General features: G+C 66.0%; 61 protein-coding genes and 1 pseudogene (2 of these 62 cut by a window edge). 32 read left to right on the top strand and 30 right to left on the bottom strand.

What is annotated here, in order from left to right; all coding sequences use genetic code 11:
- Positions 1-107: the final stretch of an Lrp/AsnC family transcriptional regulator gene (locus ACT2B0_RS12800; protein ID WP_473465443.1), read on the top strand. The gene continues 367 nt to the left of window position 1, outside the view; the window shows 107 of its 474 coding nt (coding positions 368-474); its start codon lies off the left edge, out of view; the stop codon is at positions 105-107.
- A 9-nt stretch (positions 108-116) separates the two neighbouring features.
- Here ACT2B0_RS12800 and greA read toward each other — a convergent pair whose 3' ends face one another.
- Together greA and ACT2B0_RS12810 are read right to left on the bottom strand one after the other, a co-directional pair.
- Entirely contained in the window at positions 117-590 is a 474-nt protein-coding gene (gene greA / locus ACT2B0_RS12805) for a transcription elongation factor GreA (RefSeq protein WP_473465446.1), read from the bottom strand.
- Positions 591-750: 160 nt separating this feature from the next.
- Positions 751-1,287, bottom strand: coding sequence for a PH domain-containing protein (locus ACT2B0_RS12810; RefSeq protein WP_473465448.1), 537 nt, complete (start codon positions 1,285-1,287; stop codon positions 751-753).
- Between the two features lie 197 nt (positions 1,288-1,484).
- Here ACT2B0_RS12810 and ACT2B0_RS12815 point away from each other — a divergent pair, with 197 nt between their 5' ends.
- Complete coding sequence (locus ACT2B0_RS12815) at positions 1,485-2,573, top strand: PQQ-dependent sugar dehydrogenase (RefSeq protein ID WP_473465966.1); 1,089 nt, start codon at positions 1,485-1,487, stop codon at positions 2,571-2,573.
- A gap of 78 nt (positions 2,574-2,651) precedes the next feature.
- Here the strand turns inward: ACT2B0_RS12815 and ACT2B0_RS12820 are convergent, their stop codons facing one another.
- Positions 2,652-3,194: a tetratricopeptide repeat protein gene (locus ACT2B0_RS12820; protein WP_473465451.1), complete on the bottom strand. Its 543-nt coding sequence runs from the start codon at positions 3,192-3,194 to the stop codon at positions 2,652-2,654.
- Positions 3,195-3,397: 203 nt separating this feature from the next.
- Here ACT2B0_RS12820 and ACT2B0_RS12825 point away from each other — a divergent pair, with 203 nt between their 5' ends.
- From ACT2B0_RS12825 to ACT2B0_RS12840, 4 genes are all read left to right on the top strand, one after another.
- Positions 3,398-4,288, top strand: a complete 891-nt coding sequence (locus ACT2B0_RS12825; RefSeq protein ID WP_473465453.1) for a DMT family transporter — start codon at positions 3,398-3,400, stop codon at positions 4,286-4,288.
- A 72-nt stretch (positions 4,289-4,360) separates the two neighbouring features.
- The gene (locus ACT2B0_RS12830) at positions 4,361-4,786 is read left to right on the top strand and encodes a DUF3775 domain-containing protein (protein ID WP_473465456.1); all 426 of its coding nucleotides are present in this window, start codon (positions 4,361-4,363) and stop codon (positions 4,784-4,786) included.
- A gap of 226 nt (positions 4,787-5,012) precedes the next feature.
- A complete protein-coding gene (locus tag ACT2B0_RS12835) occupies positions 5,013-5,723 on the top strand; it encodes an extensin-like domain-containing protein (RefSeq protein WP_473465458.1) in 711 nt (236 codons plus the stop codon).
- Between the two features lie 120 nt (positions 5,724-5,843).
- Complete coding sequence (locus ACT2B0_RS12840; protein ID WP_473465460.1) at positions 5,844-6,650, top strand: extensin-like domain-containing protein; 807 nt, start codon at positions 5,844-5,846, stop codon at positions 6,648-6,650.
- 20 nt (positions 6,651-6,670) lie between these two features.
- On the opposite strand, the gene ACT2B0_RS12845 is transcribed toward ACT2B0_RS12840, so the two are convergent.
- A complete protein-coding gene (locus tag ACT2B0_RS12845; RefSeq protein ID WP_473465462.1) occupies positions 6,671-7,063 on the bottom strand; it encodes an acyl-CoA thioesterase in 393 nt (130 codons plus the stop codon).
- A 194-nt stretch (positions 7,064-7,257) separates the two neighbouring features.
- On the opposite strand from ACT2B0_RS12845, the gene ACT2B0_RS12850 reads away from it, so the two are divergent.
- Genes ACT2B0_RS12850 through ACT2B0_RS12860 form a run of 3 tightly spaced genes read left to right on the top strand, consistent with a single transcriptional unit; the run spans position 7,258 to position 10,528 of the window.
- Positions 7,258-8,349 (top strand): zinc-binding dehydrogenase, encoded by a 1,092-nt coding sequence (locus tag ACT2B0_RS12850; protein ID WP_473465465.1) that lies wholly within the window; start codon positions 7,258-7,260, stop codon positions 8,347-8,349.
- Between the two features lie 30 nt (positions 8,350-8,379).
- Positions 8,380-9,594: a mandelate racemase/muconate lactonizing enzyme family protein gene (locus ACT2B0_RS12855; protein ID WP_473465468.1), complete on the top strand. Its 1,215-nt coding sequence runs from the start codon at positions 8,380-8,382 to the stop codon at positions 9,592-9,594.
- Positions 9,595-9,604: 10 nt separating this feature from the next.
- On the top strand, positions 9,605-10,528 hold the full coding sequence (locus ACT2B0_RS12860) for an NAD(P)-dependent oxidoreductase (RefSeq protein WP_473465470.1): 924 nt from the start codon (positions 9,605-9,607) through the stop codon (positions 10,526-10,528).
- Here ACT2B0_RS12860 and ACT2B0_RS12865 read toward each other — a convergent pair.
- The 14 genes from ACT2B0_RS12865 to ACT2B0_RS12930 form a co-directional block, all read right to left on the bottom strand.
- Positions 10,458-10,889, bottom strand: coding sequence for a hypothetical protein (locus ACT2B0_RS12865; RefSeq protein WP_481658398.1), 432 nt, complete (start codon positions 10,887-10,889; stop codon positions 10,458-10,460). The genes ACT2B0_RS12860 and ACT2B0_RS12865 overlap by 71 nt on opposite strands.
- A gap of 1 nt (position 10,890) precedes the next feature.
- Positions 10,891-11,574, bottom strand: a complete 684-nt coding sequence (locus ACT2B0_RS12870; protein WP_473465472.1) for a hypothetical protein — start codon at positions 11,572-11,574, stop codon at positions 10,891-10,893.
- The gene (locus ACT2B0_RS12875) at positions 11,571-12,293 is read right to left on the bottom strand and encodes a hypothetical protein (RefSeq protein WP_473465475.1); all 723 of its coding nucleotides are present in this window, start codon (positions 12,291-12,293) and stop codon (positions 11,571-11,573) included. The genes ACT2B0_RS12870 and ACT2B0_RS12875 overlap by 4 nt, the downstream gene beginning before the upstream one ends.
- Before the next feature lie 50 nt (positions 12,294-12,343).
- Positions 12,344-13,057 (bottom strand): hypothetical protein, encoded by a 714-nt coding sequence (locus ACT2B0_RS12880; protein WP_473465478.1) that lies wholly within the window; start codon positions 13,055-13,057, stop codon positions 12,344-12,346.
- A 120-nt stretch (positions 13,058-13,177) separates the two neighbouring features.
- Positions 13,178-13,855: a hypothetical protein gene (locus tag ACT2B0_RS12885; protein ID WP_473465480.1), complete on the bottom strand. Its 678-nt coding sequence runs from the start codon at positions 13,853-13,855 to the stop codon at positions 13,178-13,180.
- A 91-nt stretch (positions 13,856-13,946) separates the two neighbouring features.
- Positions 13,947-14,648 (bottom strand): hypothetical protein, encoded by a 702-nt coding sequence (locus tag ACT2B0_RS12890; protein ID WP_473465483.1) that lies wholly within the window; start codon positions 14,646-14,648, stop codon positions 13,947-13,949.
- Positions 14,649-14,698: 50 nt separating this feature from the next.
- Positions 14,699-15,406: a hypothetical protein gene (locus ACT2B0_RS12895; protein WP_473465486.1), complete on the bottom strand. Its 708-nt coding sequence runs from the start codon at positions 15,404-15,406 to the stop codon at positions 14,699-14,701.
- A 2-nt stretch (positions 15,407-15,408) separates the two neighbouring features.
- Positions 15,409-16,110 carry a hypothetical protein gene (locus tag ACT2B0_RS12900; RefSeq protein WP_473465488.1) on the bottom strand — a complete coding sequence of 234 codons (702 nt, stop codon included), beginning with the start codon at positions 16,108-16,110 and terminating at the stop codon, positions 15,409-15,411.
- A 50-nt stretch (positions 16,111-16,160) separates the two neighbouring features.
- Complete coding sequence (locus ACT2B0_RS12905; RefSeq protein WP_473465490.1) at positions 16,161-16,850, bottom strand: hypothetical protein; 690 nt, start codon at positions 16,848-16,850, stop codon at positions 16,161-16,163.
- A gap of 329 nt (positions 16,851-17,179) precedes the next feature.
- Positions 17,180-17,854 carry a 5-formyltetrahydrofolate cyclo-ligase gene (locus ACT2B0_RS12910; protein ID WP_473465493.1) on the bottom strand — a complete coding sequence of 225 codons (675 nt, stop codon included), beginning with the start codon at positions 17,852-17,854 and terminating at the stop codon, positions 17,180-17,182.
- A 135-nt stretch (positions 17,855-17,989) separates the two neighbouring features.
- Positions 17,990-18,886 (bottom strand): NAD-dependent epimerase/dehydratase family protein, encoded by an 897-nt coding sequence (locus ACT2B0_RS12915; protein ID WP_473465495.1) that lies wholly within the window; start codon positions 18,884-18,886, stop codon positions 17,990-17,992.
- A 4-nt stretch (positions 18,887-18,890) separates the two neighbouring features.
- Positions 18,891-19,724: a glycosyltransferase gene (locus ACT2B0_RS12920; RefSeq protein WP_473465969.1), complete on the bottom strand. Its 834-nt coding sequence runs from the start codon at positions 19,722-19,724 to the stop codon at positions 18,891-18,893.
- Positions 19,725-19,748: 24 nt separating this feature from the next.
- Entirely contained in the window at positions 19,749-20,969 is a 1,221-nt protein-coding gene (locus ACT2B0_RS12925) for an NAD-dependent epimerase/dehydratase family protein (RefSeq protein ID WP_473465498.1), read from the bottom strand.
- 168 nt (positions 20,970-21,137) lie between these two features.
- Positions 21,138-21,380, bottom strand: coding sequence for a DUF1344 domain-containing protein (locus ACT2B0_RS12930; RefSeq protein WP_348506605.1), 243 nt, complete (start codon positions 21,378-21,380; stop codon positions 21,138-21,140).
- 822 nt (positions 21,381-22,202) lie between these two features.
- Here ACT2B0_RS12930 and ACT2B0_RS12935 point away from each other — a divergent pair.
- The 5 genes and pseudogenes from ACT2B0_RS12935 to ACT2B0_RS12955 all read left to right on the top strand — a co-directional run.
- Positions 22,203-22,607: pseudogene (locus tag ACT2B0_RS12935) on the top strand (autoinducer binding domain-containing protein); the annotation flags it as partial.
- Between the two features lie 84 nt (positions 22,608-22,691).
- The gene (locus ACT2B0_RS12940; protein ID WP_473465972.1) at positions 22,692-22,856 is read left to right on the top strand and encodes a helix-turn-helix transcriptional regulator; all 165 of its coding nucleotides are present in this window, start codon (positions 22,692-22,694) and stop codon (positions 22,854-22,856) included.
- 358 nt (positions 22,857-23,214) lie between these two features.
- On the top strand, positions 23,215-23,973 hold the full coding sequence (locus ACT2B0_RS12945; RefSeq protein ID WP_473465500.1) for a helix-turn-helix transcriptional regulator: 759 nt from the start codon (positions 23,215-23,217) through the stop codon (positions 23,971-23,973).
- 855 nt (positions 23,974-24,828) lie between these two features.
- Complete coding sequence (locus tag ACT2B0_RS12950; RefSeq protein ID WP_473465503.1) at positions 24,829-25,344, top strand: hypothetical protein; 516 nt, start codon at positions 24,829-24,831, stop codon at positions 25,342-25,344.
- A 9-nt stretch (positions 25,345-25,353) separates the two neighbouring features.
- Positions 25,354-25,869, top strand: a complete 516-nt coding sequence (locus tag ACT2B0_RS12955) for a SixA phosphatase family protein (RefSeq protein ID WP_473465505.1) — start codon at positions 25,354-25,356, stop codon at positions 25,867-25,869.
- 79 nt (positions 25,870-25,948) lie between these two features.
- On the opposite strand, the gene ACT2B0_RS12960 is transcribed toward ACT2B0_RS12955, so the two are convergent.
- Entirely contained in the window at positions 25,949-26,647 is a 699-nt protein-coding gene (locus ACT2B0_RS12960; protein WP_473465508.1) for a GntR family transcriptional regulator, read from the bottom strand.
- A gap of 261 nt (positions 26,648-26,908) precedes the next feature.
- Between ACT2B0_RS12960 and ACT2B0_RS12965 the strand changes: the two genes are divergently transcribed.
- From ACT2B0_RS12965 to uvrB, 3 genes are all read left to right on the top strand, one after another.
- The gene (locus ACT2B0_RS12965) at positions 26,909-28,093 is read left to right on the top strand and encodes a pyridoxal phosphate-dependent aminotransferase (RefSeq protein WP_473465509.1); all 1,185 of its coding nucleotides are present in this window, start codon (positions 26,909-26,911) and stop codon (positions 28,091-28,093) included.
- 388 nt (positions 28,094-28,481) lie between these two features.
- Complete coding sequence (locus ACT2B0_RS12970; protein ID WP_473465511.1) at positions 28,482-28,910, top strand: GNAT family N-acetyltransferase; 429 nt, start codon at positions 28,482-28,484, stop codon at positions 28,908-28,910.
- Positions 28,911-29,025: 115 nt separating this feature from the next.
- The gene (uvrB, locus tag ACT2B0_RS12975; protein ID WP_473465514.1) at positions 29,026-32,079 is read left to right on the top strand and encodes an excinuclease ABC subunit UvrB; all 3,054 of its coding nucleotides are present in this window, start codon (positions 29,026-29,028) and stop codon (positions 32,077-32,079) included.
- 122 nt (positions 32,080-32,201) lie between these two features.
- Here the strand turns inward: uvrB and ACT2B0_RS12980 are convergent, their stop codons facing one another.
- A complete protein-coding gene (locus tag ACT2B0_RS12980; RefSeq protein ID WP_473465517.1) occupies positions 32,202-32,429 on the bottom strand; it encodes a hypothetical protein in 228 nt (75 codons plus the stop codon).
- 314 nt (positions 32,430-32,743) lie between these two features.
- Here ACT2B0_RS12980 and ACT2B0_RS12985 point away from each other — a divergent pair, with 314 nt between their 5' ends.
- From ACT2B0_RS12985 to ACT2B0_RS12995, 3 genes are all read left to right on the top strand, one after another.
- On the top strand, positions 32,744-33,133 hold the full coding sequence (locus ACT2B0_RS12985) for a hypothetical protein (RefSeq protein ID WP_473465519.1): 390 nt from the start codon (positions 32,744-32,746) through the stop codon (positions 33,131-33,133).
- A 259-nt stretch (positions 33,134-33,392) separates the two neighbouring features.
- Positions 33,393-33,608, top strand: coding sequence for a cold-shock protein (locus ACT2B0_RS12990; protein WP_106570583.1), 216 nt, complete (start codon positions 33,393-33,395; stop codon positions 33,606-33,608).
- Positions 33,609-33,953: 345 nt separating this feature from the next.
- Complete coding sequence (locus ACT2B0_RS12995) at positions 33,954-34,406, top strand: BA14K family protein (protein WP_473465522.1); 453 nt, start codon at positions 33,954-33,956, stop codon at positions 34,404-34,406.
- Between the two features lie 63 nt (positions 34,407-34,469).
- On the opposite strand, the gene ACT2B0_RS13000 is transcribed toward ACT2B0_RS12995, so the two are convergent.
- The 3 genes from ACT2B0_RS13000 to ACT2B0_RS13010 all read right to left on the bottom strand — a co-directional run bounded on the left by ACT2B0_RS13000 (position 34,470) and on the right by ACT2B0_RS13010 (position 36,587).
- Positions 34,470-35,111 carry an MBL fold metallo-hydrolase gene (locus ACT2B0_RS13000; protein ID WP_473465524.1) on the bottom strand — a complete coding sequence of 214 codons (642 nt, stop codon included), beginning with the start codon at positions 35,109-35,111 and terminating at the stop codon, positions 34,470-34,472.
- Between the two features lie 142 nt (positions 35,112-35,253).
- The gene (locus tag ACT2B0_RS13005) at positions 35,254-35,538 is read right to left on the bottom strand and encodes a hypothetical protein (RefSeq protein WP_473465527.1); all 285 of its coding nucleotides are present in this window, start codon (positions 35,536-35,538) and stop codon (positions 35,254-35,256) included.
- A gap of 152 nt (positions 35,539-35,690) precedes the next feature.
- Positions 35,691-36,587, bottom strand: a complete 897-nt coding sequence (locus tag ACT2B0_RS13010) for a branched-chain amino acid aminotransferase (RefSeq protein WP_473465530.1) — start codon at positions 36,585-36,587, stop codon at positions 35,691-35,693.
- Between the two features lie 238 nt (positions 36,588-36,825).
- Here ACT2B0_RS13010 and ACT2B0_RS13015 point away from each other — a divergent pair, with 238 nt between their 5' ends.
- From ACT2B0_RS13015 to ACT2B0_RS13035, 5 genes are all read left to right on the top strand, one after another.
- The gene (locus ACT2B0_RS13015; protein WP_473465975.1) at positions 36,826-37,359 is read left to right on the top strand and encodes a MarR family winged helix-turn-helix transcriptional regulator; all 534 of its coding nucleotides are present in this window, start codon (positions 36,826-36,828) and stop codon (positions 37,357-37,359) included.
- Positions 37,352-38,056: a response regulator gene (locus ACT2B0_RS13020; protein ID WP_473465533.1), complete on the top strand. Its 705-nt coding sequence runs from the start codon at positions 37,352-37,354 to the stop codon at positions 38,054-38,056. The genes ACT2B0_RS13015 and ACT2B0_RS13020 overlap by 8 nt, the downstream gene beginning before the upstream one ends.
- A 58-nt stretch (positions 38,057-38,114) precedes the next feature.
- Positions 38,115-39,530 carry an ATP-binding protein gene (locus ACT2B0_RS13025; RefSeq protein ID WP_473465535.1) on the top strand — a complete coding sequence of 472 codons (1,416 nt, stop codon included), beginning with the start codon at positions 38,115-38,117 and terminating at the stop codon, positions 39,528-39,530.
- A 61-nt stretch (positions 39,531-39,591) separates the two neighbouring features.
- Entirely contained in the window at positions 39,592-40,017 is a 426-nt protein-coding gene (locus ACT2B0_RS13030; protein WP_473465538.1) for an antitoxin Xre-like helix-turn-helix domain-containing protein, read from the top strand.
- Positions 40,014-40,694: an RES family NAD+ phosphorylase gene (locus tag ACT2B0_RS13035; protein ID WP_473465540.1), complete on the top strand. Its 681-nt coding sequence runs from the start codon at positions 40,014-40,016 to the stop codon at positions 40,692-40,694. Before ACT2B0_RS13030 ends, ACT2B0_RS13035 begins: the two co-directional genes overlap by 4 nt.
- A gap of 20 nt (positions 40,695-40,714) precedes the next feature.
- Here ACT2B0_RS13035 and ACT2B0_RS13040 read toward each other — a convergent pair whose 3' ends face one another.
- From ACT2B0_RS13040 to ACT2B0_RS13050, 3 genes are read right to left on the bottom strand one after another with little or no spacing between them, the layout of a single operon-like run.
- Positions 40,715-41,839, bottom strand: coding sequence for an osmoprotectant NAGGN system M42 family peptidase (locus ACT2B0_RS13040; protein ID WP_473465543.1), 1,125 nt, complete (start codon positions 41,837-41,839; stop codon positions 40,715-40,717).
- Positions 41,836-43,662: an N-acetylglutaminylglutamine synthetase gene (ngg, locus tag ACT2B0_RS13045; protein WP_473465546.1), complete on the bottom strand. Its 1,827-nt coding sequence runs from the start codon at positions 43,660-43,662 to the stop codon at positions 41,836-41,838. Before ngg ends, ACT2B0_RS13040 begins: the two co-directional genes overlap by 4 nt.
- 4 nt (positions 43,663-43,666) lie before the next feature.
- A complete protein-coding gene (locus ACT2B0_RS13050) occupies positions 43,667-45,442 on the bottom strand; it encodes an N-acetylglutaminylglutamine amidotransferase (protein ID WP_473465549.1) in 1,776 nt (591 codons plus the stop codon).
- A gap of 103 nt (positions 45,443-45,545) precedes the next feature.
- Between ACT2B0_RS13050 and ACT2B0_RS13055 the strand changes: the two genes are divergently transcribed.
- Positions 45,546-46,019, top strand: a complete 474-nt coding sequence (locus ACT2B0_RS13055; protein ID WP_473465552.1) for a MarR family winged helix-turn-helix transcriptional regulator — start codon at positions 45,546-45,548, stop codon at positions 46,017-46,019.
- Between the two features lie 201 nt (positions 46,020-46,220).
- Here ACT2B0_RS13055 and ACT2B0_RS13060 read toward each other — a convergent pair whose 3' ends face one another.
- From ACT2B0_RS13060 to ACT2B0_RS13070, 3 genes are all read right to left on the bottom strand, one after another.
- Positions 46,221-46,580, bottom strand: coding sequence for a tRNA-binding protein (locus ACT2B0_RS13060; protein WP_473465554.1), 360 nt, complete (start codon positions 46,578-46,580; stop codon positions 46,221-46,223).
- 43 nt (positions 46,581-46,623) lie between these two features.
- Positions 46,624-47,124: a type III secretion system chaperone family protein gene (locus tag ACT2B0_RS13065; protein WP_473465557.1), complete on the bottom strand. Its 501-nt coding sequence runs from the start codon at positions 47,122-47,124 to the stop codon at positions 46,624-46,626.
- A gap of 324 nt (positions 47,125-47,448) precedes the next feature.
- Positions 47,449-47,739, bottom strand: coding sequence for an accessory factor UbiK family protein (locus ACT2B0_RS13070; protein ID WP_473465559.1), 291 nt, complete (start codon positions 47,737-47,739; stop codon positions 47,449-47,451).
- A gap of 203 nt (positions 47,740-47,942) precedes the next feature.
- Between ACT2B0_RS13070 and lgt the strand changes: the two genes are divergently transcribed.
- From lgt to ACT2B0_RS13100, 6 genes are all read left to right on the top strand, one after another.
- Positions 47,943-48,797, top strand: a complete 855-nt coding sequence (gene lgt, locus ACT2B0_RS13075) for a prolipoprotein diacylglyceryl transferase (RefSeq protein ID WP_473465562.1) — start codon at positions 47,943-47,945, stop codon at positions 48,795-48,797.
- Complete coding sequence (locus tag ACT2B0_RS13080) at positions 48,794-49,882, top strand: class I SAM-dependent methyltransferase (RefSeq protein WP_473465565.1); 1,089 nt, start codon at positions 48,794-48,796, stop codon at positions 49,880-49,882. The genes lgt and ACT2B0_RS13080 overlap by 4 nt, the downstream gene beginning before the upstream one ends.
- A 60-nt stretch (positions 49,883-49,942) precedes the next feature.
- Complete coding sequence (pgeF, locus tag ACT2B0_RS13085; RefSeq protein ID WP_473465568.1) at positions 49,943-50,731, top strand: peptidoglycan editing factor PgeF; 789 nt, start codon at positions 49,943-49,945, stop codon at positions 50,729-50,731.
- Entirely contained in the window at positions 50,731-51,882 is a 1,152-nt protein-coding gene (locus tag ACT2B0_RS13090; protein WP_473465570.1) for a M24 family metallopeptidase, read from the top strand. Before pgeF ends, ACT2B0_RS13090 begins: the two co-directional genes overlap by 1 nt.
- A 93-nt stretch (positions 51,883-51,975) precedes the next feature.
- Complete coding sequence (locus ACT2B0_RS13095; protein WP_473465572.1) at positions 51,976-52,560, top strand: hypothetical protein; 585 nt, start codon at positions 51,976-51,978, stop codon at positions 52,558-52,560.
- 272 nt (positions 52,561-52,832) lie between these two features.
- Positions 52,833-53,765 (top strand): ribose-phosphate pyrophosphokinase, encoded by a 933-nt coding sequence (locus ACT2B0_RS13100; protein ID WP_106570600.1) that lies wholly within the window; start codon positions 52,833-52,835, stop codon positions 53,763-53,765.
- A 115-nt stretch (positions 53,766-53,880) separates the two neighbouring features.
- Here ACT2B0_RS13100 and chrA read toward each other — a convergent pair whose 3' ends face one another.
- Positions 53,881-54,565 carry the 3' portion of a chromate efflux transporter gene (gene chrA, locus ACT2B0_RS13105; protein ID WP_473465575.1) on the bottom strand. 662 nt of this gene lie beyond the right edge of the window, so only the last 685 of its 1,347 coding nucleotides appear in the window; the start codon falls outside the window, past its right edge; its stop codon occupies positions 53,881-53,883.

The raw sequence follows: 54,565 nt of genomic DNA on the forward strand, positions 1-54,565 counted from the left end.
AGAACTTCGTCATCGAGAAACTGACCTCGGCGCCGAATGTCGACACCGTGCGGACCGCGTTGACGATCCGCCAGGTCAAGGATGACGGGCTGGTCGACATCGCCTGAGCGGCCGCCTCACAGCCATTTCAGCTTGACGATCTCGTAGCCGCGCGCGCCGCCGGGCGCGTTGACCTCGATCGCCTCGCCCACGCCCTTGCCGATCAGCGCGCGCGCGATCGGCGAGGAGATTGAGATCCGGCCGGATTTCACGTCGGCCTCCTGGTCGCCGACGATCTGATAGGTTCGCGTTTCCTCGGTGTCCTCGTCTACGAGTTCCACCGTCGCCCCGAACTTGACCGTATCGCCGGAAAGCTTCGACACGTCGATCACCTCCGCGCGCGCGATCATGTCCTCGAGTTCACCGACGCGGCCTTCGTTCAGGCTCTGCGCTTCCTTGGCGGCGTGGTACTCCGCGTTTTCGGACAGATCGCCATGCGCGCGGGCTTCCGAGATCGCCTCGATGATCCTGGGGCGCTCTTCCTGCTGGCGCCAGCGCAGTTCTTCCTTCAGCGCTTCGAATCCAGGTACGGTCATCGGGACCTTGTTCATCGTCACACCTTTCTCGTCTGTCGCGCCAGGCTCCGTCCGGCGGCGCAAAGCGCAAAAAGAAAACGGTCCGCAGGCGCATGCCACGGAACCGCAACAAATCGTTCCCGCCCTATATAGCAATCGTTGCCGGCGTTTTCACGCCCAAAAATTTGCCGGAACATCACCGCGCCGAGGCAAAAGGCCGCGACGTCTCCAGGTCGCTGTCGGGCGAATCGGGCGCCGGGCGCTCTCCGGCCGGCATCTGCCGGAGGATCGCGGCGCGGGCCTGGTCCGGGTTCTTCAGATCGCCGACGACGATCCGCCGTCCGCCCAACAAAGTAACGACAAGCGCGCCGCTCCCCGAAATCCGCCCCGCCAGTCCGCGCCGTGTCGCGACGCGCTCGATCAGCCGGTAGGGTATGTCCTGCGCCTGGCTGGAAGGAAAGCCGCGGTGGACATAGAGCATCCGCGGCATCACGGCGACCCGGATGGTGAAAACCCGCAACGTCGCATGTGCAATCAGGAACGGCCCGCCAAGCGCCAGCACAACGATGCACAGCCTGGCCAGCGCGCCGTTGCCCCGACCGGCCAGAACAAGCCCCGCGAGAGCGACGCCGTAGCCCGCGAGAACCACCATGGTCGGCAGGAACAGCGACAACGCCGACGGCAGGAACGGGCCACCATATCCAGGCCGGGGATTGTCGTTCACCCCACGCATGCCGTGCCCCGTGATTCGTGTTCAACCGCTTGTGAACAGGATACATCGCTTTTCGCCGCTGTCACCGCGGCGCGTGCTTGCATCGGGAGTAAACGCCACTACCTCGTCTGGAGGACCGAAACCGTGAACCGGAGGGGACCGTGAACAGACTGACCCTGGCGATCGCCAGCATCACCATCGGCCTGTCGGCAGCGCTGATGATCGCCCGCGCCGCTCCCACGCAAAAGTTCGAGACCGAGGAGGCCGTGATCCAGGCCGACATCCTCGCCGACGGTCTCGACCATCCCTGGGGGCTCGATTTCCTGCCGAATGGCGACGCGCTGGTCACCGAGCGGCCGGGAAGCTTGCGGATATTCGCGCAAGGCCGGCTGTCGCCCCCGCTCGAGGGCCTGCCCAAGGTCGCCGCGCGCGGCCAGGGCGGCCTGCTCGACGTCGCCGTTGCGCCCGACTTCGACCGCAGCCAGCTGATCTATTTCACCTATTCGGAACCGGGCAGCGACGGCGCCGGCACCGCGCTCGCGCGTGCACGACTGGTGCGCGGCGACGGACCGGCCAAGATCGCCGAGGTCGAAACCTTGTTTTCGATGGCCCGGAAAACCGCCGCCGGTCAGCATTTCGGCTCGCGCATCGTCTTCAATCCCGACGGCACGCTGTTCGTGACCACCGGCGACCGCGGCGACGGCCGTCGCGCCCAGGACATGGACGACCATGCCGGCGCGGTGCTGCGCCTCAATCGCGACGGCTCGGTGCCCGCCGATAATCCTTACGCCGACACGCCCGGCCATCGCCCGGAAATCTGGTCCAAGGGCCATCGCAATCCGCAAGGCGCGGTGTGGGATCCGGTTACCAATGCGCTGTGGACGATCGAGCACGGCGCGCGCGGCGGCGACGAGCTGAACAGACCCGAAGCCGGCAGGAATTACGGCTGGCCGGTGATTTCCTATGGCCGCCACTATTCGGGCGACCGGATCGGCGTCGGCACCGAGGCCGAGGGATACGAGCAGCCGGTTTATTACTGGGACCCCTCGATCGCGCCGTCGGGGCTCGACGTCTATGACGGGGAGATGTTCCCGGCCTGGAAGGGCGATCTTCTGGCCGGCGCGCTGAAATTCGCGCTGGTGAGCCGTATCAAGCGCGATGCGCAGGGAAACGTCGCCGGCGAGGAGCGCATGTTTGAAGGTGCTTTCGGCCGCATCCGCGACGTCGACGTCGCGCCCGACGGGTCGGTGTGGCTGATTACCGACGACAGCGACGGTAAGATCGTCCGCCTGTCGCGCGGCGACTGATATCGAAGGCCCGCTCCGCTTCGCAAAAAGAGGGCACGACTCGGCAAGTCGCGCCCTTTTTTCCGTGACGTCCGCCGGTCAGCCGTTCTCGCGCTCGAACGCCGTGATATGCCGGTCGAGTTCGGCATATTCCGCGCAGCCCGTGCCGCAACGCTTGGCGATCTCGCCCAGTTGCTCGCGCGCCGCGGCGAGGTCGCCCATCTGCAAATGCGCCTCGCCGAGATACTCGCGCGTCAAGACGTGGTCGGGATCGAGCCGCAACGCCTCCTCGTAATAGCCCAGCGCGATCAGCAGCCTGCCCTTTTTGCGATGCGCGTAACCGAGCATGTTGTAGATGCCCGGCTGCTTGCGGCCCTCGGCAAGCCGCAGGACGGAGATCGCCTCGTCATACTGGCCGGCATAGGCGAGCGAGCGCCCGGCCTCAAACAGCGTCTCCGTGTCGAGCGCACTCGATTTCGCGACGCATTTTTTGGTGGACTTGTCGTAGACCTGCCCGGCCGGGCAGTCCATCGTGTCGCTGCCTCCGCCACCACCGCCGCCGCCGGCGGCCAGCGCGGCGCCGCCCGAAAGCGGCAACCCGACCAACAACGCAGCGGCAAGGCTCGTCAGATATCTCGGCATAGGCTCCTCCTTGCATGACTCTTCCCGGATACGGCGCGGGCGGTCGATTGGTTTGTCCCTTCGAGCAGAACAATAGGACCGAAACACGCCATGCCCTCCTCACATTGCCGTGACGAGGCGCTGGCGTATCCGCCACCGCCGGGCTTTGCCGCACCGTTTCGGCTTGCTAAACGAAAGCAACGACGTCCCCGAAACGGTTTTTTATGTCCCGCTCCCTCGCCAATCTGGTTCTTCTCTTCGCCGGCGCGCTGTGGGGCATGGGTTTCGTCGCCCAGTCGACCGCCATGGACGCGCTCGGCCCGTTCCTGTTCGTCGGCCTGCGCTTCCTGGTCGCCACCCTCGCCATGCTGCCCTTCGCGCTCAGAGAGCGCGCGACGGCCGAAACCGCGCTGGCACCGGCCGACTGGCGCGCCTTCGGCCTGATCGGCATCCTGCTGTTCGGCGGCATGGCCTCGCAGCAGGCCGGCCTGCTGACCACGACGGTCACCAATTCCGGATTCCTGACCGGGCTCTATGTCGTCATGGTGCCGTTTCTGGCGGTCATCATCTACCGGCAATGGCCGCATCCGGTGGTGTGGCCTGCCGCTTTCGTCGCGCTCGCCGGCATCTGGCTGTTGTCGGGCGGCGCGCTCGCCGGGCTGACCGTCGGCGACTGGCTGACCATTCTGTGCGCGCTGTTCTGGGCCTTGCAGATGATCTTCATCGCCCGCCACGCCGCCGGCAGCGGACGGCCGATCACGCTGGCGGTCACCCAGTTCGCGGTCTGCGCCGCCCTGGGGCTCGCCACCGCGCTGGCGCTGGAACCGATCCGGCTTGCCAGCATCATCGCCGCAGCGCCGGAGATCCTTTATGCCGGTGTCTTCTCCGGCGGCATCGCCTTTACGCTCCAGGCCATCGGCCAGCGCTACACCACAGCCTCGCAGGCGGCGATCTTCCTGTCCTCGGAATCCGTTTTCGCAGCCCTGTTCGGGGCGATTTTCCTCGGCGAACGGCTGCCCGCCGTGGGGCTCGTCGGGTGCGCGCTGATCTTTTTCGCCATTCTCGCCGTCGAAATCCTGCCGCCGCTTTTCCTGCGCCGGCGCGGCGCGGCCTGAACCGCCGACTTCATTTGCATCGGCCCGGCGTTGAATTCATTATGCGGAGACAGGCGCGCATGGAGCGGTACGGTGCAAAAGACCATCGAACCCAGCTGGGATCTGACGATCGACCCGGACACGGTGCGCCTCTTCATCCTCAAGGCGAAGGCGATCAGCGCCGCTCTCAGCGACGATTACAATGACGGCGCAGAACACGAGGTCGAGTTCGACGGCAACCTGCGCGACGGCCACCATCATGACGGGCTCGCCGAGGAAGAATCCGAAAACCTGACCGAGAGGGAGCTGCGCGCCCTGATCGGCGACCTGAACGTCGATGAGACGGCCGAACTCATCGCCCTCGCCTGGCTCGGCCGCGGCGACTACGAGGCATCGGAATGGGACGCAGCCGTCGCCGAGGCGCGCCAGCGCGGCCGTCGTCGCATCGCCAGATACCTGCTCGGCATGCCGATGCTGGGCGATTGGCTGGAGGAAGGCCTGGAAGCGATCGGCGCATGACGGCTTAGGCGGTGCGCCTCGAGATCGCCCATCCGGGCTCCACCCGAGCCTATGTTTCATCAACGAAACGCGATGTGACCGAACCGGTCACGCCACGGCCGTCACCGCTGTGTATGGCACGGCGACAGGAAGGTTGAACCGGTCCGAAAACACGTTGACTCACAACCAAAACCCGATGAATCACCGCGTCACCAAACCAGGGCAAGTTTTTGTTTTGGCTTTTATCTTGAGCGCAGCGTCGGCAAGCGGGATCGCCGCCGCGCCGCTGCCGGATACCGCGCCCGCGCCCGCATTGCGGCCGATGCCGGAAACACGGACCGCTGCGCCCGTTCCCGCGCCGGCGCCACGCCGCAGCGTCGGCGACGACGCGCAACCGGCCCCGCCGCCGGTCGAGGCGAACGCGACCGAACGGGCCTGCCGCAAGCGCCTGCGCACGCTCGGCGTATCGTTTCGAGACGCCGCGCCCGTGCGCGATCCGGCGGGCTGCCGCATCGACCATCCCGTGCTGGTGCGAACGCTTTCCCCGCAGGTCGCCCTGCGTCCACCGGCGCTGCTGAATTGCGCCATCGCCGAAACCGCCGCCCGTTTCGTGCGCGACGTGGCCGCTCCGGTCGCCGCGCGCCGCTTCGCGCAGCCGCTCGCCGCGCTGCATCAGGTATCGGGTTATGTGTGCCGGCCGCGTAACGGCTCGGCGAAACTGTCCGAACACGCGTTCGGCAACGCGATCGACCTGTCGGCCTTCGAACTGGCCGACGGCACCCGCATCGAGGTCGGCAAGCCGGCCGGCGCTGACGAACTCCGGTTTCTCCGCTCCGTGCGCGGCCGCGCCTGCGGACCGTTCAAGACCGTGCTCGGTCCGGGCGCGGATGCCGACCATGCCACCCATTTCCATTTCGACCTGGCCGAACGGCGCGGCGGGGCGACTTTTTGCCAGTGAGCCCGGGTCGCCAGCGATCCGGGGCGGCCTGCCCGGATTTAGCCCAATTCGTAAATGCCGGCGCTGAGCTTTCCTTTACGCTTCGTCGCTATTGTGGCGTGAAACGGACGGGAAAAGTTCATGCGTTTATCCTTCCGCCGCGCTCCATCGCCGGCTCGGGGCCGGTCGCGCCGCCTGCCCGCCGCGCCGCTCGCCGTGCTTGCCGCCGGGGTGCTGGCGCTGTCGGCCTGTTCGGTTTCGGAGGTGATGCGGCCGGATGTGGACGTCGGCGCCAAGACCAGCGCCGTGCCGGCGCGCGGGCTGGCCCGCCTGGTGCCGTCCAACCCGTTCATGGCCGGCTTCCCGCGTTTCAACAGCCCGGCCTCGCCCTTCCAGACGATGTCGGCCGAGGAGCGCCAGTGCCGGACTGCGCTGAAACGGCTCGGCGTGACCTATCGCGACATCGCGCCGATCAACGACAGCGCGTCGTGCCGCATCGACCATCCGGTCGAAATCTCCGGATTTTCGGGCAACATCGCGCTGAAACCGGCCGCCACGCTCAACTGCCAGATGGCGCTCGCTTTCGCCCGCTGGACCAAGGACGAACTCGCCCCGGCCGCGCGCTGGCGCTACATGTCGGGCATCCGCACCATTCACCAGGGGTCGAGCTATTCCTGCCGCCGGGTCAACGGCACCACCAAGATGTCGGAACATTCGCGCGGCAACGCGCTCGACGTCATGCAGATCGACCTGAAGAACGGCAAAAAGATCGACGTGCGCAAGCCGGGCTGGTTCTCCTTCCGCGAGCGCGGGCTCTTAAACACCGTGCGCTCGGACGCCTGCGGCTATTTCACCACCGTGCTCGGTCCCGGTTACGACCGCGACCACGCCGATCATTTCCATTTCGACATCAAGCCGCGCCGCAACGGCTACCGCGCCTGCAAATAGCCGCGCCCCGGCCGCCGCCTTCAGCCGTTCGCCGGCACCGGGCTCGGCCTGCCCTCCTTGTCGAGCGCCACCATGATGAAATCGGCGTCGGTGACCTTTTCCATCAGGTCGGACAGGTAACGCTGCGCCCAGGCCTCGACCTTGAGCACCATGGAGGTGCGGCCGACGCGGGTGATCTCGGTATAGATGCACAACGTGTCGCCGATCTTCATCGGCTTGGCGAACGACATCTCCTTGACCGCGGCCGTCACCACGCGTCCCCTGGCGCGCTCGGCCGCGCGGATGCCGCAGGCAAGGTCCATCTGCGCCATCACCCAGCCGCCGAAAATATCGCCGGCGGCGTTGGCGTCGCCGGGCATGGCCAGCGTGCGCAAGGTCAGCTCGCCGCATGGCGGGATCCGGTTTTCGCCCATGGTTCGCCTTTCAGCATCGTGTCGCGCAAACCCGCTGGTAACGGCGGGACTGTCCGACGTCAACGACGAGAACGACGAGAACACGCGCGCGCGGCTACGAAAATCCCGACCTGCCATGTCGCCCTGGCGGCGCGCAATCGCCGCGCCCCTCGCCTAGTCTTGGTGGCACGAGATCACCAAGGAGGCCATGACCGATGCCGAAAGCCCGCGCCGCCGTGTGCCACGCGTTTGGACAGGAACTGGCGATCGAGGAGATCACGCTCGCCGAACCCGGACCGGGCGAGGTGCTGGTCGACGTCAAGGCCTGCGCCATCTGCCATTCCGACATTTCCTATGCCGAGGGCGCCTGGGGCGGAACGCTGCCGGCGGTCTACGGCCATGAGGCCGCCGGTATCGTCGCCGCGACCGGGGCGGGCGTGACCGGCGTTGCGCCCGGCGACCATGTCGTCGTCACCCTGATCCGATCCTGCGGCGCGTGCCATTATTGCCGCCGGCAAAGCCGGGTGATGTGCGAGGAGGTGTTCGCGCTCGACCGCGAGGGCGCGCTTACGGGCGCCGACGGAAGCCGCTACGAGCAGGCGATGCGCACCGGCGCCTTCGCCGACAAGGTGGTGGTGCATCAAAGCCAGCTCGTCGCGATCCCCGCCGACATACCGTTCGACAGCGCCTCGCTGCTGGCCTGCGGGGTGATCACCGGCTTCGGCGCCGTGCTCAACTCCGCCCGCGTCGGACCCGGCGAGGCGGTCGCGGTCGTCGGCTGCGGCGGCGTCGGGCTCAACAGCATCCAGGGCGCGGCGATCGCCGGCGCGGCGCCGATCGTGGCGATCGACCTTCACGACGACAAGCTGGAGGCGGCCAAACGGTTCGGCGCCACCGACGGCGTCAACCCGGCCCGCGAGGACGCCGCGGCCCGCGTCAAGGCACTGACCAACGGGCGCGGCGTCGACCATGTCTTCGTCACCGTCGGCCAGAAGGCCGCCTTTGACGGGGCCTTCGATTATATCACCAAGAACGGAACGGTCGTCGTGGTCGGCATGCCGCCCTCGGGCGTGCTTGCCCAATACGATCCCGGCACGCTTGCCGCCTGGAACCAGAAGATCATTGGCTCCAAGATGGGCGAGGCCGACATAGAGACCGACATTCCCGCCCTCATCGAGCATTATCGCGGCGGCCGGCTCAAGCTCGACGAGCTGGTCAGCGCGCGCTACCCGTTGGAGGCGATCAACCAGGCGATCGCGGCGGTGAAGGCCGGCCACGCGCTGCGCAACGTGATCGTGTTCGACTGAGGACCGGCGGCTGGGAAGGAGCGGCAGACGATGAAGATCACCGACGTGAAGACCTGGGTGGTCGGCAATCCGCCGCCCGGCATCGGCGGCAAATATTTCATCTTCGTGCGGCTGACGACCGATGGCGGCGTGACCGGCTACGGCGAGGCCTACAACGCCACCTTCGGCCCGCACGTGACCGCCCGGATGATCGAGGATCTGGCGGCGCGCTATCTGGTCGGCCGCGACCCGCACGACATCGAGGCGTTTTTCCGCCGCTGCTACTCCTCCGGCTTCACCCAGCGTCCGGACGTCTCGGTGATGGGCTGTTTTTCCGCGCTGGAGATCGCCTGCTGGGACATTATCGGCAAGGAGGCCGGCAAGCCGGTCTACATGCTTCTGGGCGGCCGCGTGCACGAGAGCCTGCGCTCCTACACCTATCTCTATCCGCAGGAAGGCTCGGTGCATTCGGAAGACGCGCCCGAGGGCCGCAACGTCTACAACGACCCCGATCTCGCCGCCCAATGCGCGGCCGACTATGTCAGCCAGGGTTTTACCGCCGTCAAGCTCGATCCGGCCGGCCCCTACACCGCGTTTGACGGCCACCAGCCGCGGCTTGTCGACATCGACCTGTCCGCGCGCATGATGAAGGCGATCCGCGCCGCGGTCGGCACCTCCTGCGACATCCTGTTCGGCACCCATGGCCAGTTCACCGCCTCCGGCGCGCTCAGGATCGCGCGCGCGATCGAGCCCTACGACCCGCTCTGGTTCGAGGAACCGGTGCCGCCCGACATGCCCGAAGTGATGGCGCAAGTCGCCCGCGCCACCTCTATTCCGGTCGCGACCGGCGAGCGGCTGACCACCAAGGCCGAATTCGCCCGGGTGATCGAGCACCGCGCCGCCGCCATCCTGCAGCCCGATCTCGGCCGCTCCGGCGGCATTCTGGAAACCAAGAAGATCGCGGCGATGGCCGAGGCCTACCATATCCAGATCGCGCCGCACTGCTATTGCGGGCCGATCGTCGGCGCGGCCAACATCCAGCTCGCCGTCACCCTGCCCAATTTCCTGATCCTGGAATCGCTCAAGCAGTGGGACGGGTTTCATGCCCGGCTGTTGAAAAAAAAGATCGCATGGCAGGACGGCGACGTCATTCCCCCGACCGAGCCCGGCCTCGGCGTCGAACTCGACGAGGCGGTCTGCGAGGCCCACCCCTATGACGGCGACGACCTGCATCTGCAGATGATGCAGACCCCGCTAATGCCCTGAGGAGGCCGCGATGACGGACAAGCCCGCCTACGCCTTCATCGGCCTCGGCCATCTCGGCCACCATCTCGCCGCCCGCCTGCTTGCGGCAGGCTACGCCGTTTTCGTCCACGACCGCGACCGGGAGGCCGTCGCCCGGCTGGTCGACAAGGGCGCGGTCGCCTGCGCCGGCCCGGCCGAAGCCGCCAAAAGCGCCGGCAACGCCATCACCTGCCTGCCCTCGCCGGCGGTCAGCGAGGCGGTGCTGGCCGGGCCGGGCGGCCTGCTCGACGGCCTGCCGGCGGGCGGGACCTGGATCGAAATGTCGACCAACGGCCGCGACGAGATGCTGCGGCTGGCCGGCCTCGCCGCCGAGCGCGGCGTCGCGGTGCTCGAATGCCCGGTCACCGGCGGCGTGCATCTGGCCGCCGAGGGCCGCATCACCGCGCTGGTCGGCGGCGACACGGCGCTTTACGACAGCCACGCCCCGGCGATCGCGGCGATGTGCCACAAGCATTTTCTGATGGGCCCGCTCGGCGCGGCGGCGGTGATCAAGGTGATCACCAACATGCTCGCCTTCATCCATCTGGTCGCCGCCGGCGAGGCCCTGATGCTGGCCCGGCGCGGCGGGCTCGACCTGGCCCAGGCCTATCACGCCATCGCCGCCTCGTCGGGCACCAGCTTCGTGCACGAGACCGAGGGCCAGCTGGTCTTGAACGGCTCCTACGATATCGGCTTCACGATGGACCTGGCGCTGAAGGATCTGGGCTTCGCGCGCGCCATGGCCGCAGAATTCGGCGCGCCACTCGATCTGGCCGCGCGTGTCGAGGCGATCTTCGAAAACGGCAGGGCGGCCTATGGCGGCGAGGCCTGGTCGACCATGATCGTCAAGCTGCTGGAGGACGAGACCGGCACCGATCTGCGCGCCCCGGGTTTCCCCGCCCGGCTCCAGGCCTGAGGCGCGCCGGCGCGGACGGCGTTGGGGACCGCGGGCGCACAAAGCCGGTGCGCCCGGCCCCGGCCCCGGCCGCCGCGGCGCCGCGACAGGCGATCACCGTGTCGCCGGCCGCAAGCCGGTCGACGCCCGCGCCGACCTCGGCCGCGATCTCGTAGGCCAGCGCGTAGAAGCCGGCTTCGACACTTGGCGTCCCGTCGTCGACATCGCTTTCGTCACGTACCGTAGCTCGGCCGATCTTCGAACCGATAGTGCCTAGGCCATCCGTGTCGTTGATACCTTCGTTATTTATGCCCGCCCCATAGCCGCGATTGTAAGCGTCCATGGACAGGATGGCGAGGAAGAGGTCTTTTGAAATCGGCATTCTACTTCTCCGTGTCGAAGCGTCCGGCGCTCAGATCATTCGCAAACCGATTGGTCGTATTGATTGTGCCAAAACGGTTCCCGTCCAATCGCTTGTCATAGTACTCCCCCAGCCACCCCAGCACCGCCTCCACCCGTCCCTCCGTCACGGCCTCATCGGTGATCTCCAGCGTGATGCGTTTCAGCGCCACACCGGGGCCGAAGCTCGCGGCAAGGTCGTCGGGATCGACGCGTTTCACCGTCGTCGGGTCGGCAAGGTCGGTGAAGGTCACCAGCAGCGGGTAGCGATTGCGCGGCACTTCACGGGTTTCATGCATGGACTCAAGTCTCTCGGCCCGTTCGAACGGCGACGGCGCGGGCTCGGGAAAGAACAATGTCAGCGCGACCTCGCGCTCCCAATCGCCACGGCCGAGCAGGGCGAACAAATAGCGTCCGGGCGCCACCTCGACGAAGGACGCCTCGCCACGCATCCGCGAGCCGAGCCCGCCGCCCCCCGCGCCAGGCGCCCACTTTGGCGAGGTGCCGGCCTCGACCGCGACCACGCTACCGCCGCTGACGACGCCAGACGGCGTCTCGATCTCTATCACCAGCTTCTGGCGCCATTCCCAGTTCTTGAAGCCCAGCGCATCGCAACCGGCGAGCGTGAGCGCGACGACGACTAGGACGACCTCTTTGGCAATGCTCATCGTCCGGCGCCCTCCCGCGCCTTTTTCAAGGTTCGCGAATCTATGAAGTGGCTCGGTGTGATCTTGTGTTCGGCGGTCATATCTCTTGCGAACCGGGGCTGCATCTCTGGCGGAAGGATGTATCTTGCCGCCAGAATCCACCCCAGCACCGCCTCCACCCGTCCCTCCGTCACATCCTCGTCGGTGACCTCCAGCGTGATGCGTTTCAGCGCCACACCGGGGCCGAAGCTCGCGGCGAGGTCGTCGGGATCGACGCGCCTGACCGTCGTCGGGTCGGCAATGTCAGTGAAGGTGACAAGCAGCGGGTAGGCCTCGCGGGCAACCTCGCGCACGCCGCGAAAGCCTGCGATCTTGGGATAAAGCGTCTCGTAGTCGGAACGGCGCTCGCCCAGTTCCTCATGCAGCGTGTAGCCGGCGATGTACTTTGTCGGCTCGCCGATCAGCGCGAACAGCAAACCGCGCGCGCCGAGGTCGACCACCGTCGCCTCGCCGCGATAGGCGGTGGGGTAATGGTCGAGTGCGTTGGCCTCCTGCCAGCGCACATACGAAACCGCCGCGCCGAAAACGGTCTCGCCGTCGACCAGCACCTCGACGGTGAGTTTCTGGTTCCACTCCCAGCGTTCGGCGAACCAGCCACAACCGGCCAGCAGCAAGGCGGTCATGACCAGCACCGCGACCGGAAACTGGTGGGTGGCACGCAGGCTCACGCCATAAGTCATACTACCTCGCAAAGTCCGACGCGCATCACCGTGACGGGAACAGGCATTCGTCAGTCCCTTCTGAAATCGAGTCGTGAGAGATCGTTTGCGAGGCGGTTCTCTGCCTCGATCGTGCTGATAGAACGACCGTCCAGCATCGTGTTGCCTATGGTTTCCAACCACCCCAGGACCTTCCCCACCCGTCCCTCCGTCACTTTCTCGTCGGTGATCTCCAGCGTGATGCGTTTCAGCGTCACGCCGGGGCCGAACGTTGCCACCAGATCGTCGGGATCGACGCGCCTGACCGTCGTCGGGTCGGCAATGTCGGTGAAGGTGACCAGCAGCGGGTAGTGCTCCGGGGGCACCTCCAGCACCCGACCGGCGCTTGCCAGCACAGCCGCGAACACCGCCTCGCGGCGGCCGTTCGCCGGCGTGTCGGTCAACATGCGGCCAGCGAGCTTGGCGGTATAGGCACTGTCGCCGGCCCGGCTCAACAGCGCAAAAAGCACTCCGCGTTCGCCAAGGTCGACGACGACCGCCTCGCCTTGAACCTCTTGCAGCCAGGCAGCGCCGCCCCAACCGCCGCTGAAGAAGTTGGGCCACCAAAGCACGCTGCTGACGGCCGAGCCGGAGACGATCTCGCCGCCGACATCCACGGTGACGCTCAATTTCTGATGCCAGCGCCAATTGTTGAAACCGAGTTCGCCACAGCCGGCCAGCAGAGTGATGGCAAACAAAGCAGGAAGGAGGGCGACCTTGCGTCGGAAGAGGCTTGTTGCGGCCATCACAGCGTCATTCCCTGACAAAGTCGCCGCGGTTCAGGTCCGAGGCAAAGGTTGCGAAATAGGGATGGCCAAGCCCCCCGGCGTCCGTCGATCATCACCTTGCACCGCCGCGCATTTGGCCTACTCCCGCTTGAAATCTATCGAGTAGAGCGTTTCTTCGACCGTCAGTTCATCCGCATATTTTTTGCTCGTAGGTTTGAGCCTGCCCATGATTGAGCCCCACCACCCCAACACCTCCTCCACCCGTCCCTCCGTCACCGCCTCGTCGGTGATCTCCAGCGTGATGCGTTTCAGCGCTACGCCGGGGCCGAAGGTGGCGGCGAGGTCGTCGGGATCGACGCGCCTGACGGTCGTCGGGTCGGCAATGTCGGTGAAAGTGACCAGCAGCGGGTAATGCTTCGGCGGGACGTCGTGCGTCTCCCCGTTGAAGCGACGCATGCGGCTGGCGGGCACCAGATAGGGATCACCCTGCTTCGGCAGCGGATCGAACAGCACCGCACGCGCGACGAGATGCGCGGAGCCCACCAGCGCGAACAGATATTGCCCGTCCGGCAGCCGCAGCACCACCGCCTCGGCCCTGACCGACCAGTCGCGCGGCGATGCCTCGGGCAGGATTTTCGGCGTCGCCCACCATGCGACCTCGGCCACGCTCGAGGCGCTGACCGGCCCGTCCGGCGTGTCGATTTCGATTGTGAGCTTCTGCCGCCATTCGTAACCGGGATAGGTGATGCGCCAGCCGAGATAGGCCGCCGCGACCAGCGCCGCCAGAACGGCGAGAACCTTGCGCGAGCGGTTCATGTGTGGACCGCGTGCGAGAAGGCGGAACGTCCCTGGTTGGACGCGAGCGTGACGACGGCCGCCATCAACGGGCCTTCTGAAAAGGTCATCGTCACCTCCGGATAAACTCGTTCGTGCTGATGGTGCCGTAGCCGCGCGGACTGGTGTTTGGATAACGCAGGGTTTCGCTGCGACCATCGTTGATGGCGGGGTCGATCTTGGGAACATTCATCCACCCCAGCACCGCCTTCACCCGTCCCTCCGTCACTTTCTCGTCGGTGATCTCCAACGTGATGCGTTTCAGCGCCACACCGGGGCCGAAGGTGGCGGCGAGGTCGTCGGGATCGACGCGCTTGACGGTCGTCGGGTCGGCAATGTCGGTGAAGGTCACCAGCAGCGGGTAGGCCTCGCGGGCAACCTCGCGCACGCCGCGAAAGCCTGCGATCTTGGGATAAAGCGTCTCGTAGTCGGAACGGCGCTCGCCCAGTTCCTCATGCAGCGTGTAGCCGGCGATGTATTTTGTCGGCTCGCCGATCAGCGCGAACAGGACACCGCGTTCACCGAGGTCGACCACCGTCGCCTCGCCGCGATAGGCGGTGGGATAATGGTCGAGCGCGTTGGCCTCCTGCCAGCGCACATACGAAACCGCCGCGCCCGACGCGATCTCGCCGTCGACCAGCACCTCGACGGTCAGCTTCTGGTTCCACTCCCAGCGTTCGGCGAACCAGCCACAACCGGCCAGCAGCAAGGCGGTCATGACCAGCACCGCGACCGGAAACTGGTGGGTGGCACGCAGGCTCACGCCATAAGTCATACTACCTCGCAAAGTCTGACGCGCATCACCGTGACGGGAACAGGCATTCGTCAGTCCCTTCTGAAATCGAGTCGTGAGAGATCGTTTGCGAGGCGGTTCTCTGCCTCGATCGTGCTGTCGGAACGACCGTCCAGCATCGTGTTGCCTATGGTTTCCAACCACCCCAGGACCTTCCCCACCCGTCCCTCCGTCACTTTCTCGTCGGTGATCTCCAGCGTGATGCGTTTCAGCGCCACGCCGGGGCCGAAATGCGCAGCGAGATCGTCGGGATCGACGCGCCTGACCGTCGTCGGGTCGGCAATGTCGGTGAAAGTGACCAGCAGCGGGTAGGCCTCGCGGGCAACCTCGCGCACGCCGCGAAAGCCTGCGATCTTCGGATAAAGCGTCTCGTAGTCGGAACGGCGCTCGCCCAGTTCCTCGTGCAGCGTGTAGCCCGCGACGTATTTGGTCGGCTGGCCGATCAGCGCGAACAGCAAACCGCGCTCGCCGAGGTCGACCACCGTTGCCTCGCCGCGATAGGCGGTGGGGTAGTGGTCGAGTGCGTTGGCCTCCTGCCAGCGCACATAAGAAACCGCCGCGCCGGAAACGGTCTCGCCGTCGACCAGCACCTCGACGGTCAGCTTCTGGTTCCATTCCCAGCGCTCGGCCAACCACCCGCAGCCGGCGAGCAGTAGCGTGGCGAGAACGAACCCGACCAAAGGAACCAATCGAGGGCAGCGCGTGGAATTTTCGAACACGAGGCTCTGCAACTTTGTCATCGTCATCTTCGAATGAACTTGGTCCGACCGATTGTCTCGTAGCCAACCGGGCTGTTGTCCGGTGCTCTCAGCGGGTTTTCTCCACCGCCGGCGGCAAGGAAGCGTTCACGCGACCAGCGAAGCCACCCCAGCACCGCCTCCACCTCTCCCTCCGTCACGGCCTCGTCGGTGATCTCCAGCGTGATGCGTTTCAGCGCCACACCCGGGCCGAAGGTGGCGGCGAGATCGTCGGGATCGACGCGCCTGACCGTCGTCGGGTCGGCAATGTCGGTGAAAGTGACCAGCAGCGGGTAGGCCTCGCGGGCAACCTCGCGCACGCCGCGAAAGCCTGCGATCTTGGGATAAAGCGTCTCGTAGTCGGAACGGCGCTCGCCCAGTTCCTCATGCAGCGTGTAGCCGGCGATGTACTTTGTCGGCTCGCCGATCAGCGCGAACAGCAAACCGCGCGCGCCGAGGTCGACCACCGTCGCCTCGCCGCGATAGGCGGTGGGGTAATGGTCGAGTGCGTTGGCCTCCTGCCAGCGCACATACGAAACCGCCGCGCCGAAAACGGTCTCGCCGTCGACCAGCACCTCGACGGTGAGTTTCTGGTTCCACTCCCAGCGTTCGGCGAACCAGCCACAACCGGCCAGCAGCAAGGCGGTCATGACCAGCACCGCGACCGGAAACTGGTGGGTGGCACGCAGGCTCACGCCATAAGTCATACTACCTCGCAAAGTCTGACGCGCATCACCGTGACGGGAACAGGCATTCGTCAGTCCCTTCTGAAATCGAGTCGTGAGAGATCGTTTGCGAGGCGGTTCTCTGCCTCGATCGTGCTGTCGGAACGACCGTCCAGCATCGTGTTGCCTATGGTTTCCAACCACCCCAGCACCGCCTTCACCCGTCCCTCCGTCACTTTCTCGTCGGTGATCTCCAGCGTGATGCGTTTCAGCGCCACGCCGGGGCCGAAGGTGGCGGCGAGGTCGTCGGGATCGACGCGCCTGACCGTCGTCGGGTCGGCAATGTCGGTGAAAGTGACCAGCAGCGGGTAGCGATTGCGCGGCAGCACGCGGGTTTCGCGCATGGTCTCCAGCCTCTCGGCCCGTTCGAACGGCGACGGCGCGGGCTCGGGGAAGAACAAGGTCAGCGCGACCTCGCGCTCCCAATCGCCGCCGCCGAGCAGCGCGAACAGAAAACGTCCGGGGGCCACTTCGGCGAAGGACGCCTCGCCACGCACCCTTGCGCCCAGTCCGCCGGCGCCAGCGCCGGGCGCCCATTTGGGCGAGGTGCCGGCCTCGACCGCGACCAGGCTACCGCCGCTGACGATGCCAGACGGCGTCTCGACCTCGATCACCAGTTTCTGGCGCCATTCCCAGTTCTTGAAACCCAGCGCATCGCAGCCGGCGAGCGCCAGCAGCGCCGCGACCAGCGCGGATTTCGCCCAAAAACCCCGCCGGCTCACGCCGCGCGCCCCGCGCCCCGCGCCGCGCGCCCCGCGCCCCGCGCGGCGAAAGCGGCGGCCGGGTGCGCTGCCGCCGATCTGCTTGCGCCGTTCGAAAGGACCATGCCGAGGCTCCCGCTACGGCGTCGTCCGCCGCGCTTGCTCCAAAACCGCCGCCCGAAGGCCGCGCCGTCACCCCGCCTGCCACATTAGCGATGGCTTGTTAAAAAATCATGCCACGATATCCCAGCCGCGATGCGCCCCTCGCCTGCCGGCCCCGCACGGATCTCGCCGTGCCGTTGCGCCGGCTGCATGCGACCCCGCCGGAGCCGGGCTGTAGACGTCTGAGATTATTGACCGGCGCGCCCGGCCTCGGTGACGATGAAGTCCATCGCGATGTCGTGGGGCTGCGGATAGATGGTGGCGATGGCGGCCGCGGCGTAACCGACGCCGATCACCGTCGGCCGGGCCGGCAGCGCCGCCAGCGTGCGGTCGAAGAACCCGCCGCCGTAACCCAGCCTGTAATTGGCCGGATCGAAGCCGACGACCGGCGAAATCACGATGTCGGGGATGACGGCCGGCGCCGCCGGCGGAACCGGAATGTTCCACACGCCCTTTTCCAGCTTCATGCCCGGCCGCCAGTCGCGAAACACCAGCGGCGCGGCCTTTTCCACCACCACCGGCAGGGCGAGCGTGCCGCCGCGCCGCATGAAGCCGGCGGCGAAGGCGCGCAGATCCGGCTCGCCGCGAAACGGCCAGTAGAGGCTGAGCCGCCGACCGGCCGGATCGCCGATCGCCGCGTCAAGATGGGTCGCGATCGCGCCGGCCATGGCGCTGCGTTCGGCCGCCGGCACGGCCAACCGTGCCTCGATCAGCCGCTGGCGTTCGGCCTTGCGCCAGCGCATGATGTCGGCGCGCGCCTGCGGATCGCTGTCGGACGCGGCAAAACCCGGCTGCAATTCGTGCATGAAACAGGGCGGCGAGGCATAGGCCCCGCCCGCTGCCCGATCGTCCTCGTCCGCCATCGCACACCTCGCATTCTTGCGGCACCGCGGCGGCAAGACCCGCCGTGTCCCGATCGGCAACCGAGCCGATCCTAGACCGCCACGCAAGGCCGCCCCTGCCACGCAAGCGACATCGCGGCGTCGCATCGCCGACCCTCACCGCCTTGCGCACATCCCGCGCACGGTGCGCTCAAGAAGCGCCATGCCGCCCGGCCGCCAGCCGAGCGCGCGCAGTTTGCGCGTGTCCATCAGGTTGAGGGCGGCCGGGTCGGCGCGCGCCGGCAGGGGACCGCCCGCGCCGGCCGCATCGCCCACAAGCGCCAGAAGGTCGTGCCGGTCGAGCACGATGTCGGCGACGTTGAAGACCTCGCCGCACACCGCCCCCGGCGCGGCCGCGAGCACATGCCGCACCGCCTGGCCGACATCGGCGCCGTGCACCTCGCCGGCCACGCGCGGCGCGACCGGCCGGCCGGCGAGGAAATCGTCAAACAGCGGCTGCCATTTGTGCGCCCGGTTCGCCGCGGCCGGCCCGTAGACGCCGGTGATGCGCAGCGCGGCGGCGCAAAAGCCGGCATCGCCCAGCCCAAAAAGCCCCTGTTCGGCGGCGTGCTTCACCGTGCCGTAAAGCGTGTCGGGATGACACGGCGTGTCTTCAAAAAGCGCGGCACCCGGCGGCTGCCGGCCGTAGACGGCGCGGCTCGACAAAAACACCACGCGTCTCACGCCGGCACGTTTGGCCTGGTCGAACAGGGCCAGGCTGCCGTCGAGATTGCGGCGGCGAAACCCGGCCGGATCGTCGCCCTCCCCGCCCCGGTAACGGCCGGGCAGATGGTCGAAGGCGGCGTGAACGAAAAAATCGATGCCCGCAAAGGCCGCGCTCCGGTCGCGGCCGGGATCGAGCGCGCCTTCGACGAAGCCGGTGGCACGCGGAAAAAAACCGGCCGGCGGCGCGGTGCGGCCCAAAAGGGTAACGTCGTGGCCGGCCGCAAGCAGGGCCTCGACGACGAACCGGCCGACAAGGCCGGTGCCTCCCGAAACCAGCGTCGCCGGCACGACCCTAACCCCGCGCCGTCGGTGCGGGCGGCGGCAGGGCGGCGATATCGGGGATCGCTCCGCCTCGGTGGAAGGCCCGCCACAGATCGATCAGCGGCCGCAGCCTGTCGGCCTTGGCATGGTCGCCCTGCCAGGGTTTTTCGTACTGGTAGTGCACGACCGCGACGGAATTCCAGTCCCACAGTTCCGGCAGTTTGAACCAGACATATTGCAGCATGTTGCAGAACACCGGCAGGCCGTGCCAGTCGGGAAAAAAGCTCTGCAGAAAGGTCTGGTCAGTGCGGGGCCAGAAGGCGCCGGGCGCATCGAGCGCGGCGAGCATTCTTTCAAACGTCCGTTGCGAGGGCCGGGCGACGAAAACGCCCGAATTCATGCGGTGGAAGTCGGCAAGCCGCTCGTAGACATTGGGCGCGGCGGAAAACTCCGGGTAGGCAAACAGCCGGTCGATATTGCGCAGGACCAGCGTGTCGGCGTCGAGAAAGACGACGCTGTCATAGTCCTCCAACTGCCACAGCCTCAGCTTGGCGAAATTGTCGAGCGGGGTGTGGAAGGCGGGCTTTTCACCTTTGGTGAAGGGGTTGCGGCCGTGAATCTCACTCTTCGCATGGCGCGCATTGAACGCATCCGAGGTCGCCAGCATCGCGACCGGCCGCAGCCGCGCGCCGAGCGCGGCGACCGGCGCCAGCGCCGCGGGGTCGACGCCGCCGGTGTGCATGACCACGATATCGGCGCTCGTTGCGGTCAGCCGCAGCGAGCGCACCAGCGCGCTCGCGCCGAGCGCGAAATCGGCATTGGTGACCAAGGTGACATAGGCGCGCGCAGCGCTCACCGGGAAAATCTCGTCATTCGCCTGCCCACGGACTTAGGAAACGCTCTTCAGCCGCCGGCCCTCGGGGTCGCGTTCGACCGTCGGCGCGATGTCCCTGGTCCAGGCCGAGACGGCGGGGATGCGCGACCGGTCGACGCGATAGGCGAATTTTTTCGCCACGTCGATCACTTCCGACAACAGGCCGGCCTCCAGCGTGGTCGGATCGAGGCCGAGCGCCAGGAACTGCTGGTTGTCGACCACCAGGTCGTTCTCGGCGGCTTCCTTGCGCGGATTGGGCAGATAGGCGACCTCGGCCCCGGTAATCCGCGCCACCATCTCGGCCAGGTCGCGCACGCGGTGCGTTTCCGTCATCTGGTTGAAGATCTTCACCCGCTCGCCCGATCTGGGTGGGTTGTTCAGCGCCAGTTCGATGCAGCGCACCGAATCCTGGATATGGATGAAGGCGCGGGTCTGGCCGCCAGTGCCGTGCACGGTCAGCGGATAGCCGATCGCCGCCTGAATCAGGAAGCGGTTCAACACCGTGCCGTAATCGCCGTCATAATCGAAACGGTTGACGAGCTGGTCGTGACGGCGGGTCTGGTCGGTGTGCGTGCCCCAGACGATGCCCTGATGGAGATCGGTGATCCTGACCCCGTCATTCCTGGCGTAAAACTGGAACAGGAGCTGATCCAGGCATTTGGTCATGTGGTAGATCGAGCCGGGATTGGCCGGGTAGAGAATCTCCTGGCTGACCGTCTCGCCGGCCAGCGTCTCGACGCCGACGGGCAGATAGCCTTCCGGGATCGCCGCGCCGACGCTCGAATAACCGTAGACGCCCATCGTGCCCAGATGCACCAGATGCGCGTCGAGCCCGGTTTCCACCACCGCGTTGAGCAGATTGTGCGTGGCGCTGACATTGTTGTTGACGGTGTAGTTCTTGTGCCGATCGCTCTTCATCGAATAGGGCGCGGCGCGCTGCTCGGCGAAATGCACGATCGCGTCGGGCCGCTCCTCGGCGAGCCAGCGCTTCAACACCTCGTAGTCGCGTGCCAGGTCGATCAGATGGAAATGGATGCGCCGCCCGGTTTCCTGGTGCCAGATACGGGTGCGTTCCTGGATGGAATCCATCGGGGTCAACGATTGCACGCCGAGTTCGGTGTCGATCCAGCGCCGCGACAGATTGTCGACGATATGGACGTCGTGGCCCCGGTCGGACAGATGCAACGAGGTGGGCCAACCGACGAATCCGTCACCGCCGAGTACCGCAATCTTCATCGAACCGATCCCTCTCACAAAACCCTGCCGCGTGTTAGCCGGCATTTATGACAGGAATGGTACGCCGCCGAAACGGCCTCGCCCGGCACGCCGCGACGCCGGCCGGGCCAACCGAGAAAGGCCGGCCCCTTGCGGGACCGGCCGGAAGAGGGATCGGGTCCGCCGCGCCTAGTCCTGCTTTTCGACTTCGACGGCGCTGGTGGTGGCGTCGTCCACGGTGATCATCACCTTGTCGCCGGCCGCGAGCGCATCGAGATCGACGGCGGCATCGGCGACATAGCTCGTGCCGTCATCCAGCATGATGGTGCGGCTGGCCGGATCGACCGATTGGACCGTGCCCTGGACCTCGGCCGCGTGGGCGGCAACGGCGAAAAATGCGGTAGCGGCAAGGGCGGTAAGCAATTTGGTCATCACATGACTCCGTTATTTCCGTTTCGCCGGCCGGGACATCCGTTGCCTGAGACCCTTTTTGGGAAAGCCCCGTCCGACAGGGCTTATCTAGGTGCCGACGGACGCGGATCTCAAATCAAGTTGTGTAAAAGAATTGAATGATTTCAAAGACTTGTTTTTGCCACAATCAAACGTTTACGCGGCCTACTCCGCATCGGCCGGCCAGCGTCAGGCGGCACGGCGGCGCTCTGCCGGCGATGGCCGCGACGACGGCGGACGCAACTTTGCCGAAATTGGACGCGCGCACCGTTCACGAAAGGCGCCGCGCACGCGCCAGGCTCACATCGCCCAATAAATTCGCGTTACGTAATATAAATGGCGCCAACGCCGCCTGCCCAAAAAGCCGCTGACAAGGGAAAAACCGGCATCGAGCTGGCGCGGCTTTGGCGGGAAGCGCGTCATGCTGGAATTCGACGTCGCCAGCGATCGAGATATCTTGTTTGCGACGTGAGCGAGACAAGGTGCCGCCACGTCGACGCCGACCGTCCGGCGATGCGGCCGGTTGCACACTCTCACATAAATTATCAACTATTTTGGCAATAATCACCATCAATTGGGGAAATATTGGACAGTCCCGATGCGGGTTTCCGGCCGAATCATCGGATTCGCGCCGCAAACGCGCCCATCGCATGGCGCGTCACCAACCATCGGCAGTGACGCAAAACGAACACCGAAAACGAGGCGCGATCAAGCAGCATGCCGCCGAATTCCCTTACCGCTCCGGCGCTTGCCGGCCTGATCGCGAAGATGGCGGCAATCCGCAATCGCTACGATGCCTACGACATGCTGCTCGAGATTTGCAGACTGTCCGGTTATACGCATGGTGTGATGCTCGACATGCCGGTCGAGGCCAGCCAGCACCTGGCCGATCATATCCTGATCAGCAATTGGCCGGAACGGTTCTTGCGAGACTACGACGCCTTCGGTCTGCTGGCGACGAGCCCCGTGATCGCAAGCGCGCGTGACGCCATCGTGCCGTTTTTATGGTCGTTCAAGAAAAGCACAGCCCGCCGCAACCAGGTAGAGACAAAGCGCGCCGCGGCGCTTTTCGAAGAATTCGGTTTCCTCACGGGGGTCGCGTTGCCGACCGGAGGTCGTCCCGGCGAACGGCGGCTGCTTTTCCTTGCCGGGGATCGGGACGAACCGCAATGCGCGGAACTCTCCTACCTGCTGATGCTGACCGCCCATCTCAGCGAGCGCCTGCTCAAGGTGCTGGAAAATTCCTGTCGCGACGAACCCGCCGCGCGGCTGTCGGACCGGGAACGCCAATGCCTGGTCTGGACATCGGCCGGCAAGACCAGCCTCGAGATCGGGACAATCCTCGGACTGTCGGAACACACCGTCAACCAGTACATTGCCTCGAGCAGCCAGAAGCTGGGAGCCGTCAACCGCGCCCACGCGGTCGCCAAGGCGATGCGGCGCGGCCTGATCGAGTAAGAGAGGCCGACGCGCGCCAAACGCACATCCCCCCGCACACAGCGGATGTGCGCCCATTGTAGCGCAAACTGACGATCGGCGCTGCCCGTGAGCCCGCGATCAGATCTCCCATCACGCGCGCCGGCGGTCGAAGCGAATATTTGCCAGATAGTTGGCTGCGCGCCACTTTGTTGCCACCGGACAACTCCCGATCACCACCGCGGGCAGGCGACCGATACCTGGCACGATAGGCCGCAGCAGACCATGGTTGTTTTTTATCAAACAATACGTATCTGCGGTCTGGTTCCCCCACCACAACGTGGTCCGCGGCAAACCGCAGCCATAGGAAGGCCGGCGTTCCGGCACGCGAGCAAGGCAAGTGACACAACCAGCATTGATGTCGGCCGGCAAGGGCTGGACGTCGTTCCGCGAGCGCATTGCACGCATCGCAGGGCCGGTGGACGCTTACGACAGTCTCAAGGGACTGGCGCGCGATTCCGGCTACCGGCATTTCGCGATGCTGAGGACCCACGGAAATACGGCCTATGATCGCTCGCACGAGTTCATCCTGACCAGCCTGCCGCAAAGCTCGGTACGGGAATATCAGGATTTGGAAGCAGCCTCCGGCGACGAGGCGCTCGTCGAGGCGCTGAGGGGCGGCCAGCCCTTTTTCTGGGACCGCCGCGCGCCAGCCACATTCGGTACGCGTACCGTCGGCGCCGAGAACGACAATCGCGCCACGGACAACCTTTTGTCGCGCCTGGGCATCCGCACCGGTCTCGGCCTGCCGGTCTTTTCCACCCGCGCACCGCACGGCTTCGTCCTGTTCGGCGGAGAACGGCCCGTCCCCGACATCGACGAGGCCGCCCGTTTGTCCTTGTGGTGCAGCGGGATCTACGAACGCATGTCGTTGTTCGCCCCGCCCGACCGGGAACAATCGCGCCCGCGCCTGACCGCGCGCGAGCTGCAGTGCCTGAACTGGACGGGCGCCGGCAAGACCAGCGTCGAGATCGCTGCGATACTCGGCCTGTCCGAACACACGGTGAACCAGTACATCGCCACGAGCAGCCAGAAACTCGGCACCGTCAATCGCACCCAAGCCGTCGCCAAGGCGATCCGGCTGCGCTTGATCGACTAAACGCGGCCCTCACCTTGCGACAAGAGCAGCAAGCTATGTCGCGCATCTCGCCATGTTCGCGTGCGCGGCCGGAGCTTGTGGGTTGGAGCCGGACCTTGTGGGTTGGAAGTGGGATCGCATCGCCAGCCGCCGCACCCGGAACGGGTGTGGAAGAGCTCGCGCGGCCAGCGACCATAGGGGTGGGGTTGAGCGCTGGCCGCGCTCCGCAGAAACAGGGAAGAGCTCTCGATCCTGCTTCCGTGGATTTGTGGGCGACCAACCGTGGGGAGGATGGTCCGACCCTTTCGTCACTATGGGATAGAAGCGAAACCGACGCGATTACGTCATAACACCATATGATTTTGCCGTGGCCGTCGCACCTGGTACAGGACCGTTTTGGTCTCGGCCGGCAATGCCGTGTTCCGCATTTCCTCCCGGATCTGACGACACCCTAGCGCGGGTGCGGCGTTCTGGAAATTCGCTTCATTTGGGATGCGAAAACTGGGGATCGCGCTTTAGGGCAATCTTAATCGTCGCGTCGGGCGCACAGCGTCAAGCCGTATCGGCACATCGCCGCCAGGCGAGGCTCGCGGCGTCCACATCGACCCGCAACGCGTGCCGATACATGGCGAGAGGCCGATTGCTTCGAGGCCATGCCGGTATCGATCGTGCGAGACCGCTGCGGCCGACGTCGGAACAGACCGGGAGGCGGCCTCCCCGCGAGCCCACGGCGCTGTGTCCTGTCGATCCGGCAGCATCTTTTCGCAAAAAATGTGGCGGCCGCTCTTGGAGATCCGCCCGGATGCGACGATCGCGCGCGTTCGCCATCGGGCGCCCGGACTTGCAAGCCGGCCGGGTTCGCGCAAACTGGCGATCATGAAACTCCATTGGCTTTCGACCGCCCTCCTCCTGGCCGCAACCAGTACCGTGGCAGATGCGCAATGGCGCGCGCAGGCGCAACAGGCGGTTGCCGCGCCGCAAAGCACCAACAGCACGCTTGCGGCGTTGACCGTGGGGTGCGGCGATCCGTTTCAGGTCGAACTCCACACCGCCGACGGCGCGCCCGTGCTGCCGCAGGCCGGCGGCACCGCCGACTATCTTTACCGGCCGGGCAAAATCATCGCCAGCGTCGACGACCACGACTGGCCGCTGGTAGCGGCCGCCTCGGACATGGCGATGGTGCTGTTTTCGGAAGGAACGGTGGCCGAAAACCATCTGGCCCCGCTCGACCGCCAGCTGATCGACGCGCTGCGGCAAGGACGGCGGCTGGTGCTTTATTTCGACATCACCGCCGCCAACGCCGCCGACGGCTCGCCCTTCGAAACCTTCGCCGCCTTTTCGCTCGACGGCGCCCAAGATACGCTGGCCGTCGCGCTGGACGGCTGTCCCTAGGCTGACGCGATGCGCGAACTCCTGCTGCTGCGCCATGCGAAATCGAGCTGGGACGATGCCACGCTCGACGATGCCGAGCGGCCGCTCGCCGCGCGCGGTCGCAAGGCGGCGCCGGTCATGGCGCGCGCGATCGCCCGGCGCGGCTGGATACCCGATCTGGCGCTGGTTTCACCCGCCCTGCGCACCCGGCAAACCTGGGCACTGGTCGCAGCCGGATTGCCGCGTTCGGTCGAGACCCGGCTCGCCCCCGAGATTTACGAAGCCGAACCCGAGATCATTCTGGAGACGATCCGGTCCGTGCCGCCCGCGATCCGGCGGCTTGTCGTCGTCGGCCACAATCCGGGACTGGAGCGCCTGACCGAAACCCTCGCCGGGCCGGAATCCGACGCGGATGCGCTGGCGCGGCTGCGAACGAAATTTCCGACCGCGGCGCTGGCGCGGTTCGAGGTGGCGGCGCAATGGGCCACGCTGACATCGGGCGCCGCCCGGCTCGCGGCGTTCCTGAAGCCCAAGGACGAAGAATAGCCACCGACACGCAAGGGCCGTCCGGTCGTAGATCGGGGCCGTCAGCTTCGACAGAGGCCCGATCATTCAGTGGTTTGCATCACCGCTGCGCTCCAGCCAGCGCTTGCTGGCCGGCCAACAGCTCCGCGATCGCGCCAGCACTTTTTGCAAGATGCGCGCGCAACACCTCCGCTGCCCGATCGGGGTCACCGGCACGGCACGCGGCAACCAGCATTCGGTGCTCGGCCTGCGATTTCCCGGCATAGTCAAGCTGGGTGAGCGTTACCCGGATGTAGCGATCAAGATGTTGATATTGGGCCGCAACCAGGTCGTATAGGCGCGTGCCGCGAAGATTGTCGTAGAGCGTCATGTGAAAGCGCTGGTTCATTTCACCCCAGCGCGCGACGTCGTTTTCCTCGTCCAGCTCATCGAGCACGCATTCGGCCCGCCGTAGAACGTCTTCGCTGAGCTTCGGCACGGCTTTTTTCAGTGCGTGACATTCCAACAGGCTCCGGATTTCGCACATCTCGAGAATTTCGTCGGGCTTGAGTTCGGCGACGACCGCGCCGCGATGGGGCAGAAACTCAACCAGCCCTTCGGCTTCAAGTTGGCGCAGCGCCTCGCGCACCGGCATCCGGCTGACGCCGAAGGCCGCCGCAAGCTGATCCTGCCGAATCATTTCGCCGCTTCCAAGCGCCCCTCCGATGATCGCCTCACGCAGTGTCGCGGCAACCATCTCAGTCATCGTTCTGTACTGGCGACGGCTGGTTTCAATCAGGGTCTGAAGTGTCTTCACCATCACGCCTTTTTCGCAGAACGGCGCCGCATTCTATCGGCACCCTGAATTGACGGCTAGGGGCAAGTCCCATCGAGCCGGCCAATATCAGCATGCCTTACGGTCCGCGCCCGGGCCCGCGCAATCGTTCACTTCATGCAGGCGTGGCGATCCTACGCAGATCGATCAAAACTGGTCTCACAGCGTGTCCGCCCGATTACGGCGCATTGATCTTGATATTGGATCCAATATTTAATATCAAAACCCATATCGGAGGATGCTATCATGCCCGCAACAGCCAAACGACTCGACGGAATTTCCGGGATTGGTCTCGATCGCGTCGCTCTCGCCGCTGGCAACGACCCGGATATTCTGCGACTGGAGAATCTCGACACAGATGTCGCCGTGCCTCAACTGGCCGTGGCCGAAACCGTTCGCGCCACAGCCGACGACGACAGCAACAGTTGGCTTCCCTTGACGGGTCGCAGCGAACTGCGTGAGGCCGTTTCGGCGCGGCTGAGGAGCCAATGCGGTCACGACTACGACCCCTCCCGCGAGGTCGTCATCACGTGCGGGGGCATGGAAGGTTTGTTCAATTCGCTGCTCGCCCTGGTGGATCCGGGCAGCGAGGTGGTGGTCACCGACCCGACCTATTGCGGCATGATCAACCGTGTGCGGATGGTGGGCGCAACGCCGGCATTCGTGCCGTTCCGGCGTCATCGGGGCGCTTGGCGCCTCGACCTGGAACGGTTGGAGGCGGCGGCGTCCCCCTCGTGCCGGGCGGTCTTCATCATGAATCCTTCAATGCCGTCGGGAGCGGTGCTGAATGCCGACGAGTGGCAGGCCATCGCCGATTTCTGCCAGCGAAACGACTGCTGGCTGATCTACAACGCGGCGATGGAAAACATCCTGTATGACGGCCGCGCGCTCATACACCCGGCATCGATCCCCGGCATGGCGGAACGCACGATCACCGTGGGTTCGGCATCCAAGGAATACCGCATGATCGGCTGGAAGGTCGGCTGGGTCGTCGGGCCGCACGCAGCGCTTGACGCCATCGCCAAGGCCCACATCTACAATACGGCAGACGCGGTAGGGATCGCCCAGATGCCCGTCGCGCGATTGATGTCCGGCGACCCAGCGCGGTCGGGTCTCGCCGACGCCATCGCGCAGTGGCAGGCCCGGCGCGACGTCATCGTCGACGAACTGCGCGGTATCGACCCGGGCTCCGGAACCGTCCTGGTGCCGGCGGCCGGCGGATGGTCGATGCTGCTCGACGTCGGCCAATTCGGGCTGACGTCCCTTGAAGCGTCGCAACGCCTCTTGGAGCGCGGTCGGGTCGCGGCCACCTATATGCGCGACTGGGGCAGCGAAAACGCGGATCAGTTTGTACGGCTGGTGTTCAGCAACGAGCCGGTCGACCGCCTGGCCGGCATCGGCGACCGGGTAAAGCAGTCATTGGTGAACTAACGTCTGCGTTTCGCGCGTGAGGCAACCTGACGCTGACGGGATTTTCAGCCGCGGCGCTGGCGCGGTTCGAGATCGGGGCCGACTGGTCCGCGCTGGCTCCAGGCGTGGCCCGGGTCGCCGGTTTTTTGACGCCGAAGGATTTCGGCTGAAGGCCCCGGCTGCGGCGAACACGAACTTGCGCGTCCCTGCGATCCGCGCTAGCAGTTCGGCGAATGCTCGGAGGTTTTATGTCCCGGTAAAGGAGGGGCGGCAGCACCCCGCAAACGGATGAACCCCGTCGCAAGCCGGGGCCCCTGTTCGTTTGGCTTACCAATATCCTGAACAGGCAGCCCGCCGCGCAGCGTGCCGGCGTATGTTTGGTGCTGCCCGAACCGGACATGAGCAAACCATGATCAAGACCTACCGCCCCGGCGTCGATGACGACGCCATCGTCGCTATCTGGCTCAAGGCCAGCCGTCTCGCCCATCCCTTTCTCGGCGAGGATTTTTTGCAGCGCGAGGCCGGCAACATCCGCGATGTCTACCTGCCGGCTGCCGATACCCGTACCGCGTGGATGGGCGCACGGCCGGTCGGTTTCATCTCGCTGCTCGGCGACCAGGTCGGCGGCCTGTTCCTCGACCCGGCCTTTCACGGCCGCGGCCTTGGCCGCGCACTGGTGGACGACGCCGTAACCCGACGCGGCCGCCTCGAACTCGACGTGTTCGTGGACAACCCGGTCGGCCGGCGCTTCTATGCGCGATACGGTTTCGTGGAAACCGGGCGGCATGTCGACGAGCCGACCGGCCATCCGGTGATCCGCCTGCGTTACCCCGCCTGACCGCGAGCGGCGCGCCGCCGTCCTGACACCCTCTTGTCAGGAGGCGCGACGCGCCGGCATCGGCGCACCGACCCGAACCCTTCCCTTTCGGCCGGACTCTCTCCATATTCCCGGCATGGTTTCCAAATCCGACAAAAAGGCACCGCGCCCGACAGCGGCCGACGACCGGTCCGGCACGCGCAAGCGGCGCAGCCCGCTGACCGATTTTCACGACGCGGCCGAACCGCTGGAGCGCGGCGATGGCGGCTTCGCGGAAGCGCCGCAAAAGGATATGTCCGGCGCGCCGCTGTCGGGGTCGGTAACAGACTGGGCGCGCGATATGGAGCGCGCCGCCGAGGCGGACGCCCGCGCGGCGGAGATGCGCGCCATCCGCTCGGCCGCCGGCAAGCACCGCGTCAAGGCCGCCGGAGACGCCGCCGCGCGGCCGTCGAAAAAAGTGCCCGAACGCTCCGCCGCCCCCACCAAGACGGCGCGCGGCACCTCGATGGGCGGCGCGGCCTCCGCCAAGGACCGCGCGGCCGCCGGCATGAACCCGGTCGCCGGCCTCGACATCTCGCTCGAGGACGCCGGCGCGCTTGCCAGTTCCAGCGTCACCGCCACGGTGGAGGCGCTGTCGAAGCTGATCGAAAGCGGCAATCCGCTGCACAAGAACGGCAAGCTGTGGACGCCGCACCGGCCCGAACGGCCGGAGAAGTCGGAAGGCGGCGTGCCGATCCGCATGGTGACGGAGTACCAGCCCTCCGGCGACCAGCCGACCGCCATCCGCGACCTGGTGGAGGGTGTCGATACCGGCGAGCGCACCCAGGTGCTGCTCGGCGTCACCGGCTCGGGCAAGACCTTCACCATGGCCAAGGTGATCGAGGCGACCCAGCGTCCGGCGCTGATCCTGGCGCCGAACAAGACGCTCGCCGCCCAGCTCTACGGCGAGTTCAAGCAGTTTTTTCCCGACAACGCCGTCGAATATTTCGTTTCCTACTACGATTATTACCAGCCCGAGGCCTACGTCCCGCGCACTGACACCTATATCGAGAAGGAATCCTCGATCAACGAGCAGATCGACCGCATGCGGCACTCCGCGACGCGTTCTCTGCTGGAGCGCGACGACGTCATCATCGTCGCCTCGGTGTCGTGCATCTACGGTATCGGCTCCGTCGAGACCTATACGGCGATGACCTTCCAGATGCAGGTCGGCGACCGGCTCGACCAGCGCCAGCTACTCGCCGACCTCGTCGCCCAGCAATATAAGCGCCAGGACATCAATTTCGTGCGCGGCTCGTTCCGGGTGCGCGGCGACACGATCGAGATCTTCCCGGCCCACCTTGAGGACCGCGCCTGGCGCATCTCCCTGTTCGGCGACGAAATCGAGACGATCACCGAATTCGATCCCCTGACCGGCCACAAGACCGGCGACATGAAGTCGGTGAAGATCTACGCCAATTCGCACTATGTGACGCCGCGGCCGACGCTCAACCAGGCGACCAGGTCGATCAAGCAAGAGCTCGCCCACCGCCTCGACGAGCTGGAAAAGGCCGGCCGGCTGCTGGAAGCGCAGCGGCTCGAGCAGCGCACCCGCTTCGACCTGGAAATGCTGGATGCGACCGGCTCGTGCGCCGGCATCGAGAATTATTCGCGCTACCTGACCGGCCGCGCGCCGGGCGAGCCGCCGCCGACGCTGTTCGAATACGTGCCCGACGACGCACTGGTGTTCGTCGACGAAAGCCACGTGACGATCCCGCAGATCGGCGGCATGTATCGCGGCGACTTCCGCCGCAAGGCGACGCTCGCCGAATACGGTTTCCGCCTGCCGTCATGCATGGACAACCGGCCGCTGCGTTTCGAGGAATGGGACGCGATGCGGCCGCTGACCGTCGCGGTGTCGGCGACGCCCGGCGGCTGGGAGATGGAGCAGTCTGGCGGCGTGTTCGCCGAGCAGGTGATCCGCCCGACCGGGCTCATCGACCCGCCGGTCGAGGTGCGACCGGCCAAGGACCAGGTCGACGACGTGCTGGGAGAAATCCGCGACACGACGCGCCGGGGCTATCGCACCCTGTGCACCGTGCTCACCAAGCGCATGGCCGAGGACCTGACCGAATATCTGCACGAGCAGGGCATTCGGGTGCGCTACATGCATTCCGACATCGATACGCTGGAGCGCATCGAGATCCTGCGCGACCTGCGGCTGGGGGCTTTCGACGTGCTGGTCGGCATCAACCTGCTGCGTGAGGGGCTCGACATACCCGAATGCGGCTTCGTGGCCATTCTCGACGCCGACAAGGAAGGGTTCCTGCGCTCCGAGACCTCGCTGGTGCAGACCATCGGCCGCGCGGCGCGCAATGTCGACGGCCGCGTCGTTCTTTACGCCGACACGGTGACCGGCTCGATGGAGCGCGCCATGGCCGAGACGGCGCGCCGGCGCGAAAAGCAGCTCGCCTGGAACGCCGAGAACGGCATCACCCCGGAAAGTGTGAAGTCGCGCATCGCCGACATTCTCGATTCGGTCTACGAGCGCGACCACGTGCGCGCCGACATTTCCAGCCACACCGAGGAAGGCGCGCTGGTCGGCCACAATCTCAAATCGCATATCGAGCATCTGGAAAAGAAGATGCGCGACGCCGCCGCCGATCTCGATTTCGAGGAGGCCGCGCGCCTGCGCGACGAGGTCAGGCGCCTGCAGGAGACCGAGCTGGCCGTTATGGACGACCCGATGGCCCGCGACACCGGCGTGGAGAACACCAAAAAGAGCCGGCGCGACAAGGCCAGGGGCGCAGCGGCGATACCGCGCGGCGGCACGGGCGCGGCGGCAGGCGGCGACAGCCTGTTTTCCAAGCCGGCTCTCGACGACATGGGCGGTTCCGGCGATCACGCCACCCCGGCCGGTTCGGTGCCGCGCTCGCTGTTCAAAAAACAGTCGCACCGCCAGGCGCACGGCGCCGATTACGGCACGCCGGGCGAAGAGCGGGCGGGCGGGGACAAATCCCTGTTCCGCAAGAACACGCTCGACGAGATGACGGTCGGACGCACCGAAAAACCGCTCGGCGGCGAGCCGCCTGCCCCGCCCGACGAGGCCAAGCCGGTCAAGCGTTACCGCGCCGGCGCCGGCTCCTACGAGGATCCGGCCGACGAACGCCGCGCGCGGCGTCCGAAAAAGAGCGGCCGCCCGGGGAGTTAGCGGCTGCAAGGCAAGGTGGAAGCCGGTTCGCCGTTCAAGAACGTGTCAGCACAATAAGGCGGAGCCGGCCGCGGTTCCGCGAGACGCAGGACGACACAAGGGCAAATCATAGCGCTGCGGGCTCAGCCCTCCAGCCCGGCGCGGACGAGATCGAGCGGCTGGCGCGGACCGTGATCGTAGGCGACGATGATCCTCTGCTCGATCGCGGCGCGACGCGCGCGCTGCCGCGCCGACACGCCAAGCTCGCTGCACACAGCCTCCACCACCTGTCGGATCGCTTCACGCGCCTCCTGCGGGCGCGGCGGCGCCGGGACGGGCTTGCGGCGGGGGGACTGCGTGGGGCGGGTCATCTCCTTGGCCTCCTGTCGGGCCGGCTCCATCGACAATGGTTTCTCGGCCAACCTTTAAATCTAACGCATGAAATGCGGACATGGATCGGCAGGTACGATCACAGTTTGTACCCCACGGTAACCCAACGGCACCGGAAACCGCATCGGCGGCCGGCACGGCGCGCCTGGCGCGCCGCTCATTGCGCGCGGACGGCGGCTTCGCGGCCGGCTTCACCTTTGGTTAGGCAAAAATCCCGTTTTCAGAAAAGCCGCTTGGATCGGCGCCCTTCCAGGCCCCAGATAGACCCGTAACACACCAGACCGGGAGCCGGACCTTGACGCTTCGTTCCACCATCGCATGCCTGTTTCTTTGCGGGGCTCTCAACATGGCCGCAATCTCCGGCGCCGCGGCCGTTCCGGTGCCAGCCGCGCCACCGTCGACGCCGCCCGGCACGGCTGCCGTGATCCCGGCCGGCGGCTGCCACCAGGACACGCGCCGCCATTTCGTGCCGGAATTCGGCAAGACGCTGCGCCATCATCACCGCCGGCGCGACTGCCGGCCGGTTGCCGACGAGACGGCCCAGCGCGGCAAGCCAGTCGACTGCCACCGCGATGCGCGGTTTCACCGCGTTCCGGGCGCAGGCCGCATCTATCATCGCCATGTCGGCCAGGATTGCCGCATCCGCATCATCCGCCGCTCGGGAGAACCGGCGATCGGCGACTGAGGCCGACCGGCAAATCCACGCTTGCCGGAAACCGAAAAATAGGGGACAAATTCCGCATTCGGGCATTTGCCGGCCCGGAGACTGGAATGGCATGCCCCGGCTTTGGACTGCCCCCGCGGCGCCCGGGTGGATCGCGAAACGAGAGGGCCCCTGGCACCGCCCCGGCGTCGATCCGACTGTTTCTTCTCCCCCAGTGAACGACCGATGACATGCGGCATGCCCGCAAACCGAGCAAACTGACGGGAGAAAGGAGATTCCGATGGGTCAGATGACCGGAACCGTCAAGTTCTTCAACCATGCCAAGGGGTATGGCTTCATAACGCCCGACGACGGCGCCAAGGATATTTTCGTCCACATCTCGGCGGTTCAGGCATCCGGTCTGACCGGTCTCGAAGACGGACAAAAGGTCACCTTCGATACCGAACCCGACCGACGCGGCAAGGGTCCCAAGGCGGTCAATCTGATGCTCGCCTGAGACCATAGTCACGCTTTCGCGTCGCGGGGCCGCCGGTCCCGCGCCAAAACCCGGCCGCGCAACCGGTCCTCATCCGCGCCGGCAAACAGCCTGCGGCGGCTCCGCCGGTTCGCCCCGGCGCACGGATTGTCCAGCGGCTCAGTCTCGCGCTTCGGATCGCGGCCGCTCCCCGGCAGGCCAAGCGTGCGCGGCGTTCCACGCCGTGTGATCGCGTCGATATCCAGCCCCTTGTTTGGAAACCGTCATGTCGCTGAACGCCCCGTTCAGCCGGCGTTCAGCCGCGCTTTCCTAAAACAGCGCCAATTCCGGCCCGCCTGCCGCGCCGGCGCTTTCATGGAGAGCTTGATGAACCGTTTATTCAGACCCCTGCTTCTCGCCACCGCGGTCGCCGCGACCACGCTGGTGCCGGTGCTGGAAGCCAGCGCGGGACAGCGCTGGCGCGAACACCGTCCGCGCCATCCCCAGGTCAACCATCGCGAGAACACCCGCGACGACCTGCTCGCCGCCGGCATTCTCGGCCTGATCGTCGGCGGCCTGGTGGTCGGCGCCGTCAGCAGCGCGGATCGGGGAGCGGACTATGTCGACGACTATGCCGATACCGGCTTCGACGAGTTTCCCCCGGCGCCGCGCCAGTATCGTCGGCGCGTGGTCGATGCCGATCCCTATGCCGGCGGCGGCTATCAGCCCTGGACGCGCGAATGGATGCGCTATTGCCAGCAGCGCTATCGCTCCTTCAGCGTCAGCACCGGCACCTATCGCGGCTATGACGGCCGGGACCATTTCTGCGTTGCCGACTGACCTCCAGGCATGACGCGCGCTGCCCCGTCCGCTTCGCGGGCGGGGTTTTCCTTTTCGCGGCACCTACACCAGGAACGGATTGCCGCGCCGTTCGTCGCCGAAGCGCCCGCCCGGCCCGTGGCCGCAAATGAAGCCGACCTCATCGCCGAGCGGCAGCAGCTTGTCCTTGATCGAGCGGATCAGCGTCTCGTGGTCGCCGCCCGGCAGATCGGTGCGGCCGATGGAGCCGTTGAACAAGACGTCGCCAACATGGGCGAACTGGGCCGCGCGGTTGAAGAACACGACATGGCCCGGCGCGTGGCCGGGACAATGCAGGATCTCGAATTCGTGCGACCCAAAACGCACCGTTTCGCCCTCGGCCAGAAACCGGTCCGGCACGCAATTGCGCACCGGATCGGCAAGGCCGAACATTTTTGCCTGTTCCTCGAGATTGAGCAGCATCTGCCGGTCCGCCTCGTGCGGACCAAGAATGTCGACGCCGAGCGCCTCCTTCAGGTCCATCGCGCCGCCGGCATGGTCGATATGGCCATGCGTCAGCCAGATCGCCTCGATCGACAACCCATTCTCCTCGATCGCCGCGCGGATGCGTTCGACCTCGCCGCCCGGATCGACAACCACGCCGTGCTTGGTATCGGTATCGAACAGGATCGTGCAGTTCTGCTGGAACGGCGTGACTGGAATGATGCCGGCGTTGAGCTGTCCCATGGCGCTTTCCTCGTTGGTCGCCCCTCCCCATAAAGGCCGGCCGCCGGTGCGTCCACCCGTCCCGGGAAGCGAGGACCATGCACGGCGAACGAAAAAGGGCGGCCTGCGCGACCGCCCTCGTCCACCGGCCAGAGAGGCTGGCTCAGCTCTTTTTCATCGACTGCATCACCGCGCCGACAATGCCGGTCAGAATGCCGCCGCCGGCAACGCCGCCGACCGCATCGCCCAGCATGCCGCCAAGCGCGCCGGCGGTCGCCGGATCGCCGAGCAGCGAGCCGAGCACCGTCCCGCCGCCGACACCGCCGATCGCGCCGATGACGGTGCGCAGGATCGCGCTGACCGCCTGCTGCTTGAGCGCGCCCGAAACGGCGTGTCCGCCGATTGCGCCGGTTACCAGCTGAACGATGATAGGGAGTAACGCTTCCATGCCGTCTACCTCTATGGCCAAGCCGGTCTCGCTGCCGGCCTGGCCATCGAAGAGGCAATACGACCCGGAGTCAAACCTATCATGGCACGACGTCGCGCATTTTCACAAATGGCGGCCGCGCCCCCTCCGCCACGATCATGAATGACCGGGATCTATTCCGCCGCGGCAACCGCGCTTTTGGGATGAACCTCGGCCGCGTAATCGGCCATCAGATTGCGGGAGATTTCGCCGGGCTGGAAACGGTAGGGGCCGATTTCCGAAACCGGCGTCACTTCGGCCGCCGTCCCGGTCAGGAAACATTCCTCGAACCCGTCCATCTCTTCCGGCAGGATCGTGCGCTCCACGATCTGGTAGCCGCGGCGACGCGCCAGTTCGATCACCGTGCGACGGGTGATGCCGTCGAGGAAGCAATCCGGGTTCGGCGTGTGAATGACGCCATCCTTGACGAAGAACACATTGGCGCCGGTCGCCTCGGCGACATGGCCGCGCCAGTCGAACATCAATGCGTCGGCATAACCCTTGGCCTCGGCCGCATGCTTGGACAGCGTGCAGATCATGTAGAGACCGGCCGCCTTGGATTTGCAGGGCGCGGTGCGCGGGTCGGGCCGGCGATACTCGGCGATGTCGAGGCGGATGCCTTTCAGCTTCTGCTCGGGATCGAAATAGCTCGGCCACTGCCAGATGGCGACGGCGCAGTTGATGCGGTTGTTCTGGGCCGAAACGCCCATCTGCTCGCTGCCGCGCCAGGCGATCGGCCTGACATAGGCGTCGCTGAGACCCTGCATTTTGAGCAGTTCGCGACAGGCCTCGTCGATCTCCGCGACCGACCAGGGTATGGTGAAGCCGAGAATGCGCGCCGATTCGTGCAACCGTTCGGTATGTTCGGTCAGTTTGAAAATCTCGCCGCCATAGGCGCGCTCGCCTTCGAACACCGCGCTGGCGTAATGAAGCCCATGCGTCAGCACATGAACCTTGGCATCGCCCCACGCCACGAATTCACCGTTCATCCAGATGTGACCGTCAAGCTGATCGAATGGAACGGATGCCATCTTTACCTCCTGCGGACCATCGCCGCATGTGTGACAACGGACCGGAGCTTCACACCGGTTCTCGTGTTGGATCGAAACTGTCGCCAATCATGCCGCGAAATGCAAAGGGAAGGAAACATCCCGCACCGGGAAACGCCTTGCCTTTTCGTTCGCAATCTGCCGAAAAGCTTGTCAAAAATTACCAGTCGGCCCGATATATGTCAACAAGGCTGACATATTTTTTACCAACGGAACCATGATGTCAGGCAAGGACGAACACGATCCCGCACCGATCCGGACAGCGCTGTCGCGCGCCGACGGGATCGATCTGGATATTATCGAACTGTTTTTCTTCGCCTATCGCGACTTCACCTCGGATCCCGACCAGATACTCGCCGCCGACGGGTTCGGGCGCGCGCATCACCGCGTGCTGCATTTCGTCAACCGCATGCCCGGGCTGACGGTGGCCGAATTGCTCGATGTGCTGAAAATCACCAAGCAGAGCCTTGCGCGCGTGCTCAAGCAGTTGATCGACACCGGTCATATCGTCCAGCTTCCCGGCCCCCGGGACCGGCGCCAGCGCGAGCTCTACCCCACGCAGCGTGGCCGCGCGCTTGCCCTTGCCCTCGCGCGGCCACAGTCTCGTCGCATCGATGCGGCGTTGAAGGAGACGGGTCGCGACAAGCGCGAAACGGTTGAACGTTTCCTCAAGGCGATGGTGAACCCGGATCTGCGCGCTCAAATCGACAATCTGCCGGGCAGGCCTGGAATTTTGGGATCCGACGATGGCTGACGAAATGATCGTTCCCGCCGACGACGCGCCGCATCTCCTGGTGGTCGACGACGACACCCGCATCCGCACGCTGCTCAGCCAGTTCCTGACCACCAACGGGTATCGCGTCACCGTGGCCGAGACGGCCGACGCGGCGCGGCGCCATCTTGCCGGGCTGGATTTCGACCTGATCGTGCTCGATGTGATGATGCCCGGCGAAAGCGGCGTCGACCTGACCAAGGCGCTCCGCAAGAGCCGCGATGTCCCCATCCTGATGCTGACCGCGCTGTCGGAGACCGACAACCGCATCACCGGCCTGGAAGCCGGCGCCGACGACTATCTGCCCAAACCGTTCGATCCGCGCGAGCTGATCCTGCGCATCAACAACATTCTGCGCCGCGGCGGCCCGCCGCAATCGCCGAAGGTCGAGCAGATCGTGTTCGGCCCCTACACGTTCCAGATCACCCGCCGGGAGCTGAAGAAGGCCGGCGAAGGCATCAAGCTCACCGATCGCGAGCAGGAAATCCTGGCGATCTTCGCCGAACGGCCTGGCGAGACCATACCGCGCCACGAACTGGTCAGCGGCGATACCGAGGTCGGCGAACGCACGATCGACGTCCAGATCAACCGCCTGCGCCGCAAGATCGAGCGCGATCCGGCCAATCCGGTCTGGCTTCAGACGGTGCGTGGTGTTGGTTACAGGCTGAGCGTGGAATAGACTGCGCCTGCCCGCGCTGTGCCGCGGGCGAAACGGCAGCATTCCACGGGCGCTCCTGATGGCAACCACGAACGGAACTTCCGCGACCGAGCAGCCCGGCCTGGGCCGGCGGCTGGCGCGCGCCGTCAGCCCGGTTCCCAATATCTGGCGGCGGTTCTGGCGCAAGGTTTCGCGCCGCATGCCCAAGCGGCTCTACGCGCGCTCGCTGATCATCGTGATCGCGCCGATGATCCTGCTGCAATCGGTGGTGGCGTTCGTGTTCATGGAGCGGCACTGGCAGACGGTGACCCAGCGCCTGTCCACGGCGGTGACGCGCGACATCGCCGCCATCATCGACCTGATCGAGACCTATCCCGAGGAACGCGGCAAACAGAACGCGGTGCGCATCGCCCAGGAGCGGCTGTCGCTGCGGGTCGACATCATGCCGCCCGACCCGCTGCCGGCGCCGGGGCCGAAACCGTTCTTTTCCATCCTCGACCAGATTTTGAGCGCCGAGATCACCAGCCAGATCAACCGGCCGTTCTGGATCGACACGGTCGGCAATTCCAACGTCGTGGAAATCCGCATCCAGCTCGATGAGCAGGTCTTGCGGGTCTTTGCCCGGCGCAGCCAGGCCTACGCCTCCAACACGCATATTTTCCTGTTGTGGATGGTCGGCACATCACTGGTGCTGATCATCATCGCGGTCTTGTTCCTGCGCAACCAGATAAGACCGATCCAGCAACTGGCCGAGGCGGCGGAGAGTTTCGGCAAGGGACGGCCGACGCCGGAGGATTTCCGCCCGCGCGGGGCCGAGGAAGTACGCCGCGCCGGGCTCGCCTTCCTGCAGATGCGCGAACGCATCGAACGCCAGATCGAGCAGCGTACCGCCATGCTGACCGGCGTCAGCCACGACCTGCGCACCATCCTGACCCGCTTCCGCCTGCAACTGGCCGTGTCGGGCGGCAAGACCGACGTGGCCGCGCTCGACAACGACATCGAGGACATGCAGTCCATGCTGGAAGGCTACCTGTCGTTCGCGCGCGGCGAGGCGCTGGAAGACACCGGCCGCATCAATCTGGAAACGCTGTTTGCCAAGCTGGCAGACGAGGCCAAATTGCGCGGCCGCACGCTGACGGTGCAACTGTCCGGCGATCCGGACGTGCATGTCCGCCCGACCGCCTTCTCCCGGCTGGTGACCAACCTTGTCGGCAATTCCTTTCGCTACGCCAAATCGGTCCATATCACAGCGATTCATGGTCCCGGCTCGCTGATCGTCACCGTGGACGACGATGGCCCAGGCATCCCGGCCGAGGAGCGCGAGCACGTCTTCCGCCCCTTCGTGCGCCTCGACGAGGCGCGCAACCAGGATTCGGGCGGCACCGGGCTCGGGCTCTCGATCGCCCGCGACATCGCCCGCAGCCATGGCGGCGACATTACCCTTACCGACAGCCCGCTCGGCGGTCTGCGCTGCGTCGTGCGCGTTCCGGCCTGATCCGCGGCCCGTAATCGCTCGACTTGATATCTCTGCCAAATGGCATTATATTGAACGCCAAATGGCAAATATCAGATCGACATCGAACGCACCGAACCTGCGGCGGACACCGCAAGGCGCCGCGCCTGTCGACCGGGCAACGGTCGCGGCCAAAGCCTGCGCGCGTATTGCCGAAGCCTGGCAGTTGCGCAACGAAGAGGCCGCCGGCCTGCTCGACGTTTCGGCCCGCACCTGGGCGCGGGTGAAGACCGGATCGTGGAGCGGCCGGCTGTCGCAGGATCAATTGCTGCGGGCGAGCGGGCTGATCGGTCTTTACAAGGGCTTGCATCTTTATTTCAGCGACCCGCTCGCCGACGAGTGGGTCCGGCTCGCCAATTCCGGTCCCGCCTTCGGCGGGCGCCGGCCGGTCGACGTAATGATGGCGGGCGGCCTGCCGGCGATCCTGCAGACACGCGACCATGTCGATGCGCTGAGGGGCGGCGCTTGACCCTTTCCATCACGGCGATCGCGGAACCGGCGACGGTGCGGCTGATCTCGACAGCCTATTTCAAACCGCCGGTGCTGCGCCCGCTCGTCGACACGGACGAAGAACTGGCGCTGCTGGCCGAGATCGAGGGACTGACCAGCCGGCGGCTGCGCGCCGAACGCGGCACTGTCGGCGGGCTCGACGCGCGCGAATTGCTGTATCGCGCCTGGGGGCACACCCATGTCAACGCCGCCTTCGCCTACTCAAGGCCGGAGGGAAACCGCTTCAATGACGGCGCGCGCGGCGCCTGGTACGCCGCGTTCGAGGATCTGACCGCACTGGCCGAGATCGGTTATCATCGCACCCGCGAACTCGCCCGTATCGGCCGCTATCACGACGAAGGCGTCTACCAGGCGCTGCTGGCCGGCTTCATCGGCGATTATCACGACCTGCGCGGCGTTGGTGGCGGCCTCGCCTGCCTCGACCCCGATCCGGCCGTCGGCTATCCCGCCGGACAGGCCCTCGCCGGCGAACTGCGCGCCAACGGCGCGCGCGGGCTGATCTATCCTTCGGCCCGACGGCCGGGCGGCACCTGCCTGGTCGCCTTCGAGCCGCATTGCGTGCAGAACGTGCGCCCCGGCGCGCGCTGGAAACTGCTGTGGAGCGGAACGCCCGACTACACCGTCACCACCGACTGAGCGGGCACCGCCGCCCGGCGTCAGTCTTCCCGGTCGGCAGTCGGCTGTTCGGTAAAGCCTTCCATGTCGGAAATTTCCTCCACGTCGCGCTGGATCTCCAGCGGGCTTGTGACATAGGCCGTCAACAGTCGCGCGATCGAATGCAGCGCGTGTTCGTGGATACGCTCGTAACCATGCGAGGCATCGACGCCGAAGGCGACGAGCGCGGTGCGCACGTCGTGCCCGGCCTCGACCGCCGACGCCGAATCGGAACGGTAGAAACGGAACACGTCCTTCTGGAAGTCGATCTCGTTCTCCCGGCACAGCTCGACCAGCTTTTTGGTCAGATGATAATCGAACGGTCCGGTCTGGTCGGCCATGGCGACGGTGACGCCGAATTCCGACGAATTCTGCCCGGGCGCGCTGGTGCCGTTGTCGACCGTCACCATCGAGGCGACCTCCGGCGCGACGATCGCCGTGGCGCCGGTGCCGACTTCCTCGGCGATCGTGAACAGGAAATGGATGTCGACCGGCGTGCGCGCGCCAGTGCGTTCCAGCGCCTCGATCGTGGCCAGCGTGATCGCCGCGCCGGCCTTGTCGTCGAGATGACGCGAGACGATGAAGCCGCTGTCGAGGAACTCCGGCTGCGGGTCGATGGCGACGATGTCGCCGACATCGATCCCCAGCGCTCGGGTCTCCTCATACGAGGTCGTGCGCTCGTCGACCCTCAGTTCCAGATTGGTCCAGCCGACCGGCTGGGTGTCGATTTCGTCATTATAGGTGTGGCCGGACGCCTTGAGCGGCAGGATTCCGCCGCGGAAATATCGCTCTTCGGAGTAGATGTTGGCGCGCGCGCCCTCGGCGAAACGCGCCGACCAGTTGCCGATCGGCACGAGATCGAGCCGTCCGTTCGGCTTGACCAGCTTCACCTGGGCGCCGAGCGTGTCGAGATGGGCCACGACCGAGCGCGCACCGTCGCGCCGACTGCCCTGGCGTACCGCCCGGATCGCCCCGCGCCGCGTCAGTTCCGGCCTCAGGCCCAGCCGCTCCAGCTCCTCGGTGCAATGGCGCACGACCGTGTCGGTGAAGCCGGTCGGGCTGTCGATCGCCAGAAGCGCCTTGAGCTGCTCGACAAGATAGGTCGTATCGATCGCAATCCCGCTCACGGGGCCACCTCCGCCCCTTCGGAGCCCGAAGTCTCCGCCCAAGGCATACGCGCGTGCGGAAACAGAAGGTCGATGAAGCGCTCGGCCGTCGGCTGCGGTTCATGATTGGCCAGGCCCGGCCTCTCATTGGCCTCGATGAAGACATAGTCGGGTTCTGTCGGCGACTTCACCATCAGATCGATTCCCACGACTGGGATGCGAATTGCCCTGGCGGCCGCGCAGCCGGCCTCGACCAGGCGCGGATGCACGATCCCCGTGACGTCGTGAATCGAGCCGCCGGTGTGCAGATTGGCAGTCTTGCGCACCACGATCTCGCGACCGGCCGCAAGCACCTCGTCGAGCGCGATCGACTGGGCGGCGAGACAGCGCACGGTTTCGTCGTCGATCGGGATCGTGCTTTCGCCGCCGGTGGCGGCGGCGCGGCGGCGCGACTGGTGTCCGATCAGCGTGCGCACGTCGTGCTCGCCATCGCCCACGACCAGCGGCGGGCGGCGCACGGCGGCGGCGACCAGCTTGCCGTCGATCACGACCAGGCGCAAATCCTCGCCCTCGAAACAGGATTCGACCAGAACCCGGTCCGACACGCTTCTGGCCTCGGCGACCGCCTTGACGACCTCGTCCATGGTTTGCAGCCCGACCGCGACGCCACGGCCCTGTTCGCCGCGCGCCGGCTTCACCACCACGCTGGCATGGCGTTTCAGGAACGCCGCCACGTTGCCGGCATCCGCGTCGGCGGCGATCTGTTCGGGCACGGCAAGTCCGGCGCGCGCGACCACGCGGCGGGTCACCGCCTTGTCGTCGCAGATCGACACCGCCACCCCCGACGTCATTTCCGAAAGGCTTTCGCGGCAATGGACGGATCGCCCGCCATAGGTCAACCGGAAGAACCCGCCCTCCGCGTCGGTCACCTCGACCTTGATGCCGCGCCGGCGGGCTTCGTCGACGATGATGCGCGCATAGGGATTGAGCGCGTCATGCTCCTGGATCGGCGCGGCGAACAGCTTTTCGTTGATGGAATTCTTGCGCTTGACGGCGAAGATCGGAACGCGGCGGAAACCGAGCTTTTCGTAAAGCGCGATCGCCTGTTCGTTGTCGTGGATCACCGACAGGTCCAGGAAGGCGGCGCCGCGGGCCTGGAAATGCTCGGCCAGCCGGCGCACCAGCATCTCGCCGATGCCGGGATGGCGCGACTGCGGATGGACGGCCAGGCACCACAGCGACGATCCCCGCTCGGGATCGCCGAAAAGCCGCTGGTGATCGATGCCGGTCACCGTGCCGATCACCTCGCCGGTCGCCTCTTCCTCGGCCACGAAATAGGTGATCGAGCGGCTGTCGCGCTGTGCCCAGAAGAAATCCGGATCGACCGTGACCATGCCGCGCGCGGCATAGATCGCGTTGACGGCCTCCGCATCGTCGCGCGAGGACAGACGGCGCACGAAAAAGCTGCGCGGCTTGCGCCGGCTCGGCCGGTAGGTCGACAGATCGAGCCGGTAGGTGTGCGAGGGATCGAGGAACGTCTCCTGCGGCGCGAGCGCCAGAACCACGTGCGGGTCGCGGATGTAGAAGGCGATGTCGCGGCGCTTGTCGCCCTCCTCCTCCAGCGCGGCGATGATGCTCTCATTGTCGGGGAAGGTCTGCGCGAACAAAAGCCGCCCCCAGCCGCAATCGAGCGCAACCGCCGCGCGCATGGGGTCGTGGTCGCCCTCGCCATGCGCGATCGGCGGTTTCAGCGAATCGGCGCGCAGGCGCTTGAGCCTGTGACCCAGCGCCTTGTCCGCGCGGATGGGGTGGGATTTGGATTCCGCGCCGCGATCCTTGGCCATTGGACTAGACCCCATGCGTCTGTAGCCACATCTCGAGCAGGCCCGCCTGCCACAGCTCTGACCCGCGCAGCGGCGTGATGTGGTCCGACGGCGCGGCAAACAGCGTCTCGAGGTAGTCCTTGCGGAACAGGCCGCGCTCGCGCGCCGCCTGCGAGGTCAGCGCGTCGCGCACCATGTCGAGATAGGGGCCGTCGACATATTTGAGCTGGGGAACGGGGAAATAGCCCTTCTTGCGGTCGATCACCTCGCTCGGCACGATCTGGCGGGCGACGTCCTTGAGCACACCCTTGCCGCCGTCGCGGATTTTTTCCTCTGGCGGAATGCGCGCGGCAAGCTCCACCAGTTCGTGGTCGAGGAACGGCACACGCGCCTCCAGCCCCCAGGCCATGGTCATGTTGTCGACCCGCTTGACCGGATCGTCGACCAGCATGACCGTCGAATCGAGCCTGAGCGCGCGGTCGACCGGCGTGTCGGCGCCCGGACGCATCAGATGGGTCTCGACAAGTTCGCGGCTGGGGTCGACGCCGTCGATCCAGTCCGCACCGAGCTGCGTCTTCAGTTTTTCATGCGTGCGGTCGAAGAACACCCTGGCATAGTCGCCGACCACGTCGTTGGAGTTCATCAGCGGCGGATACCAGTGATAACCGGCAAAGATCTCGTCGGCGCCCTGGCCCGACTGCACCACCTTGATATGCTTGGAGACCTCCTGGCTGAGCAGGTAGAAGCCGACATTGTCGTAGGACACCATCGGCTCCGACATGGCCGCGATCGTGCCGGGCAACGCATCCATGAGATTGTCGGACGGCACGAAGATCTTGTGGTGGTCGGTGCCAAAAGTCTTGGCGATCAGGTCGGAATAGACGAATTCGTCGCCCTTTTCGCCGTTCGCTTCCTCGAAACCGACCGAAAAGCTCATCAGTCCGGTCTGGCCGGCCTCGGCGAGCAGGCCGACGATCAGGCTGGAATCGACGCCCCCCGACAGCAGCACGCCAACGGGAACGTCGGCCACCATACGCCGCTTGACGGCGAGCCTGAGCGCCACGAGCACCCGGTCGCGCCATTCCTCCGACGACACGCCGCTATCGGCCGGGTCACGGGCGAAGGGCGGATCCCAGTAGATGCTCTGACGGCTGCTGCCGTCGGCTTCGATGACACGGATCGTCGCCGGCGGCAGCTTGCGCACGCCGGCAAGAATGGTGCGCGGCGGCGGCACCACGGCATGAAACGACATGTAATTGTGCAGCGCCGCCGCATCGATGCCGGTGTCGACGTCGCCCGCCGCGAGCAGCGCCGGCAGCGAAGAGGCGAAGCGCAGCCGCCCGGCGTTTTCGGCGAGATAGAGCGGCTTGATGCCGAAGCGGTCGCGCGCCAACACGATGCGGCCCGTCTCGCGCTCCTGAAGCACGAAGGCGAACATGCCGTGAAACCGCTCAACGCAGCGCTCGCCCCAGGCATGCCAGGCCTTCAGGATCACTTCCGTGTCGCCGGTTGAAAAGAAGCGGTAGCCCTTTTCCTCCAGTTCGGCGCGCAGTTCGGGATAATTGTAGATGCAGCCGTTGAAGGCGATGGTCAGACCGAGCTCCGGATCGCTCATCGGCTGGCGCGCGCGCTCGGACAGATCGATGATCTTGAGCCGGCGATGGCCGAAACCGGCATTGCCATGGATGACGATACCCGAACCGTCCGGGCCGCGCGGCGCCAGCGCGTCGGCCATTTTTGAAATTGCGATGGCGGAAGGCTCCGCCCCGTCGAATCTGATCTCACCACAAATGCCGCACATAGGCGCGCGTTCAAACCTCCAGTGTCTTAAGGGGATGCCATTGCTTTCGTGGCCGGTTTATTATAGTTCGAATGATTAGAAGTCAAATGATTGCCGGCTGTCGATGGACGAACACCAAACCCTCAACGCGCGCCCCAACGAAACGTTCCCGACCGGGGAATTGCGCGGCCTGATGAAATCGATCCGCCGGGTCGTGCGCGCTACCGACCTGCAGTCGCGCGCGCTCGCCCGCGCCAGCGGGCTGACGACGCCGCAACTGGTGGTCCTGATGGGGGTGGCCGAGCTCGGCGAGGTGACCACCAACGCGCTTTCCCACTACGCCGATCTGAGCCCGGCGACGGTCGTCACCATCCTCGACAATCTGGAAAGCCGCGCCATTGTCGGGCGCTACCGCTCGACCACCGACCGGCGTATCGTCTATACGCGGCTGACCGAAAAGGGCCGCGACATGGTCACCAACACGCCGGGCTTTTTCGGCGTCGATTTCGTCACCCGCTTTGCCGCCCTGCCCGAAAAGCGGCGCCGGGCGATCCTCGCCGGGCTGGAGGAACTGGCCGGGCTGATGGGCCGGGCTTAGGCCCGTGCGGACGCCCGCCGACGCATCGCCGCCGCGCTCAAGCCGGGCGACGTGCTCTATATCGACGGCGGTAACCCGTTGCGGAAGATCGACTTAGACTGAGGCGCTGAAGCGCGCGCGCCGATCCTCCTTGCAGGCGTCACACCGGCAAGGTGCGAGCAGCGGCCGCTCTCCTGAGGAAAGGCGATATCCGGATCGGGCTTAAAACAGGCGCCCGCCGTCCGGCACGTTTTTGTCGACCGTCGCCAGCACCACGGCCCCCTCCTCGTCAGGAAAGCCCAGGGTCAGCACTTCCGACAGGAATTTCCCGATCTGGCGCGGCGGAAAATTCACCACCGCCATCACCTGACGCCCGACCAGTTCGTCGGGCCGGTAGTGCTTGGTGATCTGCGCCGAGGATTTCTTGACGCCGATCGCGGGACCGAAATCGATCCTCAGCTTGATGGCCGGCTTGCGGGCCTCGGGATAGGGCTCGGCGACGACGATCGTGCCGACACGGATATCGACCTTGTCGAAATCGGCAAAGCCGATCTCGGGCTTGCGCTCGGGCTCCTGGCTCATGACGACGGTCCGTTTCTAAAAAATGCGCGCCGCGGCGGAGGGCTCAGGCGTTGCCCTGGGTCTCGAACAGGGTGCCCGACAGCGCGTCGCGCGCCGAAACGCCGGACCAGACGACGAACTGGAAGGCCTGGAAATAGCACTCGCAGGCCTCGAGCGCGCTCGCCAGCAGCATCTCGACCTGCTGCGCGGTCGGCTCGGCGCCGCCGGCCAGCAAAAGCGCCTGGCGGAACATGATCGCGCCCTCCTGCTCCCACAGGTCGAAATGGCCGATCAGCATCTGCTCGTTGATCAGCGCCAACAGCCGCATGACCTCCATCACCCGGGCATCCGTCACCTTGATGTCGAAGGCGCAGGCCAGATGCAGCGCCTCGTATTCTTCCATCCACGAAAACGAGATGTGATAGTCGGTCCAGTTGCCGGCGACCGAAATCGCGATCTCGTCGTCGCCTGCGCGTTCGAAAGCCCAGTCATTCGCGTGCGCGACCTGCTCGATGACATCGACGGGATGCGCGGTTCGCGCGAGGTCGAGTTCCAGAAGGCTCATCAATAATTCCCTGTGATTGTGGACGCGCGCCCGCGCGCGCCGCCTAAAATGCCTACGCGCGACAAACCGAACTGCCGGGTTACAAAACACCGGCCACATCGCTCCCGGCCGGAACGCCCCTCCCCGGCGCATGACCCGATACGAATCATGCAGTAAATTCAGTGTATTGATGCAGAGTCCGAGTTCCAGCGCTTTTTTCCCGCATACCGCACCGGCATGTGGATAGATTTTTTGCCGGCTGCGGCCCGCGCCGCGTAAGGGATTCTGCGTGAAGCTTTTTTCGCGACAGGGGGCTGTGGACAAGCGCCCGAAAAAAATCCCGACCTAGGAGTCGGAGCCGGACTTTTTGGGCGTTTTCTTGTCGGACTGCGCCAAGCTGGCCTCGATCTCGGCCAGCCGCGCGGCAAGCGTCTTGTTTTCCGCCCGCGCCTTGATCGCCATCTCGCGCACCGCCTCGAATTCCTCGCGCTGGACCACGTCCATCGAGTTGAGGATCCGTTCGGCCTGGGCGCGGAACGCCGTTTCGACCTCGTTGCGCACGCCCTGCGCGGCACCGGCCGCGTCGGTGAGCAGCTTGGCGAAATCGTCGAGAATGCGGTTCGGTCCGTTGCTCATGGCGTTACCCTGCGAACTTCAGCGCACCGGTCCCAAAGGCTGGCCCAACACGCGCAAATCGCAATTAGGCCTCCCGCGAAGCGATTGCAAGGGCGGCGGGCCCGTCGGCGCGCGGATGCGTCGACTTGACCTTGCCGGGCCGCTCCCGCATTTTCGCGCCGACTCACCCATAATGATGGGTTTTGACCCGAGCGGAACGTGCCGTGCCAGACCTGTTGATCCTTCCCCTCGCGGCGCTGCCCTTTCCGCAGATCGATCCGATATTGATCGAGATCGGCCCGCTGGCAATCCGCTGGTACGGGCTGGGCTACGTGGTCGGCATCCTGTTTGCCTGGTGGTACGGCAAGCGCCTTATCGTCAATCAGCGTCTTTGGGGCGCCGGCGGGCCGCCGATGCGGCCCGAGGACCTCGACGATTTCGTGGTCTGGGCCGCGGCCGGCGTCGTCCTCGGCGGGCGCATCGGCTATATTCTGTTTTACGATTTCGCCCGCTATCTCGACGATCCGCTGGCGATCCTGGCCGTGTGGCAGGGCGGCATGTCGTTTCACGGCGGTTTTTTGGGCACCACGCTGGCGATGATCCTGTTCGCGCGCTCGCGCGGCATCGCCACATGGCGGCTTTTCGACGTGATTTCGGCCGGCGTGCCGGTCGGCCTCGGCCTGGTCAGGGTCACCAATTTCATCAATTCCGAATTGTGGGGCCGCACCAGCGACGTCCCCTGGGCCTTCGTCTTTCCCAATGGCGGGCCGGAGCCGCGCCATCCGAGCCAGCTCTACGAGGCGGTTCTCGAGGGGCTGATCCTGTTTTTCGTCCTGCGCGTGCTCACCCACCGCTTCGGCGCGCTGCGCGCGCCGGGCCGGGTCGCGGGGGCCTTCGTCGCCGGCTACGGCGCCTCACGCATCATCGTCGAATTCTTCCGCGAGCCGGACGCCCATATCGGCTATCTCGCCGGCGGCTGGCTGACCATGGGCATGGTCTTGTCCGTGCCGATGGTGCTGGTGGGGCTTTGGGTCTTTGCCCGCGCGCGACCGCAGGCGCCCGACCCCGGGACGGCATGAACCGGCTGGCCGAGAAAATTACCGGTCTGATCCGTCAGGCCGGCCCCATCAGTGTGGCCGACTATATGGCGCTGTGCCTGTTCGATCCCGAGCACGGCTATTACACGACCCGCGACCCGTTCGGTGCCGAGGGCGACTTCATCACCGCGCCGGAGATCAGCCAGATGTTCGGTGAACTGGTCGCCGTGTGGCTCTACTCGGCCTGGCATGCAAGCGGCAAACCGCAGCCGGCGACGATCGCCGAAATCGGCCCCGGTCGCGGCACGCTCGCCGCCGACATCGCGCGCACGCTGGGCAAGCTCGATCCCGAGTTCGCCGCCGGGTGCGACCTCGCCCTGATCGAGGCGAGCCCACGGCTGGCAGCGGTGCAACGGCGCGCGCTTGCCGGAGCCGCCATGCGCACATCCTGGCCGACATCGGTCGAAGCCTTGCCCGACCGGCCCGTGTTCTTAATCGGCAACGAGATTTTCGACGCGATCCCGACACGTCAGTTCGTCAAGACGGGCAACGCATGGCGCGAGCGTGTCGTGGCCCTCGACGAAACCGGCGACCTCCGCTTCGCGACCGGTGCCGCCGCGCTCGACCAGGCTGTGTTGCCGCGCCGGGCAGACGCGGCCGCCGACGGCGCCATTTTCGAGGTGGCACCGGCACGCACGGCCCTGCTCGACATCGTCGCCGACCGGATCGCGCGCCATGGCGGCGCGGCGCTGTTTTTCGATTACGGCCATCTGGAACCGGGCCTCGGCGACACGCTGCAGGCCGTGCGCGGCCACGACCATTGCAACGTGCTGGAAACGCCTGGCGAAGCCGACCTGACCAGCCATGTCGACTTCTCCGCGCTGGCGGCCGCCGCGCGCGCGCACGGGCTGGCGCCCCACACCATGACGCAAGGCGCCTTTCTGCGCGCCATGGGCATTGCCGAGCGGGCCGGACGGCTGGGCGCGGCCGGCGATGCGACCCTGCGCGACGGTCTCGCCGGTCAGGTCGAGCGCCTCGCCGGCGCCGATCAGATGGGGGAACTGTTCAAGGTTCTGGCGCTGCTGCCGCCCCATCTGGACGTATATCCGTTCCCGGCGGCGGATTGACTTGGCCATGTCCCTGCCCCACGATCCGCGCCGCTGCGGCAACCAATGGCAAGATGCACGATGCTGAACGAATTGAGGCCGGAGCCTCTGCGGTCCCCGTCGCTTGACGAGCTTGAGGGGATTCGCCACGGTTTTTTCACCCGCGCGGGCGGTGCCTCAATGGGACTTTACCGCGGTCTCAATGTCGGCCTCGGCTCGCGGGACGACCGGCAGACCGTACTTGAGAACCGCGCGCGCGTGGCGGCGTGGCTTGGCGTGCCGGGCGCGAATCTGTGCACGCCGCACCAAATCCATTCACCCGATATCGTCGTCGCCGACGCGCCGTTCGGCGCGCAGCGGCCGCGCGCCGACGGCGTGGTCACGGCCCGCCCGGGCCTGGCCATCGGCATCCTGACGGCCGATTGCGGTCCCGTGCTTTTCGCCGACCGCGCCGCCGGCATCATCGGCGCCGCCCATGCCGGCTGGCAGGGCGCGCTGAACGGCGTGCTGGAAGCCACGATTGCCGCGATGGAGGAGCTTGGCGCGCGCGCCGAACGCATCGTCGCCGTGCTGGGGCCGGCGATCAGCCAGGCCAATTACGAGGTCGGGCCCGAATTCGTCGCGCGTTTCACGCTTGCCGATCCGGCCAACGCCCGGTATTTCACCGCGTCCGCGCGTCCCGATCATGCCATGTTCGACCTCAACGCCTATACGCTCGACCGGCTCGGCATGACCGGCGCACAAGCCTCGCAGCTGACACGCTGCACCTATGCGGAGGAGGATCTTTTCTTCTCCTACCGCCGCACCACGCATCGCCAAGAAGCCGATTACGGCCGCCAGATCTCGGCAATCGTCCTGGAGGAGAAGTGATGGCATTGCATTTCGAGCGCTCGGAGTTCGACGCGCGCAAAGACCGCCTGTTGATCGAGATGGCCGATCGCAAGCTCGACGCCATGCTGCTGTTCGCACAGGAGAGCATGTACTGGCTGACCGGCTACGACACGTTCGGTTTCTGCTTCTTCCAGTGCCTGGTGGTGAAGGCCGACGGGCAGATGGTGCTTTTGACCCGGTCGGCCGATCTGCGCCAGGCCCGCCACACCTCGATCATCGAGGATATTCGCGTATGGACGGACCGCGACGGCGCCGACCCGACCGTCGATCTGCGCAACCTGTTGAACGACCTCGACCTGCTGGGATGCCAGATCGGCGTCGAATACGACACGCACGGCCTGACCGCCTTCGAGGGCCGGCGGCTCGACGAGCAATTGCGCACATTCGGCAAGATCTCGGACGCGTCCGGCCTTGTCGGCCGCCTGCGCCTGTTCAAGAGCCCGGCCGAGATCGTCAAGGCGACCAAGGCCGCCCAGCTCGCCGACGACGCCCTCGACGCGGCCCTGCCGCTGATCAAGCAGGGCGGCGACGAAGGCAAGATCCTGGCCGCCATGCAGGGCGCGATCTTCGCCGGCGGCGGCGACTACCCCGCCAACGAATTCGTCATCGGCTCGGGACCGGATGCGCTCTTGTGCCGCTACAAGGCCGGCCGGCGCAAGCTTAGAAAAAACGATCAGCTGACCCTGGAATGGGCCGGCGTTTTCCATCATTACCACGCCGCGATGATGCGCACGGTCGTGCTTGGCAAGGTCTCCAAGCGCCAGCAGGAATTGTTCGACGCCGCGCGCGACGCCATGGCCGCCGTCGAGGAGGCGATGGTGCCCGGCAAGACGTTCGGCGACGTGTTCGACGCGCATGCGCGGGTGATGGAAAACCATGGCCTGACCCGCCACAGGCTCAATGCGTGCGGGTATTCGCTCGGGGCGCGCTTTACCCCCTCGTGGATGGACAGGCCGATGTTCTACGCCGCCAATCCCGAACCGATCGCCCCCGACATGACGCTGTTCGCCCACATGATCATCATGGACTCAGACACCGAAACCGCGATGACGCTGGGCCGGACCTATCTGACCACCGACGGCGCGCCCAGCTCGCTGTCACGTCACGATCTCGACTTGATCGTGCGGTGAATGGGGGTCTTGGCTGACGTCTTTCGCTGTTCAATCGGATCGTGAAAGCCTTTAGAGTTGCCAAGAAGCCAAACGACGGGAGTGCAAGGGAAGATGCGCCAGACGACGCCGCGCGTTGGATGCTGCCTGCTTCTGTGCGCCGTCCTGGCCGCCTGCAACAGCACCGAGGCCACGCTCGATCCCGCCTCGGTGGGGACCGACAAGCGCGCCAGCGCGGCGAACGCCCTCGTCCCGCAGGAGACGGCCAACGGCGTCGCCACGCCGGGCGCAACCGGCGCCGTCCCACCGCAAACCGCCAACCTGGCGCAGGCGGATGTGCGGCTGCAATTCGCCCCCGTGGTCGGCGCCACCGTGCAGGCGGCCACACCGCTGGCGCAGCGCATCTCGGCGCGGGCCAGCCAGCGCGGCATGGCGATCACCGCCGGCGGCGCCAACCCGCCCACCCATCTGGTAAAAGGGTATTTCTCAGCCATCACCGAGGGGGGCCAAACCATGGTCATCTTCGTGTGGGATGTGCTCGACCCGGCCGGCAATCGTCTGCACCGCATACAGGGTCAGGAAACGGTCGGCGCGGTCGCGCCCGATCCGTGGTCGGCCGTGCCGGCCGCAACGATGGAAACCATCGCCGAGCGCACGATCGACGACTTGTCGGGCTGGCTTGCGAGCCAAAGCGGCTAGAGTGTTGCAAGGCGCAGTGGACGCCGGTTCACCATTCAAAAAAATGTTAGAACAATAGGTTAGCGCCGGCCTGCGATCCCCGCAAAAGACGGAACGGCTCCAGACATGGTGCCTCACGACGGCGCCTCGCCGCCCTCGCCCGGCGCTCCGGCCCACCGCGCATGGAAACCCTTTCTTTGGATTAGCCCGAGAATCCTGCCGTGTGCGCTTGCAATAGCGCGGCTGATCGCTAAAAGCCGCCTACATACCTTGCCGACCGCCGGGGACGCTGCATGAAACTTTTCGCGGGCAATTCAAATCGGGTGCTGGCCGAGGCCGTCGCCCGGTACCTGAACACGCCGCTCGGAAAAGCGAGCGTCAGGCGCTTCGCGGATCAGGAAATCTTCGTCGAAATTCAGGAAAACGTGCGCGGCGAGGATGTCTTCGCGCTGCAATCGACCTCCTATCCGGCCAACGATCATCTGATGGAAATGCTCATCATGATCGATGCGTTCCGCCGCTCCTCGGCGCGCCGCATCACCGCGGTAATTCCCTATTTCGGCTATGCCAGGCAGGACCGCCGCGCGTCGGGCCGCACGCCGATCTCGGCCAAGCTGGTCGCCAACCTGATCACCCAGGCCGGCGCCGACAGGGTGCTGACCCTCGACCTGCATGCCGGCCAGATCCAGGGATTTTTCGATATCCCGACCGACAACCTGTTCGCCGTGCCGGTGCTGGCGCGTGACGTCAAGGCCCATTACGACCTTGCCAACGTCATGGTGGTCTCGCCCGATGTCGGCGGCGTGGTGCGCGCCCGCGCGCTGGCCAAGCGCATCGACGCGCCGCTCGCCATCGTCGACAAGCGCCGCGAACGGCCCGGCGAATCGGAAGTGATGAACGTGATCGGCGACGTCCGCGGCAAGGACTGCCTGTTGATCGACGACATCGTCGATTCGGGCGGCACCTTGTGCAACGCCGCCGACGCGCTATTGGGCAACGGCGCCACCAGCGTCACCGCCTACATCACCCATGGCGTGCTTTCGGGCGGGGCCGTGGCCCGTATCGCCGGCTCCAGGCTCAAGGAACTGGTGATCACCGATTCCATCCAGCCCACCTCCGGCGTCCAGGCCGCGCACAATGTCCGCGTCGTGACGATCGCCGACCTGATCGGCGAAGCGATTTCGCGCACGGCCAGCGAGGAATCGGTCTCCAGCCTGTTCGACTGAGCAAGCCCGTGCGCCAGAGCCGTTCCGCTTTTCACGGGGCCGCAGACCGGCTCTAACCTGTTGTCTTAACGCGTTTCCGAACGGCGAACCGGCTTCCACTTCGCCTGGAAACGCTCTAACCGGCCGCAAGCCGAACCGCCATGCCCGCCAGCGCGGCCAGTCCCAAGACGACGACCATGTTGGCCTTGAGCCCGATCAGCGCCAGCGCGGCTGCCGCCGCGATCGCGGCCGCCACGGGATCGAAACTCGCCGGATCGGGCACCGGCCATTCGAACGGACCGAACCGCGCCTGCCCGACGGTCGCAAACACCACGTGCAGCGAGAACCACAGCGCGAGATTGGCGATGACGCCGACCACGGCGGCCGTCACCGCCTCGAGCGCCCGCGCCAGCCAGCGCACGGCGCGGACCGTTTCGACATAGGGTGCGCCGGCGAAAATCCACAAAAAGCAGGGCACGAAGGTGAACCATAGCGTCACCAGCGCGCCGCCGAGCCCGCCCACCAGCGGCTCCAGCCCCGCAAGCCGCGCCCCGCCGAGAAAACCAACGAAGACCAGCACCAGGATCAGCGGTCCCGGCGTGGTCTCCGCCAGGCCGAGCCCGGTGAGCATTTCGTCCGGCCGCAGCCAGCCGTGCACCTCGACCGCCTGCTGGGCGACATAGGCAAGCACGGCATAGGCGCCGCCGAACGTGACAGTTGCCATTTTGGAAAAGAAGCCGGCCTCCTGGGCATAGACATGCGCGCCGCCGGCCACGGCCGCGATCGCAAGCAGCGGGCCGAACCAGATCGCCAGCCAGGTG

Source organism: Nitratireductor sp. J20-h4 (assembly GCF_056780505.1).

Coding starts and splice junctions, on each gene's coding strand:
- ACT2B0_RS13080 (WP_473465565.1), top strand. CDS start 48,794: ATGAACCGGCTGGCCGAGAAAATTACCGGTCTGATCCGTCAGGCCGGC.
- ACT2B0_RS13065 (WP_473465557.1), bottom strand. CDS start 47,124: ATGAGCCTTCTGGAACTCGACCTCGCGCGAACCGCGCATCCCGTCGAT.
- ACT2B0_RS12865 (WP_481658398.1), bottom strand. CDS start 10,889: ATGCCGATTTCAAAAGACCTCTTCCTCGCCATCCTGTCCATGGACGCT.
- ACT2B0_RS12855 (WP_473465468.1), top strand. CDS start 8,380: ATGAAGATCACCGACGTGAAGACCTGGGTGGTCGGCAATCCGCCGCCC.
- ACT2B0_RS12950 (WP_473465503.1), top strand. CDS start 24,829: ATGAAACTCCATTGGCTTTCGACCGCCCTCCTCCTGGCCGCAACCAGT.
- ACT2B0_RS13005 (WP_473465527.1), bottom strand. CDS start 35,538: ATGGAAGCGTTACTCCCTATCATCGTTCAGCTGGTAACCGGCGCAATC.
- ACT2B0_RS12870 (WP_473465472.1), bottom strand. CDS start 11,574: ATGAGCATTGCCAAAGAGGTCGTCCTAGTCGTCGTCGCGCTCACGCTC.
- ACT2B0_RS12885 (WP_473465480.1), bottom strand. CDS start 13,855: ATGAACCGCTCGCGCAAGGTTCTCGCCGTTCTGGCGGCGCTGGTCGCG.
- ACT2B0_RS12820 (WP_473465451.1), bottom strand. CDS start 3,194: ATGCCGAGATATCTGACGAGCCTTGCCGCTGCGTTGTTGGTCGGGTTG.
- ngg (WP_473465546.1), bottom strand. CDS start 43,662: ATGGCCAAGGATCGCGGCGCGGAATCCAAATCCCACCCCATCCGCGCG.
- uvrB (WP_473465514.1), top strand. CDS start 29,026: ATGGTTTCCAAATCCGACAAAAAGGCACCGCGCCCGACAGCGGCCGAC.
- ACT2B0_RS13010 (WP_473465530.1), bottom strand. CDS start 36,587: ATGGCATCCGTTCCATTCGATCAGCTTGACGGTCACATCTGGATGAAC.
- ACT2B0_RS12925 (WP_473465498.1), bottom strand. CDS start 20,969: ATGAAGATTGCGGTACTCGGCGGTGACGGATTCGTCGGTTGGCCCACC.
- ACT2B0_RS13100 (WP_106570600.1), top strand. CDS start 52,833: ATGAAACTTTTCGCGGGCAATTCAAATCGGGTGCTGGCCGAGGCCGTC.
- ACT2B0_RS13055 (WP_473465552.1), top strand. CDS start 45,546: ATGGACGAACACCAAACCCTCAACGCGCGCCCCAACGAAACGTTCCCG.
- ACT2B0_RS12890 (WP_473465483.1), bottom strand. CDS start 14,648: ATGACTTATGGCGTGAGCCTGCGTGCCACCCACCAGTTTCCGGTCGCG.
- ACT2B0_RS13015 (WP_473465975.1), top strand. CDS start 36,826: ATGTCAGGCAAGGACGAACACGATCCCGCACCGATCCGGACAGCGCTG.
- ACT2B0_RS12970 (WP_473465511.1), top strand. CDS start 28,482: ATGATCAAGACCTACCGCCCCGGCGTCGATGACGACGCCATCGTCGCT.
- ACT2B0_RS12895 (WP_473465486.1), bottom strand. CDS start 15,406: ATGACAAAGTTGCAGAGCCTCGTGTTCGAAAATTCCACGCGCTGCCCT.
- ACT2B0_RS12990 (WP_106570583.1), top strand. CDS start 33,393: ATGGGTCAGATGACCGGAACCGTCAAGTTCTTCAACCATGCCAAGGGG.
- ACT2B0_RS13030 (WP_473465538.1), top strand. CDS start 39,592: ATGGCAAATATCAGATCGACATCGAACGCACCGAACCTGCGGCGGACA.
- ACT2B0_RS12880 (WP_473465478.1), bottom strand. CDS start 13,057: ATGGCCGCAACAAGCCTCTTCCGACGCAAGGTCGCCCTCCTTCCTGCT.
- ACT2B0_RS12860 (WP_473465470.1), top strand. CDS start 9,605: ATGACGGACAAGCCCGCCTACGCCTTCATCGGCCTCGGCCATCTCGGC.
- ACT2B0_RS13060 (WP_473465554.1), bottom strand. CDS start 46,580: ATGAGCCAGGAGCCCGAGCGCAAGCCCGAGATCGGCTTTGCCGATTTC.
- ACT2B0_RS12955 (WP_473465505.1), top strand. CDS start 25,354: ATGCGCGAACTCCTGCTGCTGCGCCATGCGAAATCGAGCTGGGACGAT.
- ACT2B0_RS12825 (WP_473465453.1), top strand. CDS start 3,398: ATGTCCCGCTCCCTCGCCAATCTGGTTCTTCTCTTCGCCGGCGCGCTG.
- ACT2B0_RS13025 (WP_473465535.1), top strand. CDS start 38,115: ATGGCAACCACGAACGGAACTTCCGCGACCGAGCAGCCCGGCCTGGGC.
- ACT2B0_RS12965 (WP_473465509.1), top strand. CDS start 26,909: ATGCCCGCAACAGCCAAACGACTCGACGGAATTTCCGGGATTGGTCTC.
- ACT2B0_RS12815 (WP_473465966.1), top strand. CDS start 1,485: ATGATCGCCCGCGCCGCTCCCACGCAAAAGTTCGAGACCGAGGAGGCC.
- pgeF (WP_473465568.1), top strand. CDS start 49,943: ATGCTGAACGAATTGAGGCCGGAGCCTCTGCGGTCCCCGTCGCTTGAC.
- ACT2B0_RS13050 (WP_473465549.1), bottom strand. CDS start 45,442: ATGTGCGGCATTTGTGGTGAGATCAGATTCGACGGGGCGGAGCCTTCC.
- ACT2B0_RS12910 (WP_473465493.1), bottom strand. CDS start 17,854: ATGGCGGACGAGGACGATCGGGCAGCGGGCGGGGCCTATGCCTCGCCG.
- ACT2B0_RS13070 (WP_473465559.1), bottom strand. CDS start 47,739: ATGAGCAACGGACCGAACCGCATTCTCGACGATTTCGCCAAGCTGCTC.
- ACT2B0_RS13095 (WP_473465572.1), top strand. CDS start 51,976: ATGCGCCAGACGACGCCGCGCGTTGGATGCTGCCTGCTTCTGTGCGCC.
- ACT2B0_RS12810 (WP_473465448.1), bottom strand. CDS start 1,287: ATGCGTGGGGTGAACGACAATCCCCGGCCTGGATATGGTGGCCCGTTC.
- ACT2B0_RS12840 (WP_473465460.1), top strand. CDS start 5,844: ATGCGTTTATCCTTCCGCCGCGCTCCATCGCCGGCTCGGGGCCGGTCG.
- ACT2B0_RS13000 (WP_473465524.1), bottom strand. CDS start 35,111: ATGGGACAGCTCAACGCCGGCATCATTCCAGTCACGCCGTTCCAGCAG.
- ACT2B0_RS12930 (WP_348506605.1), bottom strand. CDS start 21,380: ATGACCAAATTGCTTACCGCCCTTGCCGCTACCGCATTTTTCGCCGTT.
- ACT2B0_RS13020 (WP_473465533.1), top strand. CDS start 37,352: ATGGCTGACGAAATGATCGTTCCCGCCGACGACGCGCCGCATCTCCTG.
- ACT2B0_RS12850 (WP_473465465.1), top strand. CDS start 7,258: ATGCCGAAAGCCCGCGCCGCCGTGTGCCACGCGTTTGGACAGGAACTG.
- ACT2B0_RS13090 (WP_473465570.1), top strand. CDS start 50,731: ATGGCATTGCATTTCGAGCGCTCGGAGTTCGACGCGCGCAAAGACCGC.
- ACT2B0_RS12980 (WP_473465517.1), bottom strand. CDS start 32,429: ATGACCCGCCCCACGCAGTCCCCCCGCCGCAAGCCCGTCCCGGCGCCG.
- ACT2B0_RS12875 (WP_473465475.1), bottom strand. CDS start 12,293: ATGACTTATGGCGTGAGCCTGCGTGCCACCCACCAGTTTCCGGTCGCG.
- ACT2B0_RS12995 (WP_473465522.1), top strand. CDS start 33,954: ATGAACCGTTTATTCAGACCCCTGCTTCTCGCCACCGCGGTCGCCGCG.
- ACT2B0_RS12960 (WP_473465508.1), bottom strand. CDS start 26,647: ATGGTGAAGACACTTCAGACCCTGATTGAAACCAGCCGTCGCCAGTAC.
- ACT2B0_RS12900 (WP_473465488.1), bottom strand. CDS start 16,110: ATGACTTATGGCGTGAGCCTGCGTGCCACCCACCAGTTTCCGGTCGCG.
- greA (WP_473465446.1), bottom strand. CDS start 590: ATGAACAAGGTCCCGATGACCGTACCTGGATTCGAAGCGCTGAAGGAA.
- ACT2B0_RS12845 (WP_473465462.1), bottom strand. CDS start 7,063: ATGGGCGAAAACCGGATCCCGCCATGCGGCGAGCTGACCTTGCGCACG.